We start from the raw sequence: 56,589 nt of genomic DNA, 5'->3' as shown, positions 1-56,589 counted from the left end.
TTCACGCCGTTGAAGGGAACCTCCGCATAGGCAAGGCCGTAATCGTTGATCGAAAGCATGCCCGTTTCGATGTCTTCGGCGAAACGCTGCGCGTGTCTCTGGGACCGCGTGAAGGCATAGGCGGCCAAGCCGAACGGCAACCGGTTCGCCTCGGCAATTGCCGCATCCACCGCCGCGAAACGGTTGACGACCGCGACAGGCCCAAACGGCTCCTCGTTCATGATCGCGGCGTCCTGCGGCACGTCGGCCAGCACCGTCGGCTCGAAGAAGAAGCCGGCATTGCCGATGCGGTTGCCGCCAGTCAGCAGGCGGCCGCCCTTGGCGACCGCGTCGCCGATCAGTCGGTCCATCGCGTCGAGGCGGCGGGCATTCGCCATCGGCCCCATGTCGATACCGTCGGAAAGACCATCTCCCACCTTCACGGCCTTCGCCGCGGTGACGAAGTCTTCGAGGACAGTGTCGAAGACAGGCTCTTCCACCAGCACGCGCGTCGGCGCGATGCAGACCTGGCCCGCATTGTGGAACTTGTGGCCGGCCAGCATCGAAACCGCGGACGAAAGGTCCGCATCGGCGCAGACGATGTACGGCGCATGGCCGCCCAGCTCCATCGTCACCCGCTTCATGTGGGCGCCGGCGACCGCGGTCAGATGTTTGCCGACCGGCGTCGAACCGGTGAAGGACACCTTGCGGATCACCGGATGCGGAATGAGATACTCGGAAATTTCCGAAGGTGTGCCGTAGAGAAGGTTGATCGCGCCATCAGGGAAACCGGCATCGGCAAAGGCGCGAACCATGGCTGCGCAGGAGGCCGGCGCCTCTTCGGCGGCCTTCAGGATGACCGTGCAGCCGGCGGCAAGAGCCGCGCAAATCTTGCGGATCGCCTGGGCGACCGGATAGTTCCAGGGCGTGAACGCAGCGACCACGCCGATCGGCTCCTTCATGACCATCTGCTGCACGCCGGGCTTGCGCGCCGGGATGATGCGGCCGTAGGAGCGGATGGCCTCTTCCGCGAACCATCGGATGACATCATCGGCGTTGCGCAGTTCCGACCGGGCTTCGGCAAGCGGCTTGCCCTGTTCCATGGTCAGGACGGGCGCGATATCATCGATACGGGCACGCAGCTTGTCGGCGGCCGCATGGAGCAGTTTTGCGCGGTCGCGTGCCGTCGTCTTGCGCCACTGTTCGAAGGCTTTGGCAGCGGCTGCGAGCGCACGATCCATGTCGCGGGTGGTCGCTTTCGCGACACGGCCGATTTCGCCGCCGGTCGCCGGATTGAGAACCGCGAGCGTTTCACCGTCTGAGCCGTTCGTCCATTCGCCGGCGATGAAGAGTTGGGTATCAGGATACATGTTCTGTCTCATTGGATTTCGTCAGTCATCGGTCGAAGCACACGAGCGTGCGGGCAAGAACGCCTTGCTCCAGCCAGCGGAAGGCCTCATTGATCTGCTCCAGCGGCACGCGCGCACCGACCTGGCGATCCAGGTCGAAACGGCCGGCCCGGTAGAGGCCGAGGATGCGTTCGAAATCACGCTCGGGAACCCCGCCGCCATAGTTGCTGCCGATGATGCGCTTCTGGGTATTCGGCAAAGTCGAGGCCGGCAGCGAGACCATCTCGCCCTTGGCGGCGATGCCCACGGAAATCACTGAACCGCCGAGCCGGACGCTGTCATAGGCAAGTGCGATTGCCGCGGGCCGCCCGGTGCAATCGATGATGCTGTCGGGTCCGCGGCCGCGGCTCAGCGCCTTCAGTTCCGCGGTGACATCCTGCGTTGCGGAATTCAGAAAGTGCGTCGCGCCGAACGAACGGGCGACCGCTTCCTTTTCCGGATTGATATCGATGGCGACGACCGCTTCGGCTCCAGCGATGGACGCCGCATGGATGGCATTGATGCCCACACCACCGATACCGATGACACCGACAATCTCGCCGGGCTCGACGCGCGCATCGTTCACCACCGCGCCGAAACCCGTCGTTACCGCGCAACCGACGAGGGCTGCGACCTCAAAGGGAATGTCGTGCTCGATCTTGGAGCAGCCCGCTTCCGGCACGACCGCGAGCTCTGCAAAACTCGACACGCAGGTGAAATGATTGACCGGCTTTTGCGCACTGCCGAGCCGGCGGGCACCGTTCCAGAGCGTGTTGCCGCCCGCAGCGTCACCATAGGTGTCGCACATAGTCGGCAGGCGCTTGTGGCAGTAGAAGCATTCGCCGCAGTTGGGCGCCCAGGAGAGAATGACGTGGTCGCCCTTCTTCACCTTCGACACTGCCGAACCGATGCGCTCGACAATGCCGGCCGCTTCATGGCCAAGGATGACAGGCAGGCTGGGGCGCGACTTGCCCTTTGCGGCGCTGAGATCGCTGTGGCAGACGCCGGTCGCGATGATGCGCACCAGCACCTCTCGATCGCCGGGATTAGCGATCGGCACATCCTCGATGACGAGGTCTTCGTTGAACGTGTAGAGAACGGCGGCCTTCATTCTGACTGTCTCCCCTTGGGGTATGCGGTTGTGGGCGTATCGGGACCGGACCTCATCGGCCGGTGCGTTGCTGCCTGTCCCAGCTGCCTTCGACGGATACGGGCAGTCGGTGCTTCATGATGCGCTGGCTTGGCGTGCGCTCGAACTCCTCGACCACGGTGAGGTAGCGCGGGTTCTGGAACGGCGCCAGACGATGAGCAAGCCAATCGGAGAAAGCCGGATAGTCGATGGCCGCCCCTTCCTTGGGCTTGATAAACAGCTTGATCTCCTGTTCGCCGACTTCGGCCTTGACGCCGATCAGCGCACAGTCTTCAACCATCGGATGACTGCCGGCGACGTGCTCCACCTCGAACGCCGAAACGTTCTCGCCCTTCACCCGAACGCTGTCCGTCAGCCGGCCGAGGAAAAAGAGGTTGCCGTCCGCATCGATCATGCCAAGGTCGCCGGTGTGGAAACCGTCCGGCCGGAGCGCCTTGGCTGTCGCCTCTTCATTGCGGAAATAGCCGGCGAAGACCGCGCCCGCCTGACGCGGATGGACGACGATCTCGCCATGCACGCCCGCCGCTACGGGCGCACCCTGTTCGTCGAGAATCTCGACGGAAAGCCAAGGCACAGGCGTGCCGACGGAACCGAGTACGCCGGCCGCGTTGAATGTGGTGATGCTGGAGGATTCCGTCATGCCGTAGCATTCGCGCAGTGGCGTGCCGAAGCGCTCCTCGAAGGCGCGCCAGATATCGCGCGGACAACCACCGCCCCAGGCGGCGCGAACCTTGTGGTCACGATCGCGCGCACTCTCTGGCTGCTTGAGGAGGATCTGCAACACACCACCGAGATAGTGGATCTGCGTCGCGCCGCAGTCGCGCACCTGATCCCAGAAACGACTGGCGCTGAAGCGCTGCACCATGGACAGTTTGACGTCGCGCAGCAACGGGATCGGGATAAGCTGCGCGCCGCCGATGTGATAAAGCGGCTCCCAGACGAAGAAGACATCGCCATCGCGCGCATCCGAGCAGAGCATCGCGCCCTCCGCCGCATAGCGTAACATGCGATGGGTGACGCGCACCCCCTTCGGGCGGCCGGTCGTGCCGGACGTGTAATTCAGCGCAAAGAGGTCATCGGCTGCCGGCAGCGGCTCGGCGAAAACGTGATCGCCGTTGGCAAGCCGGTCGAGCGATTCCGTGTCGCCTGCCTCTGCGATGAGCCGGAACGCCGAGATGTCGGCACCGCATTCCGAGATATTCGGAAAGAGATCACGATCGGCGAAGACGACGCGCGGATCGCAATGTTCCAGAATGTATCTCAACCCGTCGCCACGCAGCTGCACATTCACTGGCACCCAGACGGCGCCGCACTTGGCGATGGCGAACAGCACGGCGAGGCTGTCGGGGCTGTTGCGCAGCATCAGCGCCACGCGATCGCCCTTCTCGACGCCGAGGCGACGAAGCGCGACCGCGACATTGTCCGATTTGGAATGAAGAGCGGCAAAGGTGATCGGTTCGCCGTCGAACGTCGAATAGATGGCATCGGGCGAAGCGGCGGCCCGAGCCGGCAGGCGAGAAATGAAACCTTGGTCTTCCACACTATAGTCCTGAAAAATCATTGATCTTGAAAAGCGGACTGCAATGCGGTTCAGCCGGACTTCGCCTTTGATTTGGCGGCGAAAAACTGTTCCATCATGCGGTTGGGCTCGCCGTCGCCATAGGCGATGCGCTGGTTGCGCACGCCGGCTGCAAGCGCGTCGCGGAAACGGACCTCGGTGACTTCACGGAAACGCTGCTTGTTGAGCTTCATGGCAAGCCTCGGCTTGGCGGCAAGCTGTTCGCCGAGCGCCAATGATGCTTCCAGCACCTCCACGCGCGGGACGATCCGGTTGATGAGGCCGATGGCGACGCATTCCGCCGCCTCCATCATGCGACCGCTGAGGGTCAGGTCGGTGGTGCGCGCAAGCCCGATCATCTCCATCATGATCCATGGACCAGTCGTGCTCGCGATCCCGGAATTGATCTCCGGCTGCCCCATCTTCACGCCGTCATGGCCGATGCGGAAATCGCCGAGCAAGGTCACCTGGAAAGCCGAGCCTGCAGCCAGGCCGTTCAGCGCCATGATCAACGGCTTGGAGAGGCTGCGTATCCGATCGTAGAGCCGCTCCCATTCGCCGATCCAGAGCTCCGCGCGGTCGGGGTCGAAGGTCTTGGTCTCGTTGAGATCCTGCCCGGCACCAAAGGCGCGTTCGCCTGCCCCGGTCATGATGATCGCACCGACGGCGGCGTCCTCTTCGGCGGATTCCAGCGCAGCCATGAGGTCAAGGCGCATGTGGGAATGCCAGGCATTGAGAACCTCAGGGCGATTCAGCGTGATCACGCGGCAAGAGCCGCGCTGCTCTGTCAAAATGAAATTTGTCATGTGATCCATCGTATTGTATTGCGATACGGAGTATCGTATTTCAATACACGAAATTGTCAATGGGGTTTTCACGACACAAAAAAGCCCTCGCCGGCAGGTCGGCGAAGGCTCGAAAATCGTGCATTGAAGACGTTAGAAGGTAGAGGAGGCCTGCGAGATCGAGCGCGCGGCTGCCACGACGAGAGGCGCGAATGTCTCTTCCGCCTTTTCCGCCGTGTAGCGCGCGTTGGACACACCGATATTGACCGCTGCAACAGGACGTCCGATCTGGTCAATCACCGCGGCAGCGACCGAGAGATCGCCTGGAAAGAACTCACCCCAAGTCGTCGCATAACCGGCACTACGTGCGGCATCGAGCCGTTCGACCAGCCCATCGACCGTGTGTACCGTCTGCGGCGTGAAGGCCTGCAAGGGCGACCGCTCGATGAGCGAGAGAGCCTCCGCCGCCGGCAGTCGGGAGAGGATCGCCCGACCCGGCGCCGTGCAGAAGGCAGGCATACGCGTGCCAACGACGACATCGGTGTTGAGCATATGGCGGCTCATGAAACGGGCAGCGAAGACGATCTCCGTACCGTCAGGCAGCGTGAGGTTGACCGCCTCCTCCGTCTCGCGGCTGAGATGGAGGAGATAGGGCATCGCCTGGTTGACCAGCGGGTTGGCTGTGATGAAATGGCGCGCCATTTCGAGGCTGCGCAGGCTGAGCTCGAAACGCTTGGTCACCGGGTCCTTTTGCAAATAGCCCAGCTTGTTCAGTGTATGGGTAAAACGTTGCGCGGCGCTCTTGTCGAGGCCGACATTCGCGCCGATCTGCGCCAGACTGAGGGTCCTGTTGGTGCCGTCGAAGGCCTCCAGCACCCGAAACGCCTTTTCCACGGATCGCACCATCAGCGGATCGGTATCGTCGGCACTTTTCTGGTCATCAGAGGACAAGCTCGTCACCTTGGCAATCGCTTCGCCGCACCTAGGGGCGGCATGGCAGAACCTGTCTCGTGTAACCCGGCCTCCCGGTATCGGCAAGTCCGCCGGATTTCAGCGGGGCACCTGTCAGCTCAGGCGGAGTCCTTGAACAGAAGATCGCGCACGCGGTCGGAATCATGTGCGACGTGCTGGCGCATCAGGCCGCGGGCTCTTTCGCTGTCTGCGCAGAGGATGGCGTTGGCTAGCGGACGATAGTCCACCGCTTCCGGCGCCGGCGACAGGGCGCTCTGATTGCAGAAATACCAGAGCCCGAGGGCGAGATTGAAGTTCTGCGGCAGCATGGCCACGAGGTAGTCACCTCGGCCTGCCGCCACAAACCGCCCTGGCGCTTGCAAGGGAAATCGTCTCCGGCGCCGGTGCCCTGGCAAAGGCCGCCGACATTTCCCCTACAGAATTGCGCCGCCAGGTCATCAGCCCAGGCAGCACCACCCAAGCATCGCTCCGCGTACTTATCGATAACGATGCCCTGAAAAGTCCACTCAACCTCGCGGCAATCGCAGCCCACTATCGCGCTGTCGAGATTGCTAGCGAGGCATGACGCTGGCGTGGCTAGGATGGCAGCTAACCCGCTTTTGGTATTGAAGGGATACGAACCGCCCCTCCTCCCGATTCTTCCATGACTCTCGCCCACGAAATCCGAGCCGGACGCGGATCGGCGCAAGACAAACGTGCAAGCTTTCAAAGCCCATACGGCTAGTCACTTGCCATCTGCTATACCGATCCATGAACCGCTCGAGGCCTATCCTCACAGAGGCTTCGGATGGTTTCCAGCGCTTGGCGCAGACGCTCCATAGTGATGGAGCCGGAAATATTGATTCGGATCGCCTGCTCGATTTCCTTGTTGTCGGCGGCGAAATCGGGCGACGGCAGGATCTTCACACCGCGGCGGCGGCAGCTGGCGGCGAAGTCGAGCGCTCGCCACGGCTGCGGCAAGCGCAGCCACAGGAACATTGAATAGGGCGCCGACTGGTAATCCAAGCCGCTGAAGACTTCCGCGACCATTACTTGACGCTTATTGACTTCTCGCCGGTTGGCCTCGAGCAACCTGCGAGCAGTGCCGACCTCGATCCACCGACTCATAATTAGTGCAGAAACAGGCGTCGACATGGATCCGGTCAGGCGAGCGGATTCGGCCGCAATACCGATATGGTCGGCCGGCGCAACGAGGTATCCCAAGCAGAGACTGGGCGCGAGAGCCTTTGAAGCCGTCGTGATATAAAAGGCGCGCTCCGGACACATCGATGAGATTGGCCTCAGTCCGTTTTCTGCAAGCAGCGAATAGACGTCATCCTCGACGACGATGAAGTCGAAGGTCTGCGCCAGCGAAGCTATCCGGGCCCTTCGCTCTGCGTCAAGCGTCTTCGCGGTGGGGTTGTGTAATGTAGGCACGACGAAAAGCGCGGCCATCCGGTGATTTCGGCAAAGCGCTTCAATAGCATCCGGGATAAGGCCCTGCTCGTCGGAATCGACACAAAGCAAAGAGAATTGAAGGGTTGCGGCAAGCGCGCGTAACCCGAAATAGGTCAGTCGATCGGTCATCACCACATCACCGGGCTTGATGAAGGTAGCGAGCGCCGTGAACAGACCATGCTGCGCGCCACTCGTGACGACGACGCGGTCGGGAGTAGTGGCGAGGCCAGCCTCCGCCATCCACTGACATCCCGCCGCGCGCGCCCAGAGCGAACCGTTCAGCGAAGAATAATTCTCCACTTCCTTGAAGCGGGGATCGCTGCCGATGCGGGCGAGTTCAGCAGCATAAGCGAGAATGAAATCCGAAACGGGCGGAGAATTATATGTGAGGTCGGCAAGTTCGGCAGTCCCGGCTGCGGTTTCCGGCGGCGAAAACGACTGTGAAGCAACGATGGTGCCGAGACGTTTTTTGCCCATCACAAGTCCGCGCGCCTGAAGTTCCTGATAAGCGCGCAGGATCGTGGAGACGTTCACGCCGAGTTGGGTGGCGAGATCGCGTTGAGTTGGAAGGGCAGTGCCCGGCGGATAGAGCCCGGAAGCGATCTCAGCTTGTAGACGTGCAGCAATCGCTGAATAGGCCGGCCCTTTGTCTGGCTTTTCTCTCTTCATTGTCTGTCTCGGGCCATGCTTTGGATTTAACGTCAAAGATCTCAAGAAACACAAAAACTACGCATGCTTAGCACCAAAATGGCGATCTCTCGAACAATAGCCTTCCGGTCGATCTGAATCAAGAAACCAATTAAAAATGGTTTTCTCGCGATATTAATATAGACAAAGTAGGCTTTGTATGAATTTATTCTCGTGCTGTATGGTTTTATGGAGGAGCCGCTCTGCGGTTAAAAACCATTTATGTCCGAGGTCTCGCCTAGCAATCCAGCCGTTCCCTTGCAGGGGCGAACCATCGCAGTCATCGGCGCGGGCATCGTCGGCGCGGCCGCGGCGGTCTTTCTTCAGAACGTCGGCCACAGGGTAACCTTGTGGGATCCGCGAGGCCCGGCGGGCGGCGCATCCTATGGAAATGCCGGCATCGTCGAGGCCTCGAGCTGCCTGCCGATCGCCACGCCCGGCATCCTGCGCGAAATCCCCTCCATGCTCATGGACAGGGATGGGCCGGTCATCATCCGCCCGGGGTATTTCCCGAAGGCGCTACCCTGGCTGATGCGACTGGTGCTCGCCACGCGCTGGTCGAAGATCGAAAGGACGGCGCAGGCATTGCTTTCGCTGAGCCGCAACGCGATCGCAGCTTACGATGCCCTTCTTCGCATCGTTCCTGTTGGCGATGTTATTCACAATGTCGGCAGATTGACGGTTTATTCCACCGAGGCGGGCTTTGAGGGCGGCGCGGATTCGCGTCGCTTCGCGACGGAGCATGGCATGGCTCTGGATGTGCTTGACCGGTCGGCGATCCACGATCTGGAGCCGCATCTGGCGCCGAAATTTTCAATGGGCGTCCTACAGCCGCATTCGCGCTTCGTCAGCAATCCCAAGCGGCTGGTCGAGGCATGCGTCAATCATCTTTTGGCGCATGGCGGCGAATTGCGCCCGGCCGCCGTCACGCGCATCGAAAGCCGCGACGGCGGCTGCACGATCGTCACCGAAAGCGGCGCGCATTCCTTCGATGCCGTCGTGGTCGCCTGCGGCGCTTGGTCAGAGCCGCTGTGCGAAAGCCTCGGCCTATCCGTGCCGCTCGAATCCGAGCGCGGTTATCACCTTCTCCTGCCCCAGCCGAAAAAGACCCTGAGCCGCCCGACACTGTGGGCCGAGCATTACATCAACCTCTGCCCGATGGAGGAAGGCCTGCGCATGACCGTCGGCGTGGAATATGCCGGGCGGGATGCTCCTCCCGATTACGGCCGTGCCCACCGGCTTCTCGTGCATGCACGCACCATGCTGCCCTCGCTTGCAGGCGAGCCGAAAAGCGAATGGCTGGGTCTGCGCCCGTCCCTGCCGGACTCGCTGCCGGTTCTCGGCCCGGCACCGGGGCATCCGAACGTCATCCTCGCCTTCGGGCATAACCATATTGGCCTGACGCTCGGCCCCGCTACCGGTCAGGTCGTCGCCGATCTCGTTTCAGGCCGCAAACCGGCTCTGGATTTGGCGCCCTTCGCGCCGACACGCTCCTACGTCCGATAATTCCGAACAAACCAGCAAAGGGGAACAGCATGAGCGACCATCACGACAGCAAATTGCAAAAAGGCATCAGCCGCCGCGCCTTCAACCTTGCCGGTCTTGGCTCCGTGGCGGCGCTCGTCGCCCTGAAGGCCGCGCCCTCCTGGGCCGCGGGCGAAAAGCTTACCTATTACGGCTTCGGCGGCATGACGCAGAAGGCAATGCACGAGGCGGGCCTTGCACCGTTCAGCAAGGCAACCGCCATCGAAGTGGTGGAAGGCACCTTCGGCGACGAAACCGAGGTCATCACCCGCATCAAATCGGGCGGTGCGGGCGATCTGAACGTCTTCGCCAATTCCGGCTTCGAAATGTACAAGCGTTATGTCGATCTCGAAGCCAATTCCGAACTGAACGAAGCCAATATCCCCAATCTGAAGCTTGTCTCGCCGACCCTCATCGAACGGCTGCGCAAGCTGACACCGAACGGCAAGCTCTCAGGCGTTCCCTATAATTACGGCACAACTGGCATTGCTTACAACACCAAGCATGTGTCACCGGAAGAGGCCCGATCGCTCGGCTTCAAGCTGCTGTGGGACAAACGCTTTGAAGGCAAAATGGCGCTCAGCAACAATGCGATGGAGCGCATCTGGGCAGCGGCCGTCCATGCCGGACAGGATACGAACAATATGAGCAACACCGACGCGCTCATGACATCGCTTCGCGAGCAGCGTCCGCTGGTCAAGAAATACTGGGAATCCGGGGCGGAGGTCATGGATCTGCTCGCCAAGGAGGAGGTGATCATCGCCGATATCTGGTCGACGCGCGCCACGGCGTTGAAGAAGCAGGGCTATCCGATCGAGTATCTGGAACCGGAACAGTGCCTTGCCTGGATGCAGAATCTGTTCGTGCTGAAAGGTTCGCCAATGGAGCCCTGCGAGAAGTTGCTCGATTTCCTGCTGAAGCCGGAAGTCAATTTCGACTATTGCCAGCGCACCAACAACGGCTCCTCGCTCGATCCCAAGCAGACCGAGTTCCCCCAGCAATTGAAGGAACAGGCGGGCTACGATCCGAGCGGCACCTTTGCCGGGTTCAGCATCCCCGATGGCATCTATTGGGCGGAGAATCTCGACCGGTTCGAAACCCAGTGGCGGCGGATCGCCAAGGGCGCCTGAGGCGCCCGGGATCGCCGAAGACACGTGGCGCCCTCGAACGCTGCGTGTCTCTTTCTCATGTCCACAAAGGAGTACTGCCGGATCATGTTGGAATTTCGCTCAGTCACGCTGCGTTACGGCTCCTTCGTTGCCGTTCACGATGTCAACCTGACTGTGGAGACAGGCGGCTTCGTGGCGTTGCTGGGACCATCGGGCTGCGGCAAGACCACCCTGCTGCGCTCCGTCGCCGGTCTTGCCGGGGTAAGCGACGGCGACATCCTCATCAACGGCCGCCCGGTGACCGATGTGCCCATCCACAAGCGCAATGTCGGCCTCGTCTTCCAGAACTACGCTCTCTTCCCCCACAAGACGGTGTTCGACAACATCGCCTTCGGCCTCAAATATCGCGGCCTGCCGAAAGCTGAGATCGCCGCAAAGGTCAACGAAGCACTGGAGATGGTCCGTCTTCCCGCAACCGCAGTGCGCTATCCATCGCAACTGTCCGGCGGCCAGCAACAGCGCATCGCCATTGCCCGCGCCATCGTCACGAAGCCTGACGTCCTGCTTCTCGACGAACCGCTGTCGGCGCTCGACGCCAACCTGCGCGCCGACATGCGCAGCGAAATCCGCGCGCTGCAGCAGGCAACCGGCATCACCACCGTCTTCGTCACCCACGATCAGGAAGAAGCGCTCGCCATGGCCGATGTGGTTGTTGTCATGAAGGACGGGCGCATCATCCAGACCGGCACGCCGGAGGATATCTACCGCACTCCGAAGTCGCGTTTCGTCGCAGAATTCCTCGGCCACGCCAACGTGCTTGCGGCAACCGTGGCCGAAAGCGACAAGGATTCAACGCTAATCGATGTGGTGGGCATTCGCACCCGCATCCCCGGCCGCGTATCAGCAAGACCGGGCGAAGCAGTCGAAGCCGTCATCCGTTCACCGTATGTCCGTGTCGGCCCGCCGGGCGTGTCCCAGGCCCCCACGGCGCGGGTGGTCGAGCGCACCTTCCTCGGCGACAAGACTACCTACACGCTCGACCTCGAAGGATTGCGCATCACCGCCTCCGCCCCCGACGACAGCCGCCCGCTGCAGGTGGGCGATCTGGCAGAAACGAGCTTCGATCCCGATCGCATCGCCCTTCTCGATGCAGCCGGAAACCATCTGCCCATCGAAGGAAGGGTCTGATATGGCGGCGGCTCCCCTTGAGCGCGGCGACCGGCTGCGCCTTATCCTACTTCTGGCACCAGCCATCATTGTGCTGGTGCTGCTGATCATCGCACCCACCGCAATGATGCTGCGCTACAGCTTCAATACCTATATTGGCGGCGGCCGCGATGCCGCGGGCTTTAACCTCGAAAACTGGGCCATGCTGTTTTCCGATCCCTATTATTATACCGGCCTCTGGAAAACCATACGCATAGCGCTGACGGCCACCATCATCGCCGTCTTCATCGGCTACCCCGTCGCCTATACCATCGCCTTTTCCGCCGCCATGCTGCGGCCCTTCCTGTTGCTGCTGCTGGTCCTGCCCTTCTGGATCAGCTTCATCATCCGCAACCTCGCCTGGATCAATATTCTCGGCGAACGCGGCGCGGTGAACGCCTTCCTGATGTGGGCCGGCATCACCGATGCGCCGCTGACCCTGCTTTACACCGAATTCTCCGTCATCCTCGGCATATTGAGCTTCGTGCTGCCCTATCTCATCCTCAACATCTATGTCAGCATCGATGGCATCGACCGCAACCTGCTGCATGCCGCCAGAACCCTTGGCTGCACCTCATGGCAGGCGTTCCGCGAGATCACCCTGCCGCTGTCACTACCGGGCCTCTGCTCCGGCATTCTCCTGTCGCTGGTACTGGCGGCGGGCACTTATATCACGCCAGCCCTCCTTGGCGGACCCGACGACTATATGTTTGGCAACATTATCGCCGACACCATCAATCACGAACTTAACTGGCCGATGGGCGCCGTGCTGTCGCTCGCCCTGACGCTGCTGCTACTTCTGCTGACCGCCGTCTATAGCCGCTATCTCGGCATCGGTTCGATCACGAAAGGGCTGACGCGATGACTTCCGCCGATGACAGCCCCGGCTGGCTGCTCAAACTCTTCACCGCGCTCGTCTACCTGTTCTTGTTCGGGCCGGTCTTCGTGGTGATCCTGCTTTCCTTCAACACCGCCGAATACGGCTCCTTCCCGATCCAGGGCTTCGGGCTGCACTGGTTCGGCGAACTCTTCGCCAACCAGACGGTGATGCGCGCGTTGAAAACCTCGCTGCTACTTGGCGTGCTGACCGCTCTCATCTGCGGCACCGTCGGCATTCTCGCCGCCCTTGCACTGGTCCGCTACGAGTTTCCCGGCAAGAAGCTCATCAACACGTTCCTGCTCACCCCGCTTCTGGTGCCAGAAACGGTGCTGGCAGTCGGACTTTTGCTGTTCCTGCAATGGTTCAAGCAACCGCGCAGTTTCGGGCTGCTGCTGACGGGCCATATCATGCTGGCACTGCCCTATGTGGTGCTGGTCGTGCATGCACGGCTGATGACCATACAGAAGGCTTATGAGGAAGCCGCCGCCACCCTTGGCGCCAACCGCTTCCAGGTATTCCGCGAAATCACCCTGCCGCTGCTGATGCCGGCCGTCGTCGCCGGACTGTTGTTGTCCTTCACGCTGTCCTTCGACAACGTCACCGCCTCGATCTTCTGGCGTCCGGTCGGCACCGAAACCTTACCTACGCAAATCTACAGCATGCTGCGCGATTCCGTCAGCCCCGAGATCAATGCGCTCGGCACCATCATGGTCGCCATCACCGTCGGGTTACCCCTCATCGGCATCGCGCTATTCCGCATCCTCTCGCAAAGGCGGCTGTAGTCTCAGACAGGAAGGCATTTTCCATGGCACCACGAGTGAACAGGATCGTTACATCTCAATGGACCGGCGAGGCGGCCGATGTCGTCATCATCGGCGGCGGGATCATCGGTTGCAGCACGGCGCTGTTTCTGGCCGAGCGTGGCATTTCGACGGCTCTCCTTGAAAAATCGGAGATCGCCTGCGAGCAATCCAGCCGCAACTGGGGTTGGTGCCGAACGCAGGGGCGCGATATCCGCGAACTACCGCTGATACTCGAAAGCATGCGGCTGTGGCGCGATCTGGAAGCCCGCCTGCCGGGCGCGACCGGCTTTGCCGTCTGCGGCACGCTGAACGTCTTTTCCACTGACCGGCAGATCGACGAGGGCCACGGTTGGCTGGAAAAAGCGCGCGATTACAGTGTCGATTGCCGTATGCTCTCCGCTGCCGAAATTTCCCGCCTCGTCCCCGAACATCGCGGCCGGTGGCGCGAAGCGCTATACGCCCCCTCCGACGGGCGAGCTGAACCCGGCATGGCCGCCCCCGCCATCGCCGCCGCCGCCATGCGGGCAGGAGCGCGCATCCATACCCGCACTGCCGTGGAGGGGATCGAGCTTTCCGGCGGGCGGATATCCGGCGTGCTGCTCGACAGGGGGCGTCGTCTCGCCTGCCAGCGAGTGGTGCTTGCGGGAGGCGCCTGGTCAAGCGCCATGTTGCGCCCCCTCGACATCCGCCTGCCGCAGCTTGCGATCACCGAATCCACATTGCGCACCGAAGCCTTCGATGGCGGTCCTGCTCTTTCCATGAAAGGCGGCGGCTTTTCCATCCGCAAACGGCTCGATGGCGGCTATACGGTCGGCTTCGGCACCACGATGACGGCGGAAATCGTCGCCGACAGTTTTCGCTTCCTGCCGGATTTCCTCGGGCTGATGCGGGAGGAGTGGCGCTCTATCCGGCTCCAGGCAGGCAGACGCACAGCCGGAAGCTTTCTTTCCCCCCAACAGTTCAACCGGCCGCGAACGGATGCCGTCCTGGACCCAGCGCCTGTCCGCCGCGATCTTTCGAAAGCCTGGCACCATCTGGTGGAAACCTTCCCCCATTTCCGTGGCGCAAAGATTGCGGAAGAATGGGCTGGCCTGATCGACGTCACACCCGACGCCGTTCCCGTCATCGCGCCTGTGGAGGCCGCACCAGGTCTGGTGGTGTCCACCGGCTATTCGGGTCATGGCTTCGGGCTGGGTCTGGGCGCCGGCCGCCTGACCGCTGATCTCGTCGCCAACGACAATCCGGTGGTCGATCCCTCCCCCTTCCGCCTGTCGCGCTTCCGCGGCAACCAGTCCTGACCCTAGGAGGAGCAGCCATGTCATCGCTTCGTCCGGACGATCCACGCCTGCTTTCCCTGCCAACGCCTTGCGCGATGATCGACGTCGCCGCGCTGACGCGCAACATCGATACCATGGCGTTCCATGCCCGGCAGGCCGGAATTGCGTTGCGGCCGCATGCAAAAACTCACAAATGCGCCGAGATTGCGCGCCTCCAGCTCGAGGCGGGGGCCGTGGGGATCGCCTGCGCCACAATCGGCGAGGCCGAAGCGCTTGCCGACGCCAGCGTCGGGCCCCTGATGATTACGTCTCCGCTGGCGGGCGATGAAAAGTACGCGCGCGCCGTGCAACTGGGCGAACGGGTGGATCTCACCTTGACCCTCGATCATCAGGATCATCTAGCCCAGATCGAGGCGGTAAAAAGCCGTAATGCCCGCCCCATTTCGGTTGTCGTCGAACTCGATGTCGGGCAGGGCCGCTCCGGGACACAGTCCGTTGCTGCCGCCATTTCGCTTGCAGAACGTGCGGTCTTTTCCCCTGCTGTGGTTTTTTGTGGCATTCAAGGCTTTGCTGGACAGGTGCAGCACATTGCCGATCACGATGCCCGCGAAGCCGGAGCCCGGCAGGTGGCGGATACCTTGAGGCAGACCCTCACCGGGCTGCGCCAGGCCGGGATCACGGCAGACATCGTCACGGGCAGCGGCACCGGAACCTTCGGTTTCGATTGCGCCGGGCCGTTCAACGAGGTGCAGGTCGGTTCCTATGTCTTCATGGACGCGGACTATCGACGCATCACCGACAAGGAGGGCGGCGCCCTGCCCTATGAACAATCACTGTTCATCCTGACAACCGTGGTGTCGGCCAACCGCGAAGGACAGGTGACGGTGGATGCTGGCACGAAGGCTGTTGCCTTCAACGGCCCTGTGCCGGATATGATCCTCGGCGCGCCGAACGGTTCCTCCTACCACTTTGCTGGCGATGAACATGGCGTCGTCCGGCTACCACCGGGACGGAAGCCGCCGCGCCTCGGTAGCCGCCTGCTTCTCGCCGCGACGCATTGCGACCCGACCGCCAATCTCTACGGGCATTACATCGCCTTATCCGGCAAGAGCGCGGAGAAATGGCACGTACTCGGGCGCCACTGAACATTCCGGCGATTCCCATCGACGAGTAAGAAAACAGCTATGACTGATTATCCCGCTCTCTTCTTTCCTCGAAGCCCGGATGACCAGCCTCTTGATAGGGCAGCTTCATATTCATCATCCAGATACCGCTCCGCGAAGACGGTCCATGGAACTCGGCGATATCACAGCACGAAAGCCGTGCCGACGGCGAGCAGCATCGAGTTTTCTTTGCGGCCCGTCAGCCTCACCCCATAGGGCATTCCATAGACCGCGCAGACCCAGTAGACCACGAGGCTGCCGATCATGAACATCCGGCTGCGTGCGAAGTTCAGCACGTTCATGATGCCGAAGATGAGCGTGAGGCCGGGCGGAATCAGCGCGCAATTGGTCGATAGGATCGCGCCACTGATGATGAATTGTTCCATGCCGTCTCTCGTCGATTGCGTCGCCGTTTCACCACTGCGCTCCCATCCCAGCTTCGGCCTTAAATGCGCACGCGGACGCCACTCTTCTGGTAGACGCAGCGGCTCTGGGCTTATGCAGATAAGCTGTGACGCTGGCTTCTAAAAAGGCTCGAACCGATAACAGCATAGGACCGCTCACGGCATTGCTCACAGCTTGGTGTGTATTCGTCTTTTAAGGCGGGCAAATCATTTTTTCTGATCAACTAGCGACTGGTTGACCAATTTACTCCTTGATGCTATCCCATGGCAATCGGATGATGCCAGAGGGAGGCAGGGATGGAAGTTCTGAAGGGATTGAGCCGGATCGACGTCACGAGTCCGTCCGAGCAGATCATCCAGCAGCTCCGCGCCCTCATCGCCCAGGGCGTCATCAAGCCCGGTGATCGCCTGCCGGCGGAGCGTGCCCTCGCTGAACAGTTTGGCGTCGGACGCAGCGCCGTGCGCGAGGCGCTTCTCAAGCTGGAGTTCTTCGGCATCCTGCGCACGCGCCCGCAGAGCGGCACGGTGGTCGAGGACAACATGACGTCCTCGGGCATTTCGGGCCTTATCGCCAACATGCTGTCGATTGCCGACCCGGCCCCTGCCGACATGGTCGAGGCGCGCAGGATTCTCGAAGTGCAGACGGCGCGTCTTGCTGCGGAACGGGCTGGCAAGGCTGCGATCGCCGCCATCCGCGCGGTGCATGAAACCCATGTAGCCGCGGTCGCCGAAAACCGGCCGTCCATCGAGCCGGACGTGCTCTTCCATCTTGAAGTCGCCAAGGCAACCGGCAACGAGGCGCTGCACTCCATGGTGAGCGTCTTCGCGCCCCGTATCATTTCCAGTGCCAAGGAAAGCGGCACCTGCGATGCAGGGCGTGCGACCCAGGCGCTGGAGGAGCATGCGACCATCCTGCGCGCCATCGAGCGCGGCAATGCGGACGCGGCGGGCCATGCCATGCATCGGCACCTGATCATGACGGGGACGCGCTACAGCGAACTCGACGCCGGAACCTGATCCGCGCTCCGCGGCAAGGTAATTCAACACCCTGGGAGGGAATAATGAGGACTGCCACTTTCGTTGGCGGCGCGGGCTTCGCGTTGCTTATGAGCCTGTCGGCTCACGCCGTCGAACTCAAGCTCGCGCATGCGCATCAGGACTCGATGGAATCCGAGATCCATACGACTTCCTGGCTGTTCCAGAAGTATGCACAGGACTTCGGAACCAACTTCAACGTGACCATTCACCCCAACAACCAGCTCGGCCAGGAGCGCGAGGTCTATGAGGCCATGCAGCTCGGCTCCGGTGCCGATTGCATCATCTCCGGCACCGCCATCCTGGGCAATTTCGAGAAGAAGGTCGGCGTGCTCGACCTGCCCTTCCTCTGGAAGGACTACGACCATGTCCATCGTGTCCTCGACGGCGAGGTCGGCGCGGAGCTGCAGACCGCATTGCGCGACAGCGGCTTCGAGGTCATCGCCTGGCTGGATAGCTGGGGCTATCGCAACGTGGCCACGACCAACAAGGCCATCACGAATGTCGAAGACCTCAAGGGCCTGAAGATCCGCACGATCCCGACGGATACCTACGTCAAGGCGATCAACGCCATGGGCGCCAATGCCACGCCGATGGCATTCGGTGAAATCTACACGGCCATGGAAACGGGCGTGCTCGACGGGCTTGAGCACAATGCCTCCATCATCCTCGCCAACAAGTTCAACGAGGTCGCGCACAACTACGCGCTGACGCGCCACCTGTTCGGCCCGCTGGCATTCGTCTGCTCCAGCACTTTCGTCAGCTCGCTCTCGGAAGCCGACAAGGCGACCCTGCAGAAGGCGGCCTGGTTTGCCCGCGATGCACAACGTTCGCTGGCACCGCTGCGCGAAGGCGAAGCCCTGAAGGCCCTGGCCGATGCAGGCGTCAACGTCACGCAGGTCGATACGGCACCGCTCCAGTCGGCCGCCGCAAGCGTGCAGGACGAGCTTGCCACATCCTTCGAAGCCACCGGGCTCCTCGAAAAGATCCGCGCCGCGGCGAAGTGAACCTATCAGCGGCGCCCCTGGCGGGGCGCCGTCCATTCCGGAGAATGCCATGTCCTTTCACATTCACGCGCACGACAACGAGAACCAGCCCATCGTCGTGCCGGGCGGACCCCTTTCGCTCATCTACTTCAACCTCGTCAGGCTGAAGGCCGGCGAACGCCACGTCTTCGAGCGTGAAGAGCTGGAAGCGCATCTCGTGCCGCTGCACGGCCTCGTCGATATCCATGTCGGCGGGCATGGCTTCAGCGCCGTCGGCGGAAGACAGAGCATTTGGGACGGCCGCGCCGACAGCGTCTACGCCGGCAGCCGGGGCGCAATTACCATCGAGGCACTCAGCGATTGCGAGGTCGCCATTGCCGGCGCGCACTGCGTAGAGGAGTACCCTCCGTTCCGCGTGACGCCGGAAGAGGTGGAAATGGTCGCCGTCGGTTCCAGCGAGACGCATTCGCGGCGCGACATCTACCACCTTCTCGGCCAGAACGGAGAAGGCCGCAGCGGTCGCCTGCTGGTCAGCGAGCTCTATTGCGAACAGGGCTGCTGGTCGGGCTACCCGCCCCACAAGCACGATACGGACCGGGACGGAGAAACGGACCACGAAGAGCTCTACCACTACCGTTTCCAGCCCGAGACCGGCTTCGGCGGTCAGTTCCTCTATCATGAAGGCGAGGCGCGACAGGTCGTGATGACGGGTCACCGCGATACGGTGCTGGTCGCCGGCGGCTATCACCCGACGGTCACCTCGCCGGGCCATGCCGAATACATCTTCACCATTCTCGCCGGCCGGACGAAGCGCGGATTGCTCCAGCATTTCGAGGAGCGGCACGCTCATCTGAAGGATGCCATTCCCGGCATCGGGACGATGCAGGCGAAGTTCCGCTGAGGCGGCACCGGCAGATCAATCAACAAAGGCGGACGGCAGCGGGACGGGAGTGGCCCGGCCGATCTGCCTACCACGTCGCAGGGAGGGGTTGCGATGCATGTCACATCTGATTTCGATACGGTCGAGAAGGAGGCATCCGGCAAGCCGGTCGCGACGCTTCCCGGGCCGCTCGGCACGCTCTTCTCGGCAGTCCATCGGCTGTTCGAGATCGCGGTCGTCATCCTGTTCGCCGCCATGGTCTTCGCCGCGCTGTGGCAGGTCTTCAACCGGTTCCTCCTCGGCAGCACGCTGAGCTGGTCGGAAGAGTTCCAGCGCTACAGCCATATCTGGCTGGTGTTCTTCGCGGTGCCCATCGGCTATCGCCGCAACGCCCATATCGGCGTCGACATTCTCCAGAATGCGCTTAGCGCTCGCGGCGCGCTGGTTCTCGGCTGGATCATCGATCTCGCCTGGCTGGTTCTGGGCATCGCGATCATCTCCGGAACCGCAACGCTGATGGGCGTCGCCTGGCGGCAGACCAGCCCCGGCATGGGCGTGACGATGGACAAAGTCTATCTCGGCCTCCTTATCGGCGGAGCCTATCTCGTCTTCACGGCCGTGGACCGGTTGCTTCAAAAGGTACTGGGAGTATCGGCAGCATGACGCTCATTCTTCTCTTCGGCGGCCTCCTCGTTCTGGTCGGGCTGGGTCTACCCGTGCTGCTGGCGATCGGCCTGACCAGCGCGGCCGGCATCTTCGTCATGCCCGGCGTCAACTTCGCACTCTTCGCGCAGCGCACCTTTGCCATGCTGGATTCCTTCAGCCTGCTCGCGCTACCCTATTTCATCCTTGCGGGATCATTGATGTCCAAGGGCGGGCTTTCCGGTGCGCTCGTCACCTTCGCGCAGACGCTCGTCGGGCATCTGCGCGGCAGCCTCGGTCACACCAGTGTCGTCGCCTGCACGGCCATGGCGAACGTCTCCGGCTCCTCTGCGGCCGAGGCTGCATCGATCGGCTCCATCATGATCCCGTCGATGAAGAAACAGGGCTACCAGCCGGGCCTCGCCGCCAGCATCGTCGCCGTCGCAGCCATCATCGGCCCCATCATTCCTCCTTCGATGACGATGATCGTCTATGGCGCCATGACGGGTGTCTCGATCGGCGGCCTCTTCATGGCGGGCATCGTTCCCGGCCTGCTTCTTGCCGCGCTGCTGTCGGGCTTCATCCGGATCCTCGCGATGTTCCCGCAATATCCGGCCCTGCGTCATCATACGAAGCGCGCCACGTTCCGGGAGATCCTGAACGGCATCCGCGGCGCATGGGTGGCGCTTCTGGCACCGTTCATCATCCTCGGCGGCATTTTTGCCGGCGTCTTCACGGCCACCGAAGCGGGCGTCGCGGCCTGCCTCTACTCGGCCATCGTCAGCATGTTCGTCTATCGCGAGATCCGTCTGCGTGACCTGCCGGGCATCTTCCTGGATGCGGCCGTTACCGTCGCCATGGTCGTCGGCATCATCGCCGTCGCCGGCGCACTCGGCTGGCTCCTGTCCTACGTCAATTTCAACCAGTCGGTTCTCGCGCTGCTGCAATCGATCTCCAGCGACCGCTACGTCGTCCTGCTCAGTCTGCTCGGCATCATCCTCATCCTGACGATGTTCCTGGAAAGCCTTGCGGTGCTGATCGTCTTCGTTCCTGTTGCCGCCTATGTCGGGCAGGCCTTCGGCTTCGATCCGCTGCATCTCGGCATTCTGATGATCGTCACGACGCAGCTTGGCGCCGTCACGCCACCCGTCGCCGTGCTGCTCTTCATCACCAGCGCGATCGCCGAGGCGCGGTTTGTCGATGTGGTCAAGCACGCCCTGCCCTTCATCGGCGTACTCATCGTGTACCTTCTGATCCTCGCCTTCGTGCCGCAGATCAGCACCACGGTGCCGCACCTCCTGGGACATTGACCCTGCACTCCCCCTCCTCGCCTGTCGACAGCGGCGAGGACTTGCCTGAATCCCATGGAAGGAAGCCCATGAGTACTCAACTGTTCGATCTGACGGGCAAGCGCGCGCTCGTCACCGGCTCCTCGCAGGGCATCGGCCTTGCGCTTGCAAGGGGGCTGGCGGCCGCAGGTGCGGACGTCGTCCTCAACGGCCGCGATGCGGTCAAGCTCGCCGCCGCGGCGCGGGACCTTGGCGCCGGGCACACGCTCGCCTTCGACGCGACGGATCATGGGGCCGTGCGCGAGGCCATCGATGCGTTCGAGACCGGGGTCGGCGCCATCGACATCCTCGTCAACAATGCCGGGATGCAGCACCGCACCCCGCTGGAGGATTTTCCGGAAGATGCCTTCGAACGCCTCCTGAAGACCAACATCTCGACGGTCTTCAATGTCGGCCAGGCCGTCGCCCGCCACATGATCGGCCGCGGCGCCGGCAAGATCATCAACATCGCCAGCGTCCAGACCGCGCTCGCCCGTCCGGGCATTGCGCCCTACACCGCGACCAAGGGCGCCGTCGGCAACCTCACGAAGGGCATGGCGACGGACTGGGCGAAATACGGCCTGCAATGCAACGCCATCGCGCCGGGCTACTTCGATACGCCGCTGAATGCCGCACTGGTTGCCGACCCGGCCTTCACCGAGTGGCTGGAGAAACGCACGCCGGCCGGCCGCTGGGGAAGAGTGGAGGAGCTTGTCGGCGCCTGCGTCTTCCTTGCTTCGAATGCTTCCTCCTTCGTCAACGGGCACGTGCTCTATGTCGACGGCGGCATCACGGCCTCGCTCTAACATGGGTATCCCTCCCGACCAGCAGCGCCTCGTCCTCATGGGTGTCGCCGGCTGCGGCAAGACGACAGTCGGCACGGCTCTCGCCATGCGCATCGACGCCACCTATCTCGACGGCGACGACCTGCATCCGCCGGCAAACATCGCGAAAATGAGCCGTGGCGAACCGCTGACGGACGACGACCGCTGGCCCTGGCTGACCCTCGTCGGCCAGAGGCTCGCCGAACCGGACAGCACCCTCATTCTCGGCTGCTCGGCGCTGAAGCGCAGTTACCGCGACCACATCCGCCGCGAGGCCGGCGCACCGGTCACCTTCGTCCACCTGTCCGGCAGTAGGGACCTGATTGGCGCGCGCATGGCCACCAGGGCCGGGCACTTCATGCCGACGAGCCTTGTCGACAGCCAATTCGCCGCACTCGAGCTGCCAGAGAACGATGAGAAAGCCATAATTGTCGATATCGATGCACCGCTAAGAAGCGTTGTCGAGCAGATTGCTGCCGCGATCAGACGAGACTGAACGACCTGCCGTGGCCTAATCGGACCGGTTCAATGCCGTGCAGCCCGCCGCTCTGCTACGGACCTGCTGGAAATACGCCAGCGCTGCGGACGCACCGTGCTCGCAAGCTCGCGCCTCGAAAAAGCAGCAACAAGGCCGGCCACCGTCCTGCAACGTTCGATGCTTGCTGCTACGTCCGAGGCAGAGGTGAGGGCAGTCTTCGGATACGCCCTTCCGCAAACATCATCAACGATCTGAAAACGCTTAGTAATCCAGAGCTTCAGAAGCTCGAAATAAGCGCTGGCTGGGGCGCCAGGATTCCCAGCCAAGGATTCCGCCCTATTTCAAGCCATTGAGAAGATTATTAAACCCTTATCACCTAATACTCCCTGTACGACAGTCTTGTACTACAATCCAATACGACAGTCCGGTGGAATTTTATGGCTGCTATGCGAAATTATCGCCGCCTTATGGTTACGCCCCTACAGTGACAGTCAATCCATCGGTCCCACCAGATGGACCTTTCGGGGGCGGCTAGACGGCTACCTGAACGCTCACAGCGACAGCAGGGTCGTGATAATCTGTCCAGCGGATTTTCCCGGGAAACTAATCAGGCTTGGCGCGTCTTAAACTTGAGACCTTGCTTTAAAAGCCTCCTCTACGGCAAGCGACCGGAGGATTACGTACACCATCAAGACGCACGACCTTGAAAATCAAGCCAAGCTCGCGTACATCTTGAACAAGTACCTTGCACAAGGGAGATGGAGATGCCCCAAGCTGCCGTGGATGACAACAAGCGCATGAATCTGCGCGTCTCGCCGGAAACGAAGGCCAAGCTCGTACGCGCGGCCGCATTGCGCAACACCGACCTGACCAACTTCGTGACCCAGACCGCCTTGCGGGAGGCCGAAGCCGTGATCGAGGCGGCCGAGGTCGTTCGGCTCTCGTCACGCGATCATGCGCGCGTGCTTGAGCTGATGGAAAACCCGCCTAAGCCCAACGCAAAATTGCGCTCGGCAATCGCGGCGTTGCCCGACACCCTATGACACTGCCCACATGGAGAGAAGAAGCCATCGCGAAGTCGCATGATCGTCAGTCTTTCGACTGCGGCGATCCGGCGATGAACGAGTTTTTCCGGCGCTACGCGCGTCAAAGCCACGAACAAAATGCTTCAAAGACTTTCTGCGCAATCGACGTCGCCACGCCCAATCGCGTGCTCGGCTTCTACACCGTTGCCCCCTCCGCCATAGCCCATGAGCTAGTGCCGGCGTCGATGACGAAAGGATTGGCCCAGCACGAGGTTTCCGGTTTCAAGCTGGCACGCATTGCGACCGACGTGAAGGTAGCCGGCCACGGCTTGGGTGGCCAACTCCTCGCGGCCGTTGCGTTGCGCTGCCTGCGGGTCGCCACCGAGGCTGGCGGCGCGTTGCTGATCATCGACGCAAAGGGGGGGCGGGCGGCCAAATGGTATGCCAGCTACGGGGCCGAGCCGCTCAAAAACAGTCCCCTCACGCTGGTCATGCCGCTCGCAACCTTCGCCGCCGACCTCAAGGCCAAAGGCCTTCTCTGACGGAGGCGGCCATTTGACTATAGTCATCTATTCGCGCGGCGCTAGCGGTGCATGACCGCAGAACTTTCTGAATATCCCGAATAGCAGTAGGTCGATACATTGAGTACCAATATGGGCCGGTTGTGCACTTCAGCTTGCGCACGCTAGATATCCGATTTGGGGCCGTGAGCTGATAGTCCGCTTGTGGAGAACGAGGTCGAGAAAGCAGACTTCAACAGTGTGTTCGGAACACATAGGTGCAGTTCGAATCTCCTCCGATGAGATGCGGGATAGTGGTGAGCACTATGTCTATTTCAGGCAAGATGGAGTTTCCCTCGTCGGGAAAAATTGCGAGATCGACAAGTTCCGCGCCATCAACCTCCGGACATGTGGCGGCTCCATTCAGGGTGGAGCCTGCTGTTGCAAGACCACCGATAAACGTACCGTGAGATACACCGCCGAGTGTGACCTCGGCGGCGCAATATCCCGACGTCTGGCCCTATCGCATCGTCGGCATGACGAAATCCGCGCCTGAACGGATGCCAGTCGGCCAGCGGGTCGTGATGGTCTTGAGCTTGGTGTACAAGCGTACGCCTTCAAGGCCGTGCATATGATGGTCGCCGAAGGAAGCATGGGGACGGTCTAGGGCGCATCATCGACTTCCTGCGCGTTCAGGGAGGGCTATGAATTCCGGACGGCGCACGATGCACTGAACAAACTCACCGCAGCGGGACCACGCAGCCGTTTTATCGAAGTCTTCGGCATTGATCGCGAATATCCAAGAAGCGTTGCCGAATTGAGGTGCAGCGGCGAACGATGGCGCCACACCTCTTTGCTAGGCGGCTCGTTGTGCACTATCCCATCCGTCCGGGCGGCCGAACTGGAACCGGGCGAGAAGACCATCGAGTGTCGCGCTTTCCTGCGCCAGAGCGGCACCAGCGGCATTCATCTCCTCAACCATTGCAGCATTCTGCTGCGTGACCTGGTCCATGTGATTTACCGCGGTGTTGATTTGCAGAAGACCAGCGGACTGTTCCTGCGCTGCCGTCGCGATTGCCTCCATGTGCCGCGTAACCGACTGGACAAGTTCAGCGATCTCGTCGAGCCCCGCGCCGGTATCGCTGACCAAACGCACGCCCTCGCCCACGGCGGCTTCGGAGTTGCCGATCAGTTCCTTGATTTCCCTCGCAGCCTTGGCGGACCGCTGGGCAAGCTCACGAACCTCCTGCGCGACGACGGCAAAGCCCTTGCCCGCCTCCCCCGCGCGTGCCGCTTCCACCCCGGCATTCAGCGCGAGAAGATTAGTCTGGAAGGCGATCTCGTCGATGACGCCTATGATCTGGCCGATCTGCCGTGCAGCGTGATCGATCCGTTCCATCGCAAGAACAGCACTCTCTACGACGGTGCCTGCCTGCCCGGCCCTGCTCTCCGCATGTCGTACGATGTCGCGGGCTTCGTCTGCGCGTTTCGAGGTCGCTGCCACATTGGCGGTAATCTCTTCCAGCGCCGCAGCGGTTTCCTCCAGCGACGCGGCCTGCTGCTCGGTGCGGCGGGAAAGATCGTCGGACGCCGACGACACCTCACGCGAGCCGCCCGTGACGGTCGAAACCGAGACACCAACACTTTCCAGGGTTTCACGCAATTGTCGGACAGATGCGTTGAAGTCCTGCCGAAGTGCTTCGAAATGCGTGTCGAGCGGTTGCTGCAACTCACACATCATGTCACCAGCCGCAAGGCGCTGCATGCTGGCGGCGAATATCGAGGTTGCACGGACGAGACGAGCCTCGGCTTCGGCTTCCGCGGCCTGCTGCATCTCGGTGCGCTCGCGCTCGACCTGTGCGCGCCGCTCTGTCTCTGCCGCTTCCAGCTCTCGATTACGCACGGCAGCCTCGTGGAAAACCTCTACGGCCTGCTCCATGTCACCGATTTCATCCTTGCGGCCGGTCGTGACCGGATCAAAGTCGAGATCGCCGGAAGCCAGTCGATCCATGGCTCCGACCATGCGCCCGATCGGACGTACGACCGTCATCGCCATTAATCCGGAAAGGCCCATCACCATAAGGCCGACAACGATGCAAACGAGGACGAGAGTGAGGAAACTGCGATAGGCCGCCCCGGCAGTCGCAAGCGCGAGATCGCCGATATCCTTGAGATTTTCAGTCTCTATTACCTTCAGCGCATCGATACGCTCCGTTGCGGCAGCAAACCATAGCGGACTCTCCAAACCTTCGAGCATCGCATCCACGCCTCCGGCAACGATACGCGCGCGAAAATCCTCCATCGTTTGCGACACATCAGTCAGCATATGCTCGTAGCGGGCACGGTGACTATCATCCTGCACGGAGAGCGCCGATGTGATCAACGCATCCTGCTGACCGGCAAGCCCCGCGAATAAGCCAAACCGTACCGGATCAACCCGACCGGAAACGATGAAGCCGTTGCCGAGGGCACGTTCCTGACCGGCCGCCTCCTTGGCCTGCATCAGATGGACATAGCCGAGCATGCGTTGCGCAATCCCCGCATCAGAAGCGAGCCTGGACAGGCGATTTGTCAGCACAATGATATCATCAATGGTGGCCGTATAGGTTGCAAAGGCATCCGGCCCCCCCGCCGTCAGCGCATCGACGGACGGGCGCAGGTCGGCGATCGCGGCCAGCTTTTCCTCCAGACCGCGCCGTACCGAAGAGAGATCGGCGTCGACCGCCGCATCGAGATTATTCATGCTTTGCGCGAATCCGGTCATCGCGGCGTCGGAGGCGTTGCGCGCCACACGAAGCTCTGCACTGCCGGTGGCTCCCTTCGATCCAAGAAACCCGGTCGTCAAACCTCGCTCGACCTGCAGGCTATGAACGACACCGCCGATCTTCACCATTTCCTGGCTGACCGTGACGATATCGCCCATGTTCCGATAGGTTTCGAGACGCTCGGAACTCTGGGCATAGGCAAGATAAGCGGCCGCCAACATCGGAACCGCGACGGCTGCCCAAAGACGCTTGCTAACGGAAATATCGACCAATCGCATAAAAGACACTCCTGAATGCAGGCATCATGCCTTTCATGAAAGCGGCACATTCGCTCTGCCCGATAAACATATTGAAAATTAAATTTCTATGAAAATCGAATATAAACCGTATGCCAAATAGCACATACGATAAATAATACATTCATCAGAATGAGATCTTGAAATTTGACGAACGTCAAAATGATTTTTTTATTTACGAATATCAATTTCGACATGAAAATATATATTCCTCCTACGCCGAATTGAGAAATAGGAAAAATCGAGCGACCGTTGATCTCAATACGTTTTCCCATCGAAAGCCTCGAACACTCGGTGCAAACTCCACCAAACGTCGCTGTGCAGCAGTGGGCGCCTTAAGGGAAAAGGCCTCTTGCCTAGGGTCGGACCATCGTGAAGATTGCTCATCCACAACTTTACATAAGGCGCTAGGGGAACGTGCGATGAGTGGACAGACAGATGCGATTCTGGCCCTTTGCCGCAAGCTGCCGCCCACCTGTACGGCGATCGTGCATCCAGTGAAGGCCAACGTGATTGCGGCCGGTTTCGAGGCGATGCGGGAAGGCCTGATCGCGCCGGTGCTCATTGGGCCTGCGGCGCGGATAGCCGAGGCGGCCAGAGAGGCCGGGATTGATATAGCAGGGTGGGAGATCGTCAACACTGAGCATAGCCATGCGGCCGCGGCCAAGGCGGCGGAACTGGCCGCGGGTGGCAATGTGAGCGCCATCATGAAGGGCTCGCTGCACACGGACGAACTTCTGGGCGAGATCGTGAAGGCCGGCGCCGGGCTGCGCACGGAGCGGCGCATCTCCCATTGTTACCTCATGAGCATCGCTTCCTATCCGAAGCCGTTCATGATTACCGACGCCGCCGTTAATATCCTGCCCGATCTTCCAGTGAAGGCCGATATCATCCAGAACGCCGTTGATCTCTGGTGCGTGGTGTTTGGCGAGGCGCGACCACCGAAGGTCGCCATTCTCGCGGCGGTGGAAACAGTCAATCCCAAGATGCAAGCGACCCTGGACGCAGCCGCGCTCTGCAAGATGGCGGACCGCCGGCAGATAACCGGCTGCCTGATCGACGGTCCCCTTGCCTTCGACAATGCGATCAGCCCGCAGGCGGCGCGGGAGAAAGGCATCGTGTCGGCTGTCGCCGGCGATGCCGACATCCTTCTCGTTCCCGATATCGAAGCCGGCAACATGCTGGCAAAGCAGCTCACGTTCCTCGGCGGGGCGGAGGCGGCCGGTATCGTGCTGGGCGCCCGTGTTCCCATCGTCCTGACGAGCCGGGCCGACGACCAGCGCACACGCCTATTGTCCTCCGCCCTTGCCTGCCTGCTCGCGGATGCCCGCGCCAAAGGCCGCATCAAATGATGAATGTATTGCTCGTTCTCAATACGGGGTCCTCGAGCCTGAAATTCGAGATCTTCGGATACGATGCGCTCGACAAGCTTGCCAAGGGCAAGGTCACCGGCATAGGCACCGAGGCAAGACTGAGCGCGACAATTACGGCGGGCGACGTTCATATCGACAGGGCGCTTGCCGCCAACGACCACGAGACCGCCATGGGCGCGGTGATCGATCTCATCGACCGGTACGACGATGCCTGGCGCATGGTGGCGACGGTACACCGAATCGTGCATGGCGGCGCCGATTTCGTCGCGCCCGTCATCGTCACGCCCCAAATCCTGCGGCGGCTTGCGGCGCTAGCGCCGCTCGCGCCATTGCACCAGCCCTACAACCTTGCGGGCATCGCAGCTTCGGACCGCCTCTCGGACGCCCCGGATATCGCTTGTTTCGATACCGCCTTTCATGCCGGCCATGCGCCGCTTTTCCAGGCTTTTGCGGTCGATGCCTCGCTACGGGCCCAAGGCATCCGCCGTTATGGCTTCCATGGGCTGTCCTACGAGTGGATTTCCCGTGTGCTTGCAAGCGAACATCCCGATCTCGCACGCGGCCGGGTCGTGGTGGGGCATCTCGGCAACGGCGCGAGCCTGTGCGCCCTCAGGGACGGCATCAGCGTCGACACGACGATGGGCATGACCGCGCTCGACGGTCTACCGATGGGAAGCCGCACCGGCGCAATCGATCCCGGCGCAGTTACCTACATGCTGCGTCAGCTCGGCATGAGCGCTGACGAGGTAGAACACGCACTTTACGAACGATCCGGCCTGAAGGGTCTGTCCGGCCTCAGCAACGACGTGAAGACCTTGCTCGAAAGCACGGATTCAAGAGCCGGCTTCGCCCTCGACTATTTTGCCCTGAAGGTAGCGCAGTTCACGGCGATGATGGCTGTGTCCATGGGTGGACTCGACGCCTTCGTCTTTACCGGGGGGGTCGGGGAAAACGCGGGGCCGGTTCGGGATGCGATCCTCGTCCGGCTGAAGTTCCTACCGCCGTTCCAGACCTTGATCATCCCGACGAATGAGGAGCGCATGCTTGCGATCCACGGCAAGGCGCTGCTGGAAGCGGGACGGCGCGGCTGACCGGTCTCGCCCTCTGCCGGCTGAACGTCAGGCGCCTTGAAGCGCTTCCATGATCCGGTCTTCGATGGCGAGGCGCTGTTTGCGGCGCATCATCTCATGACCCTGCCCGACCGGAGCGACATTCATCACCGCGAGATGAATGTTGTCGTTCACCGCGTCGTAGTCCCCCAGTAGGTCAGCAAAAGCCGGATCGGCGACCTTCAGGACACGGATTCAATCCGCCTGGCCACGAAATTCTTCGCCAAAGTGTGGAGTGTGTTCGACATATCTGCCTCCGTAACAATCATCATGGCAGAATTCGGAGGACTTTGTTTCAGGCGTTGATTTCGGTCAACGGCACGAAGGCCTAAAAATCGATTGGCGATGCGCCACGCGATATTTTGACCGAGGTCAATATGTGCTTCGCGATCGGCATTATGCTCTTCGACACTTGCCTTGAACGGAGGAATGCACACATGGCTTATCGATCCATTCTGGTCAATCTCGATATCGACCAGCCCGCTGAGCCGATCATGCGCGCCGCAATCGATCTGGCGTCCCGCTCGGGTGCACGGCTCATCGGGCTTTGCGCCACCGAAACGCCCAAGAAGCACGCGGAGGAGATTCGCGCCGCGTTCCTTCATCTGGCGGCAAACCGGATCGAGGCCGAATGGCGCGGGGAAGCGACGACGCCGACCGAGGCGGTCGTGACCGCCGCCCGCATCGCCGATCTCGTTCTGATGGCGGCCGGAAACCGGGCGGACCCGGCAACCGTCGTGCTGCGCGCAGGACGTCCCCTGCTGGTGATCCGAAGCGGCCAGCACGCGCTTCCGGCAAGAAAGATCGTCGTCGGCTGGAAAGACACCCGTGAAGCCCGCCGCGCAATCGCGGATGCGCTTCCCCTGCTCTCCGTCGCCTATGATGTTGCCGTCGTGTCTGTTTCCCCGGAGCCCACACCAGCCGAGATACAGAGTCTCACCGAGATCGTCACCTATCTCGCCCAGCATAATGTGAAAGCGAGGCCGCAGATGATCAAAAGCGCCGACGAAACAATCGGCTTCCTACAAGTCATCGACGCGAGCGATGCAGATATCATCGTCACCGGTGCCTATGGCCATAGCCGCCTGCGGGAATGGGCTTTCGGCGGCATCACGCGGCTGCTTCTCGATGAGAATACCCGCAATCGCTTCCTGTCCTGCTGACCATTGGGCGCGGCCGGCGCTTACACCGGCCCATCGGCGGGCGATGCGGCCGAAGTGGGCGCCGCCATCGGCCGCTCCCCTGAAGGACGGGAGAATCTGCTCGCGTCCACAGGCCACCGGATCGGGTCCGACAACAGGCGCAGGCCGTTGAGGACCACGAGCACGGTCCCGCCTTCATGTCCAACCACTGCTAGTGGCAACGGCAGATCGAAGAATAATCCGCCCGTCACCAGCACCAGCATGGCACCGATCGCGACGACAAGGTTCTGCCGGATGACCGCCGCGGTCCGGCGCGCCAGCCGGTGCGCATCGGCCAATTTCTTCATGTCTTCCGACAGCAGAGCCACATCGGCCGCCTGAAGGGCGACCTCCGAGCCGGCCGCCCCCATGGCGATGCCGACATCGGCGCGGGCAAGAGCGGCCGCGTCGTTGACGCCGTCGCCGACGAAGGCCACGGTGCCGCCGCCCGCCAGTTCCCCCACATGGAGCACTTTGTCCTGCGGTAGCATTTCGGCATGAATCTCATCGGGAGCGAGGCCGAGCCCCGCGCCGATCCGCAACGCCACCGACCGACGGTCACCGGTCATCATGACGATGCGGCGCACGCCGTCGGCGCGCAGGGCCGCAAGCGCCGGGGCAGAGCTTGCCCGCGCCTCGTCCGCCACGCTGACGGCGCCGAGGATGTTTTCTCCACGCCCCAGATAGACGACGGTTTCGGCACTGTCGGTGAGTTCCTGAAGCTGAATACGGTCGACAGAAGCCCCCATGTCTCGGACGAGATGGAGGTTTCCAGCCCAGAGCACGCCAAGCGCATCCGTGCCGACGATTCCGGCGCTCGGGCGAGCGCTGACATCCGCGACACGCGCCGGCTCTATATCCCGCGCGGCCGCCTCCCGGCGGATCGCCGCGGCGACGTGATGCTCGGAATGGGCTTCGAGCCCGGCCAGCAGCGACAGGAAGCCGCGTTCGTCCCCGTCCAACGCGACGATCCGCGTCACGGCCGCCCGGCCGTTGGTGAGCGTGCCTGTCTTGTCGAAGGCGAAGACATCAACGGCGGCCAGCGTTTCAAGCGCGCCGCCGCCCTTGAACAACACGCCGCCCCGCGCGGCCGCCGAGAGTGCCGATAGGATCGCCGCGGGCACCGATATGACGATCGCGCAGGGGCTGGCCGCGACCAGCAGGGTCGCAGCGCGATAGAGCGCCGGCTCCCAATCGCGCCCGATCCCATAGAAAACAGCGAAGGCGAGAGCTGCGCCCAGAAGGACGGCGACAGTATAGCGCTGCCCGAACCAGGCGCTGAAACGCTCGGATGGAGCCTTGGCCTCCTGGGCCTCCGTGACCAGCCGGATCATGCGGGCGATCGTGCTGTCACCGATCGTTCTTGCGACCGCGACCTCCAGAATGCCGTCCAGATTGACCGTGGCCTCGAACACCTGCTGGCCCGCCTCCTTGGAGACCGGCATGGATTCGCCGGTGATATTGGCTTCATCGATGCCGCCGCGCCCCCGCAGGATGACGCCATCGGCCGGCACGCGAGCGCCGGGCCGCAGGATCACCACATCCCCAACAGCCAGCTCCGCCGCGGGAACTTCCAGGACAGAGCCATCGGCCTGCCTGCGGAACGCCGTTTCGGGGCGCAACGCCATCAGCGCCTCGACGGCGCGGCGCGCACGTCCGAGCGCCTGATGCTCGAGCGTCGTCGATACGCTGAACAGCGTCAGCAGCACGGCGCCTTCGAACGGCGCGCCGACAACTGCGGCCGCGACTGCCGCGACCACCATCAAGAGATCGATGTCCAGGACATGCTCTCGCCACAGGGCCAAAAGCGCGCTCCCCGTGGCCGGCACCCCACCAGCGACATAGACGAGCGCCAGCCCGGGCCAGCGCAGAACGGCAAGCCCCTCGACCGGCGGCCAGGTTCCGGCCGCGGCGAGGATCATGCCCAGCACCGTCAGCAGCGACATCATCGTCGGCGTATCGAACGACAGACGTTTCATGATCAGATCGCCCGGCCGATGAGGGTGCCAATGGCCGCCGTCGACGCCATGGCGACCGCGCCCCAGAAAACGACCCGGACAGTCGGCCGCCAGATGCCAGCACCGCCGGCACGCGCGCCGATCGCGCCGAGGACGGCAAGCCCGATGAGACAGGCAACGGACACAGCCCAGACGGCCGTTCCCGACGGCGTCAGCAGGGCGACCGCCAGCGGCAGGGCCGCGCCCGTCGCGAATGTCGCCGCCGACGTCAGCGCCGCCTGGACAGGCCGCGCCATTACGTGGCTCGACAGGCCAAGTTCGTCCCGTGCATGAGCTTCGAAGGCGTCCTTCGCCATCATTTGTTCGGCGACCTGGCGGGCAAGATCCGGCGCGACACCGCGCTGCTCGTAGATTGCGGCGAGTTCTGCCAGCTCCGCCTCCGGCTGGGTGGCCAGCTCGTGACGCTCACGCGCCATGTCGGCCTGTTCCGTATCGGCCTGGGAGCTGACGGAGACATATTCCCCTGCCGCCATCGACATCGCACCAGCCACCAACCCGGCGACACCAGCGACGAGGATTTCCTGCGATGCCGCGGTCGCCGCCGCGACACCGACGATGAGGCTCGACGTCGAGATCAGCCCGTCATTGGCACCCAGCACCGCCGCGCGGAGCCAGCCGATACGTTCGATGAGGTGGCTTTCCTTGTGGACGGCGCGCATGGCATCTCCGATTTCAGCAGATCGACTGTGGTTGCATGATGACGTCAGGCTATTTATTTAGAACTATTCTAAATGGTGCCATATAGACAACCGCACATCAACCTTCGCGGCGCTTTCTTCCCGTCACCATGGCACGCACGAGGTTTTCCCGGTGCTCGACGCTGGCTAGAACAACGCCAGCGATATGCAGGGCGACCAGCCCGATGGTCGAATAGACAAGGACCTTGTGGACATCCTCCACCCAGCCGACCCCCCAATAGGCATCCGTGGTCATCATATAACCGGTGGTCACGATGCCGGACACCGCAGTGAGCAGCAGGACGACCATAGCGCCACCCGCCGGATTGTGGCCGAGATACCGTTTGGCGCGGAAGGCGAGGCTGTCACGGAGGAACGCTAGAATCGTCGTGGGGGCGTAGAGGAAGTTGGCGAAGCGTGCGTGATGTGGCCCCAGCAGCCCCCAGGCAAGGCGCAAGGCGATCAGCCCGGCGATAGCATAGCCGGAAAGGATATGAGCCTTCTTCCATTCGTCGCCGGTAACGAAGGAAAAAACGAAGAGGCAGACCAGCGACCAGTGAAAGACCCGCACGAGCGGGTCCCACACCTTGACGCTTTCCCCCGCCCCACTGGTTCGGGAGAGCGGCGCCATCATTCCGCTCCTTCCGAGCCGACGGGCTCGCCGGTCTGCGGATTGAAGATTGTCTCGACCTTGGCGCCCTTGGCGTCGATCGCATAGACTTCGTAGCAGCCGTTCTCGACCTTTATCCGCCGGACGTCGAAGCCCATCGCCTTGGCCTTGTCCTTCATGGCGTCCTCGGTCATCCACTTGTCCTTCGGCACGTTGCAACCCTTGCCTTCATCTTCGGCGCGGGCCGCACCGGCGGCGAACAAGCCCAGAAGGGCGGTTGCGAGAAGGAATGTCTTCATGGAATTTCTCCTTGTGGCCGGCCGGAGCACCCTGCCCCGACGCTGGACGCACCATAGGCAACCGTGGCTGAGCGATGGCTGACGGGAAATGTCAGCAAAATTTCAGCCTCGGCGTGCTACGCTTCGATCATGCGTATCCTCCTCATGTCCATCGCCGCCCTTTCCCTTGCCGGGCTCCTGTCGGCCGGCGTGGCCGCCCATGCGGACGATGACGGCGACGACACGGACGGGCACACCCTCGACGCTGCCCAGGAGGCGGTCTCGAGGGGCACAATCAAACCCTTCGCCGAATTGCGCGAGATCGTGCGCCAGCGATTCAAGGGCGATATCGTGCGCGTGGAGCCGCGCCGGAAACACGGGCGCTTCCTCTATAAATTCAAAGTCCTGTCGCCCGAGGGACAGCTCGTCGAAATCGAGATGGACGCAGCGAGCGGCACGATCCTCGAAGTCGAGAACGAATGATGCGCATACTGCTCGTCGAAGACGACCGGCTGATCGCCCGCGATCTCATCGCCCATCTGGAGCGGGCGGGTTATGTCGTGGACCATGCCCGCGACGGCGAAGACGGTTGGTATCGCGGTGAGAGCGAGGATTTCGCCGCCGTCATTCTCGATCTCGGCCTGCCTTCCATGGACGGCATGACTATCCTGAAGCGCTGGCGCAAGGACGGGCGCCGCTTCCCCGTCCTCATCCTAACGGCGCGCGGCAACTGGGAAGAGCGCGTGGAAGGCATCGACGCCGGGGCGGACGACTACCTCGCCAAGCCCTTCCAGATCGCGGAAGTCCTCGCCCGCCTGCGCGCTATCCTGCGCCGCTATGCTGGCGAGCCGAGCCCGGTGCTCAGTGCCGGCGACCTGCATCTCGATCCGCGCAGCAAATCCGTGACGCTCCGGGACCGTCCGATCGACCTGACGCCGCTCGAATATCGCTGCCTGCACCATCTGTTCCAGAACCGCGAGCGCTATGTCAGCCAGCAGGAACTAACCGAGCAGCTCTATGCCCAAGATTTCGACCGCGACAGCAACTCGGTGGAGGTGCTGATCGGCCGGCTGCGGCGTAAGCTGGGAAAGGCCTTCATCGAGACGCGCCGCGGCTACGGCTATCGGATCGCCGCCGCATGAGATGGCCCGCCTCCATTCGCAGCCGCCTCCTGCTGATTTCCGCGTTGACGGTGAGCCTCGCGCTGACGCTGACCGTCACCTTGCTGGTCTCGCTCTTCTCGAGCAACATCAGCAATCGCATCGACGCGGAGCTGACCAGCCATATCAACACGCTGGCCGGCGCGCTGTCCTTTGCCGCCGACGGCACGCTCCAGCGCCCGGAAAGTCCGCTCGACCAGCGCTTCGCCACGCCCTATGGCGGGCTCTACTGGCAGATCGTCGACGATGCGCGGGGGCAGACCATCCGTTCGCTCTCGCTGTTCGACACGGCCCTCGCCTTGCCTGCGGACCAGCACGCCGAGGGCGCGGTCCATCGCTACCTGCTGCCCGGCCCAGCCGGAAGTTCGCTGATCGTCCTCGAACGGCTCGTGCGGGTCGCCGCACCAGAGGGGACACGCGCGCTGCGCATCGCGGCCGCCATCGACGCGCGCACGCTGGAGGAGGCCAGGACCGCTTTCATCCGCGACATCTTGCCGGCCGTCGCCGGGCTCGGCGCCTTCCTCGTCGTCGCGTCGATCCTGCAGCTCACCCTCGGGCTGCGGCCGCTGGCGGCGCTGAACGAAGGGATCGTGCGCATCCGCGAGCGGCGTGCCAGCCAGTTGACCGGCCCCTATCCTAGCGAATTCCAGAGCACCGTGGCGGCAGTCAATGCGCTTCTGGATACGCAGGAAGCGATGATGGGCAAGGCGAGGAAGCGCGCGGCCGACCTCGCCCACGGCCTGCGCACGCCGCTGACTGTGCTCTCGAACGACGCCGTGACCCTGCGCGACAAGGGAAATACCGCCATGGCGGACGAACTGGAGCATCTGGCATCCGTCATGCGCAACCACGTGGAACGCGAGCTGGCGCTCGCCCGCATCACCGCCAGCGCGCAACTGCGCCGCTCGGATGCCGACGTCGCCATGATCGTCGGCGAGCTCGTGCGCATCCTCAAGCGCTCCCCATCCGGCGAGCGGCTGCGGTTCGAGATCGACGGCCCAAGCACCGAGACCGTGGCCATGGACCCAGCCGACTTTCGCGAGCTCATCGGCAACCTGCTCGAAAATGCCGTCAAATGGGCAAAGGCCGAGATCCACGTCCGCTGGTGGCGCGATGAAACCAGCTTGCATCTCACAATCTCGGACGATGGCCCAGGCGTGCCGGAGCAGGAACTCGACAATCTCACCCGCCGAGGCTGGCGTCTCGACACGGCATCACCCGGCTCGGGTTTCGGTCTCTCCATCGTCCGCGAAATCGTCGATGCCTATCGCATAGGCTTTGCGTTGCGGAACCGGGAAACCGACAACGGGCTGCAAGCTGATCTTCAGTTTAACCACGCATAGTCCAAACACGATGACGGTCTCGCTCTCACCTGTGCTCGAACCGTATGGTGCTCTTGCGCATCAGCCCCTTTAACTCCTGTGGCGGACTAGTACGCTTGGTCTAGATTCGCTGCCTGACCAGCATCTGCCAGACCCTGCGCCGCGAACAACAAGAGTGCAGCTCCTGTTGCAGGAATCCTCAGCAGCCAAGCAGTCGCACCGCCAAAAACTCGACGGCAACCTGCCTTCGCCTGAACATATCATTCCGGTTTTAGGACGGCTTAGCCCCGAGCGACCGACACTTCTCGGATACATAAATGGGTCTCTGACCCCATCGACTTTCGAGCGTTGGCGTTGCATCTTGCCCCGCAGGAATGAGGCGTGGGCTCGTTCCCTCACCGCATCCATAGCAATGTAAAATCGAAATGCTCATCCAAGAAGGTGACAAGAGGACACCAGCAACCGACCTGATGCTGGCCTCAATTCTGGCGTTCGTCGCAGGCGGCGTGAACAGTGCTGGTTACTTTGGCTACCGCTACTTCTCGGCCAACATGACCGGCAATGTCTCGATGGCCTCCGATCTCTTTGCGGTCTCGCAATCCGACTTGGCGCTCGGTTTCCTGACAATCGTAGCGATGTTCATCTTTGGCGCTTTCATTGCCTCGATTCTTATCGAGTTTGGCAAACGACAGCAGCGCAGCAACATCTACGCCCTTACATTGATTATCGAGGCCGCTTTTCTTATCTTTGTGGGGCTTGTCATCAGCCTGAGCACGCGGCCACCACATGGCGTGCTAGTAGTAGGCCTGTTAAGCTTAACCATGGGATTACAAAATGCGGCGTCAACCCGGATTTCCGGTAGTCGTGTGCGAACAACCCACGTCTCGGGCATCGCTACCGACATCGGCGTTGGCATCGCCATGCTCTTAGGAGGCAACTCGAGCACTGAGAAGCTAGCAATTGTACTGCGCTTGAAGCTCCACTTCGCCACGATTGTCTTCTTCGCACTCGGTGGCGTACTTGGAGTCCTGGGGTGCCAGCACCTGGGAGGATTGTCCTTCTGTGCTTTGGCAATGCCTCTAATATTGCTGAGCCTCAGATATCTCCGATAATGTCTAGTATCGTTCGCAAGGGCCTTCACTTCAACTTCGATGGTCACTCATCGCGTTCCCTCACGCCAGCATCACAGCCGCAACCCCGCCGCCTTCCTTGTTCACGGCACGGCAGACGGCCATTCAGAACCATGTAAGCGACAAGGCCGATCATCAGCCCCCAGAACGCACCGCCGATGCCGAGCAGTTTGATGTTGGCAGCGGACGCCAGGAAGGTGATGAGTGCAGCTTCACGCGATGTCGGATCGGCCATCGCTCCGGCGAGACTGCTGCCAATGGTGCCGAGCAGCGCCAGACCGGCAAGCGTCGTGATGAAGGTTGCCGGGAAGGCCATGAAGACGGCGGCGAGCGTGACGCCGAACACCCCGACCAGCACATAGAAGCAGCCCGCCGCGATGCCGGCGATCCAGCGCTTGCGCGGGTCTTCATGGGCTTCCCTGCCAGTGGCGATTGCCGCCGTGATGGCCGCGATGTTGAAGGCATGGGAGCCGAACGGGGCCATGATGAGAGAACCGAGGCCCGTCACGGTGACGATGGGATTAGCACTCGTCTTGAAACCATCATTCCGCAGCACCAGCATTCCCGGCATGTATTGGCCGGTCAGCGTGATGAGAAATAGGGGCAGCGCGACGGATAGAAGTGCATTCAGCGAAAACTCCGGCATGGTGAAGACGGGCGCGGCAAACTCCGGTTTCAACCCCGACAGATCGACCCGGCCCTGTGTCAGCAGGAAGACCAGTCCGAGGGCGAGGATGCCGACCACGGCATAGCGGGCGGAGAAGCGCTTCAACACGACATAGGCGACGATCAGGAGGCCGACCAGCGGCGGATCGACGCTTGCGCCACCGAATGCGCCCATGCCGAATTGCAACAGAATGCCCGCAAGCAGACCAGAGGCGATGCCCGGCGGAATCAGCCAGATCACCTTCTCGAAATAGCCCGACAGTCCAAGCGCGACGAAGGCCACCGCCGAGATCATGTAAGCGCCGACCGCCTCTGAATAGGGCGTCGTTGCCAATGCCGTGACGAGGAACGCCGCCGCTGGCGTGGACCAGGCGGTGATGATTGGTTCGCGAAACCTCCAGCTCAGGAACAGTCCGGTCAACCCGACGCCAATCGAAACCGACCACACCCAGGAGGCCGTCAATTCCGGGCTAAGCCCCGCGACCTTTGCGGCCTGAAAGACCAGAATGAAGGTGCCGCCATAATTGACGATAACGGAGATCAATCCCGCCACGATGGGATAGGTCAGATCGTTGAGACGAATGGGTGATGAGCTGGAAGGCATGGTCGTGACGAAACTCCTGAAGGCTTTGGGATCGCGGAGGCGACGAATTGCCTTGACAAGTAGCCGATCAATGGCCTGATTTGCCCATCCATTTTCCCAGAGAGATTCGGACCATTTGTTCAAGCACTCCCAACTCGAATCCGTGAAGGCATGGCTTGCCCATCCCGCCCATGCGGCGATGCCGCTTCATGCGCGGATTCAGCGGGCGATCCGGCAACTGATCGTCGATGGCGCACTGGGGCCGGGCAAGCCGCTGCCGGCGTCGCGTGCGCTCGCAAAATCGTTGGGGGTGTCACGCGACACGATTGAAACGGCTTACGCGCAGCTTCATGCTGAGGGGTTCATCGACCGCCGTGTCGGCAGCGGCAGTTTCGTAGCCGAGATCACAGAGTTCACGCCCGGCCGCCGTCTTTCCCAGCGTGACGCGCTCGCGCGCAACCAGGCCCCGAACCTCAGCAAGCGCGGCAACGGCATGTTCCGCAGCGGCGGGGTGCGCGAGATGTTGATCCCGCGCCCCTTTGCGCATGGCGTGCCGGAAACCCGGACATTTCCGCTTCCGCTCTGGGAGAGGCTGGAACGGCAGGTGCGCAAGGAGGTCGGCGCGCAGGCCCTCCATCACGGCGATCCGCAGGGAACCGAGCCGCTGCGCCGCACCATCGCCGACTATGTGAACCTTGAGCGCGGTGCGCGCGCCACCGCCGACCGCGTATTGGTGCTGACCAGTTCGCAACAGGCCATGTCGCTCTGCGCCAATATGCTGCTCGATCCCGGTGATCGGAGCTTCATCGAAGACCCGGCCTATTACGGCGCGCGCAAAGCCTTCGATGCGGCAGGATTGGAGTGTGTTCCGATCCACGTTGACCGGCAGGGCATCGTGGTCGAGCAGATCAGGGCCGAACCACGAAAGGCAAAGGCCGTCTTCCTCACGCCTTCGCATCAGTTCCCAACCGGCGCGACGCTGGCGCTTGATCGTCGGCTCGCCCTGATCGAATGGGCCGCCCGGCACCAGGCATGGATTATCGAAGACGATTACGACAGCGAGTTTCATTATGCGGGCAAGCCGACGGCTTGCGTGCAGGGTCTCGATCCGCATGATCGCACCATCTATATCGGCACCTTCACCAAGTCGCTCTTTCCAGGCTTGCGGATCGGCTATGTCGTGCTGCCGCCGCAACTGGTGAAGCCGATGACGGTGGCGCGCACGCTTCTGGACGGTCACACGGCTCCCATGGCGCAACTGACGTTGGCCCGCTTTATGGAAGGCGGGCATTTCGGCGCATATGTCCGCACCATGCGCGGCATCTATGCCGAGCGGCTCGACGTGCTCGTTGGACTGGTCAACAAACACCTGTCGGATTTTGTCGAACCGCGCGTTCCCATCGGCGGGCTACAAATGCCCTGCTTGCTGACAGGCGATCTATCCGAGCGCGCAGCCATCGACGCGGCGCGACGTGTCGGGATCGAACTTCTCGGGCTGTCGGCGCTGCACGCATCCGGCGAAGCCAGGGCCGGTTTCCTGATGGGCTTTGCCGCCTATACGCCGGCCGAGATCGAGGTTGCGGTCAAGAAGCTGGCAAACGCGCTCCGGGTGATATCGAAATCATAGATCGGCCGTTTCCGTCTCAAATCGAATGGTCTGATCAACTCGCGGCAAGCGGAGGGGAACAGCAGACCACGCCCATGATAGGTGCTGGTGAAACACCGCCGCGCGAGGCAGCCCGGCGGCGAACCAGTCATCAGCACCTTGAAGGAGATCAGCAATGCAAACATCGGCCGCGCCGCACGCAGTCCAGAATGTCAAAAAAGCAGGTGTGAGCGCAGCCGGGTTGTCTGTCGCCGATAATGCCGTTGCCACCGCAATCGCCAGCGAAACGATCCGGCAGCGCGAATCCATCGAACTGATCGCCTCGGAGAATTTCGTGAGCCAGGCCGTGCTCGATGCGCAAGGATCGGTGCTCACCAACAAATATGCCGAAGGCTATCCGCATCGCCGCTATTATGGCGGCTGCGCGAATGTCGATGTCGTCGAGGATCTGGCGATTGAGCGGCTGAACAGGCTGTTCGGCAGCACCTACGCCAATGTGCAGCCGCATTCGGGCAGCCAGGCCAACCAGTCGGTTTTCCTCGCGCTGCTCAACCCTGGCGATACGATCCTCGGACTCGACCTCAAGGCGGGCGGGCATCTCACTCATGGAGCTGCGGTCAACATGTCGGGCCGTTGGTTCAACGTCGTCAGCTATGGCGTGGACCCGGAAACCCATCTCATCGACATGGATCAGGTGGCCGCGCTTGCCCGTCAGCACCGGCCCAGGCTGATGATTGCCGGCGGTTCGGCCTATCCGCGCGTCATGGACTTCGCGCACTTCCGACAGATCGCCGATGACGTTGGCGCGACCCTGCTGGTCGATATGGCGCACTTCGCCGGCCTCGTGGCCGGTGGCGTCTATCCGTCGCCCGTTCCCTTCGCCGATGTCATCACCTCGACCACGCACAAGACCTTGCGAGGACCACGCGGTGGGGTCGTCCTGACCAATGACGCGGAGATCGCGAAGAAGATCAATTCGGCAGTCTTTCCCGGTCTGCAAGGTGGTCCGCTCATGCACGTCATCGCCGCGAAGGCCGTGGCATTCGGCGAGGCGCTGGAACCATCGTTCCAAACTTATGCGCGGGCGGTGGTCGAGAATTGTCAGGCGTTGGCGCAGGCTCTTGCCGATGGCGGCTTGAAGATCACCTCCGGCGGCACGGATTGCCATCTGGCCGTGGTCGATCTGCGTCCCATCGGCGTAACCGGCAATATCGCCGAAAAGGCGCTGGAATCAGTCGGCATCACGCTGAACAAGAATGCTATACCGAGCGACCCGGAAAAGCCGATGGTCACATCCGGCATCCGTGTCGGCAGCGCCGCCGGGACATCGCGCGGCTTTGGTGTCGATGAATATCGCCAGATTGCCGCGTTCATGCTCGACACTCTCGAAGCTGTCCGTAGCGGAACGCTCGATGCGCGCCGGCCGGACATCAAGGGCCGGATACGCCAGCTCGTCGCGCGTTTCCCGTTGCCCTATTGATTCGGGGCGAGATCGGCATGAACACACGATCTAAGATCGAGCTTTCGCCAGAGGACATCGCTCGCTTCGGCAACGATCCCACGACGACATTCGCGGCGAACCTGAAAGCCGTGCAGGCGCGTATCGCAACTGCCTGCCATCGTAGCGGACGGCCCCCTGACGACGTGCGCCTTCTTCCTGTTACCAAGACAGTCCCGGCTCACATCTTGCGGCTCGCCCATGCTACCGGAATTTCGGACTTTGGGGAAAACAAGCTCCAGGAGGCTCGTGACAAGCAGGCAACCTTGAGCGATTTGCCAATCCGCTGGAGCATCATAGGCCATCTCCAGACCAACAAGGTGAAATATCTAGTCCGGCTGGCGACAGAGTTTCACGCGCTGGACAGCTTCCGCCTGGCAGAGGAACTGAACCGCCGGCTCGATGCCCTAGATCGCGATCTCGACGTGTTCGTGCAGGTGAACACCTCCGGCGAGGAAAGCAAATATGGCCTGCATCCCGCCGATCTCATGCCGTTCGTCGCGCGCTTATCCGAATACCCCCGGCTCAAGCCGCGTGGTCTGATGACGCTGGCGATCTTTAGCGCCGATCATGAGCGGGTGCGCACCTGCTTTCGCCTGCTCCGCGGTTTGCGGGATCGCGCCGTGACAGCCCATGCCAGCCTGACACAGCTTTCCATGGGCATGTCGGGGGATTTCGAGATGGCCATTGAAGAAGGCGCGGATGTCGTTCGGGTCGGCCAAGCGATATTCGGTCCACGTCCAACCACCAATGCCTTCTATTGGCCCGGCATAATTCCGTCCTCCACCAATCAGGATGTCGAAGACTCGTCATGACGGCGTGCGAGGATTCGAACCGTAGAACCCGTGCCTTTAACCGGACACCGTATCCAGCCAGATTGTCATGGGACCGTCATTTACGAGCTCAACACGCATATCCGCCCCGAAGATGCCATTCGCAACCGTAACGCCAAGCGCTGCGACATTGGCAGAGAAGACCTCATAAAGGCGTTTCCCCTCGTCCGGCGGCGCGGCTGTAGAAAAGCCGGGCCTGTTGCCTTTTGTCTCGGCGGCCAGCGTGAACTGGCTGACGACGAGGACGGAACCTCCGACATCGACAAGCGAACGGTTCATGCGATCGGCATCGTCCCTGAAGATGCGCAGGTTAACGATTTTGCGCGCCAGCCATTCGCTTTCTCTTTCAGTGTCGCCCTTCATCGCGCAGACGAAGACCAGCAGTCCGTTGCCAATCTTACCGGCGGCCACACCGTCAACGGTGACGCTGGCGGAGGAAACGCGCTGGACAAGTGCTCTCATGGACTCAACTCTTCCTCTGTTTACTCGCCTTATCGGCACCAATCGGTCGCGGGCAAGCTTCACCATGCTGCGGATGTGTCGCAAAGTTCTCAACGGATAAGAGCCGTATCTCGCGTCCTTGTTTTTCTAAACGCTCTCGCGGCCGGCGTTACCGTTACGCTCCCACGTCATCTCCATGAGGCGCCGTAGAAAGGCCTTCCGGTCTTCAGGGGCGAACTGCGGCAGTCCGATTGCTTCGTTGAAATAAAGCCCGTCCACGGCAAGACGGATCACCTCGGCATAAAAATAATCGAGCCCGTCTTTCTTCAAGCGGCTCGACCACTTTGTGTTTTCCACGGCGTAATCAGCGAGAAGATCGCGATCGGTCGCAATGCCGGCAATCATCGCTGCCGCGATGTCGTCGGCCCCTTCGGCGGGAAAGCTCGTGGTGATATAGGCGCGCAGATAAGAGCCTGGGCTGGGGTCAACCTCCACCATCGCCATCGTCTTTTCCTCGAAGGAATCAAGCCCCGCCGTAATCATGGCGCGGATCAGCGCATCCTTGGAGGCGAAATAGTGCAGTAGGCCGCCCTTGCTGATTCCGGCTTCCGTGGCGACATCAGCCAGTGTCATGCGAGCGACGCCGCGCTCCATGACGATGCGAGTCGCTGCGTTAACGATCGCGGTCCTGATCTCATCGCCGCTCTTGCGGGTTTTCCGCACCGGTTTTCCGTCCTTCATCGCCTGCTCGACCCCCCTCATCCGCAACCCCACGACGAGACATAGCAAAAAGTCCACATAGAAAAACCCTCTTCCGAAAAAATTTCGACCGGCTGGACGGTTTTTTATAGACCGTCCAGCCGGTCTGAAATAAGGTGCCTTCAGGAGTGAGGCATTGAAGGAGGAAATTACGTGCTCAGCGCTCGATCCATCTGCCTGGCGGCAGCCGCGGGTTTTGCATCCCTTACCGTGAGCTTGGCGACGGCCGCGCCGCTCGGCGATGCACAGGCGCCGATCCGCATCGCGCTCAACGAGTGGACCGGCCAGAACATCACGGCCCATGTCGCCGGCCAGCTCCTGGAGAAACTCGGCTACAAGGTGCAATACGTCACCGCCGGCAGCTTTCCGCAATGGATCGGCATGCAGGACGGCTCCATCGACATGACGCCGGAGCTGTGGACCAACAATCTCGGCGAGATTTATCCGAAGATGCTGGAGGCCAAACAGGTCGAACCCGTCGGCGATCTCGGCCTCAATGCCCGCGACGGCTGGGCCTATACCGACGCGACGCTTGCGATCTGCCCCAGCCTGCCGGACTGGAAGGCGCTGCTGGAACCTTCCTGCGCAGCGGCGCTGGCCACGGCCGAAACCCTGCCGAACGGCCGCCTCGTCGATTATCCCGCCGATTGGGGGACGGCTTCTGCAAATGAAATCGAGGACTTCAACCTGCCGCTGACCGCCGTTCCTGCCGGATCCGAAGGCGCGCTGGTGGCAGAACTGCAGGCCGCCGCCGCGGCCGACAAACCGTTGCTCATGCGCTTCTGGGCACCGCATTGGCTGCTCGCCAAGGTCAAGCTGAACTGGCTCGACATGCCGCCCTGCGATCCAAAGGATGGCGGTCGCTGCATCCTGCCTTCGCCGGTCATCAAGGTGGTGCGCGCCGGCTTCGGTGAAAAATGGCCGGCGGCCTATGCCTTCATGAAGCAATACCAGCTTGGCGCCGAGGACCAGCAGAAAATGATGCTGGAGATCGACCAGAACAAGAAGGAGATCGGCGCGGTCGTCAGCGCCTGGGTCGACGCCAACACCACCCGCTGGTCGCCCTGGATCGACGCGGCGCAGAAGTAGCCATCTCCGGAATATGGTCATGATCTCCTCGCCTCTCTCCCCAAGCGGCAGACCGGTAAAACTCGCCTGCCGAAACCTCTGGAAAATCTATGGTCTCCCGCCACAGGAAGCGGCCGACGTCGCCCGAACGGGCGACCCGGCCGCCCTGCAGCGCGAGCGGGATGGCCGCAAGCCGCTCGCCGCCGTTGCAGGTGCGAGCTTCGATATCCACGAGGCCGAAATCTTCGTATTGATGGGCCTGTCCGGTTCGGGCAAGTCGACGCTTTTGCGCTGCCTCACCCGGCTGATCGAACCTTCCGGCGGCAGCGTTACCCTGGACGGGGAAAACCTGCTTGCGGTCGGCCGCGGCAGGATGACTGAATTGCGCCGCAAGGCGATGGGCATGGTCTTCCAGAATTTCGGCCTGCTGCCGCATCTGAATGTTCTCGACAACGTCGCTTTTCCGTTGCGGGTGCAGGGTATCGACCGGACTGCCCGCGAGGCGCGGGCTCGCGAAATGACCGAACTCGTCGGTCTCGAGGGACGCGAAGCCCAGTTCCCGTCCCAGCTTTCCGGCGGCCAGCAGCAGCGTGTCGGCATTGCCCGCTCGCTTGCCGCCGAACCCGAAATCTGGTTTCTCGACGAGCCTTTCTCTGCCCTAGACCCGCTGATCCGCCGGCAGATGCAGGACGAGTTCATCCGCCTGCAGAAGATCCTGCGCAAGACCATCGTGTTCGTCACCCACGACGTACAGGAGGCTTTCCGGCTGGCGGACCGCATTGCCATCATGCGCGATGGCGCGATCGTCCAGATCGGCACGCCCGCCGAAATCGCGCTCGCCCCGGCAAACGGCTATATCGCCGAATTCCTGCGCGACGTACCGCTGCTCCGGGTGATCCGCGCTGTCGATGTGATGCGGCCGGTAACCGGCGACGGACAGGCAATGCCCCGTTTCACGACCGAGGATGTGCTGGAAGACATCCTGCCCACGCTTCTGGGCGGCGCGGCTGCGGTTAGCATCTGCGATGCGGACGGAAACCGCGTCGGCGAGATATCGGCAGCGGAAATGAGCGGCTTTTTCGGTAGCGACCGGGCGATACCCGCATGAAACCTGGAAATGCACTTTCCTCCGCATCCGCCCTCCTGAAGATGGCGGCCATGCCTGCACTGATGCTGGCTAGTCTTGCCGCTGCCAAGGCTGTGCCGCCTATCGCCGCCTTCCCCGCCAACTGGACGATACCCGTGCCGGCTGGCATTAACGCCGTTCTCGGCTGGCTCGTTCCCGCCATCCAGCCGGTCACGAGCCTTATCGGCAAGCTTGCGGGCGCGCTTCTTTCCACGCTGATCGGTATCCTGCAATTCCTGCCCTGGCCGGTCGTTGCTCTGGCGGTGGCGCTGATCGGCTTCAAGGCAGGCGGCATCCGCCTCGCGGCCCTCGTCCTTGCCGCGGTCGTCTATATCGTGCTGGCCGGCTTCTGGATGCAGAGCATGGCAACACTGTCGCTCGTGATACTCGCCGTGCCGCTGTCGGTTTCGCTCGGTTTCCTACTCGGGCTCGGCGCCTTCTTCCTGCCGCGGCTGCGCCAGGGGCTGGAGCTGGCCTTCGATTTCATGCAGACCTTCCCGGCCTTCGCCTATCTTCTGCCGCTGCTCCTGCTGTTCGGCTTCGGCCCGATCGCCGGGCTCGTCACCACCGCCATCTACGCGATACCGCCCATGGCGCGCTGTACTCTCAGCGGTCTCGTCGAAGTTCCGCGCGAGCGCCTCGAAGTCGCGGAAATGAGCGGCTGCTCCACCTGGCAACGGCTTGTCTGGGTGGAACTTCCCTCCGCTCGCCCCATGCTGGCGCTCGGTCTCAACCAGACGACGATGGCCGCGCTCAGCATGGTCATCACCGCCTCGATCATCGGCGGCTTCGACGATATCGGCTGGGTTGTGCTCAGCGGCTTGCGACAGGCCGATCTCGGCAAGAGCCTGCTGGCCGGTCTCGTCATCGTCCTGATCTCGGTGATCGTCGACCGCATCACCGCCGGCCTTTTCCGGTCTCCTGCAACGTCCGGCACCCGGATAGGCGGGCTCAGCTGGCCTGCCGTCCTCGCGGTCGCCGGTGCGGCGCTCGTGCTCGGCGCCGCCGCACGGCTGGCCGCGCCTCATCTGCTCCAAGGTTGGAACGAGACGCGCGGCATCGTCGATTTCGGCCTGATCAACGAGGTGCTTCTCGGCTTCGTAGCACGTTACAGCGACGTTCTGGACGCGATCAAGAACGCGGTTCTCTTCTATCTCGTTCTGCCGCTGCGCGTTGGCCTGGCCGGAGCCGTGCTGCCCATCACCTGGGGCTTTTCCATGACGCCGGCCGTCGCGGCCGCATATGCCGCGCTGGCGCTTCTCTTCGCGCTCCGGCAGATGACGAAGGGCCGGCCCTCGGCAGCTGCGGCAATCCTCTGCCTCGCCGCGCTTCTCTATACCGGGCTCGTCGCCTTTCCCTGGCCGGCTGCAGTTGCGCTGGCCGTCTGGGCGGCGTGGCGGGCTGCAGGACTGCGGCTGGCACTCTTCACCGGCCTCAGCCTCGCCTTCGTGCTGGCAACGGGTCTCTGGGTGCCCTTCGTAAAGTCGCTCTATCTGGTCGTCGTCGCCGTGGCGCTCTGTGCGCTTGCCGGCGGGCTTCTCGGAGTTTTGGCCGCACGCAGCGATCGCTTCTCGGCTCTGCTACGCCCCGTCAACGACGCCCTACAGACCATGCCGCAATTCGTCTTCCTCATTCCGGCCCTGATGTTCTTCAAGGTCGGCGAATTTGCCGGGCTGATCGCGATCGCACTTTACGCTGTCGTGCCGGCCATTCGCTATACCGAGACGGGTTTGCGCAATGTTTCGCCGACACTTCTCGAAACGGCGCGGCAACTCGGCTGCACGCCGCTCCAGAGCACATTTCTCGTACAATTGCCAACGGCTCGACCGGCTCTGCTGCTCGGCCTCAACCAAGTGATCATGGCCGCCATCACCATGCTGCCGATCGCCGCCACCGTCGGCACCGCCGAGCTTGGCCAGCAGATCTATGTCGCGCTCGGCAAGGCCGATGCGGGCCTCGGCGTCACTGCCGGCCTCGTCTTCTGCCTGCTTGCCATAAATCTCGATCGCATCCTGCGCGGCGTCGCCGGACGCCTGCGTAGCGCCCAATAACCAAAGGAAAATCCCATGTCCCTCTCCGAAGGCCATCGTCTGGCGATGCTTGAGCCTCATTCCGGCAAACGTCGCATCGTCATCGATACGGACACGTTCAACGAGATCGACGACCAGTTCGCCATTGTCCATGCACTGCTGTCGCCAGAGCGCGTCACGGTCGAGGCGATCTATGCCGCGCCCTTCGTCAATGAAACAACATGCGATCCGGCAGAAGGCATGGAACTCAGCTATCAGGAAATCCTCGCATTGCTCGAACGGCTTTCCATTCCCCATGAAGGCCTCGTGCATCGCGGCGTCACCCGCTATGTCGGCCGCGAGAAACGACCTGTCGCCGCCCCCGCCGTCGACGACCTGATCGCCCGCGCACGGCGCGCATCACCCGAGGACCCGCTGCATGTCGTCGCCATCGCCGCGATCAGCAACGTCGCCTCCGCCCTGCTCACCGCTCCCGACATCATCGACCGGATCGTCGTCATCTGGCTCGGCGGCCATGCCATCGACTGGCAGCATCAGGCCGAATTCAATCTCGAACAGGATATCGGCGGCGTGCAGGTGCTGTTCGATTCCGGTGTACCGCTGGTCCTTGTTCCTTGCGAGGGCGTGACATCGATTCTGCACAGCACCGTGCCGGAGATCGAGCGCTATGTCGAACCGCATGGCGAGATCGGTCGCTTTCTCGCCATGCGCTTCAAGGGCTACTGCGATGATCACACCGGTTGGGCCAAAGAGATCTGGGACATGGGCGCAACCGCCTGGGTGCTCGACCCTGTCTGGGCGCCAAGCGTTCTCATACCCACCCCTATCCTGACCGACGACCTGCATTACGCTGTCGATCGGTCGCGCCATCAGATACGCTATGTGTACGCGGTGAACCGAAACCCGATCCTGCGAGATTTCATTGGAAAACTCGCAACATATGGACATCGATGAATCCGTACGCGGTCGCGTCGAACCTCGTTTCGGTCGCCATCCATTGCGGCGCTGTCGGCCAGCGCCGTGGTGTCGCGGTTCTGACGATGTTAGACACGTGGATCGTCGCGTTTGCAGCGGCGGCGGTCGCTTCAACACGCGACGGTCTCGGTTCCGGCGTCATGCAGGCGGAGATCGTGAGGCTTCGGCACGAAACCCTGCCGGTCCGACTCTTCTGAGCGGGCCTTCATTCCAAGGGAGTTTCCATGACATCGAAGAACGGTCGCCTGCGCGTCGGCATCGGCGACCCAGTCGGCTCCGGCAAGACAGCAGTCTCCGAAAAGCTTATGTAGTTAACAGCCTTCACTCTGTTTCAGATAAACCATAGAACGGTCCCTCCAGTGATTGCGCTCGCAGCAGCGTGGCGAGGATATTGCTCTTGAGCAACAGATTGCTACCCGCTGTCCGTACACCTTCACTCGCCAATCTGTCCAACGCCAAGAGAACGCCTTGCGCGGCGGTGTGTAGCGCTTCCATTTGGGCCTTGTCGCAACGCAATTCCTCCAGATGGCCTGCGGTCACGCCGCCAAGTCCGGCTGGTGTCCGGGCTCCGGCGTCGGTGTATCCTTCGGGCAGATCGCCCCTGAGATTGCGGACAACGCGCCGCTCGATCGCATCGAGGATCTGATTGACCGCCTGCATCGCCCCCACCACGCGGGTCGGGTGATCCGTATCCGCGGCGGCATGGGGCAACAGCGACAGCCGTGCGCCGTGCTCCGACAAGAGGGACAGATAGGGAGCCATTGGGCCGGACAGCGCGCCGCTCGACGCGTCGCAAAAGAGATCGGCATCGATCGCGGCGTGCGAGACGCGCCCCGAGGAAAGGGCGGCGGCCAGAGCCGGGATATCGACCAACTCGCCGCGATCGTAATTGATGAGCACAGCCCCCTCGGCGAGCGCCGATAGCACCTTCGCACCGATCAGCCCGGCATTGGCATGGCCTTTCGGCCCGAGCGATCCGAGGCCGACATGGACGGAAAGGACGTCTGCATCCGCCGCGGCTTCAAGGGGGCTGGCTGCATAGACAAAGCCCTCGCTCTCGATCCACACCCTATGGCGCGGGCGGGCGAAGATGCGCACAGTCATTCCGAAAGCCCGGGCGAGCTTTGCCACTTCCCGGCCGATATTGCCGTAGCCGATCACCGCGAATGTCCTGCCCTCCAGCTTGGCGGTCGGAAAGCGGACCAGATCGGTCCCGGTGTCAAAACGGCCGGCAGCCACCAGCGCGTTCATCTCGTCAACCGGCAGGTCGGGGCGCACCCTGAGGAGCGCCTTCATCACCATCTGTGCGGTGGCGCGCGCATTGATGCCGGGCGTGTTCATCAGCGGCGCAATGCCGCCCTGGCCATCACCGCCACCCCAACTGGCGGAACCCATATTGCCGGTTCCCGTGCCGATCCGGACGCCGCCGAGATCGAAGCGCATGCCTTTCGGCAGGAACGTCGCCGCGGCGATGACGGCATCGTAGAGACCGTCTCCCGCTTCGGCCAGAAGTTCGGCCTCGGTGGAGAGCATGGGCTGGTAATAGAAGTGCGCCCGTCCGGGCTCGGGGGTCGGCATGGCACGCGCCGAGCCCTCATGGAAAACGCCGCCCCGGGCCTCCACATGCGCCTTGACGGCGGAATGATCCGGAAGCCCGTCCGGACCGATGGCAAGGCCCACCAGATCGACGATCAATATCCTGGGCGTGGTCCTGTCGGTCATTTTTCCTCCTGCCGGAAAGCGGCGGGATACCCCACCGCCTCATCGGGATATTTCAGAACAGTTCGGATACGAACTTGGTGCGCTGGAAGGCTTCCAGCCCCTCGATACCGCTCTCGGAACCGAAGCCGGATTCGTTGACGCCGCCGAACGGTGTCTCGGGGGTCGAGATCATCGTGTGGTTCACGCCGACGAGACCGGCTTCCAGCGCCATTTCCGCATCGCGCGCGGTCGCCCCGTCCTTCGTGAAGACAAAGGAGGCAAGGCCGTAGGGCAGAGCGTTCGCCCGGGCGATGACCTCATCGAAGGTCGAGAACGGCACGATGGAGGCGACGGGGCCGAAGGGTTCCTCGGACATGATCCGGGCGCTTTCCGGCACGTTGGAAAGCACGGTCGGCGCATAGAAATTGCCCGGCCGGTCCAGACGCTGGCCTCCGGCGAGGAGTTCTGCCCCCTTGCCGACGGCATCGTCGACCAGCGACTGGATGGCGTCGCAGCGGCGCGGGGCGATCATCGGTCCCATCTGTGTTTCGGGATCGAGCCCGTTGCCGAGCTTCAGCGCGGCGGCCTTCGCGGCCATGCCGGCGGCAAAGGCACCGGCGATGCTCTCATGCACGAAGAAGCGGGTGGGCGAGGTGCAGACCTGCCCGGCATTGCGGAATTTGGCGGCGGCAAGCGTCGCCACCGCGTGGTCCACGTCGGCATCCGCAAAGACCAGCACCGGGGCGTGGCCACCGAGTTCCATAGTCGTGCGCTTCAGCGTGTCCGCGGCGCGCTTCTGCAGGAGCTTGCCCACGGCAGTGGAGCCGGTAAGGGACACCTTCCTAGGGATCGGCGAGGCGAGAAGATGAAGCGAGACCTCGTCCGGCACCCCGAAGACGAGGTTCAGCACGCCTTTCGGCAGGCCGGCATCCTGGAAGCAGCGGGCGAAGGCCACGGCCGTGCCGGGGGTTTCCTCGGCGGTCTTGAGGATGATCGAGCAGCCGGCCGCAAGCGCGCCGGATATCTTGCGGATCACGTTGGAGGCCGGGAAGTTCCAGGCCGCGAAAGCCGCAACCACGCCCACCGGCTCCTTGTAAACCATCTGGCGCTGGCCCGGAACGCGGCCTGGCACGATGCGCCCATAGGCGCGCTTGCCTTCCTCGGCATACCAGCGCGTTGCTTCCGCCGAGAAGGCGACCTCGCCTCTGGCCTCGGCGAGCGGCTTGCCGTTCTCCATGGTCAGGACACGGGCGATGGTCTCCAGCCGCTCGTCGATCAGGTCGGCGGCCTTCATCATGATCTTGTAGCGATTGACCGCCGGCAGCGCCTTCCAGGGGCCGAATGCGCGATCGGCAGCGGCGAGCGCTGCGTCGAGGTCGGCGGCCGAGGCATGCGGCACCGTGGCGATCTCCTCGCCGGTCGCGGGATTTACGAGCGGCTGGCCCTTGCCCTCGCTGCCCTTGCGGAAAACGCCGTCGATCAGCAGGTCGATTGTTTCTTCATACATCGGTTTCTCCTTGTCCGGCGCATGGCCGTGTTGCCGCGCGGGCCCGATCAGAACCGGGACGAGCGGAAATGCGATATGTCGATGGAGGTCGGCCGACCGGCGGCAAGCTCCGCCACCAGGCGGCCCGTCACCGATCCGCCCATCAGGCCCTGATGGCCGTGGCCGAAAGCGAGGATGACGTTGTCGTGGCGCGGGGCAACCTCGATGACCGGGATACTGTCCGGCGTGCCGGGACGGTTGCCCATCCAGCGCTCCATGCCGCCGAGGTCGGCTCCGTGGAACATGTGGCGTGCCTGGCTGAGCAGGATATCCGCCCGCCGCCAGTTCGGCGCAGCCTCCGGCCGGGCGAATTCCACCGTGCCGGAAAGGCGCAGTCCCCCCTCCATCGGCGCGGCGACGAACTTGCGCTCGGCGGCGTTGACGTTGACCTTCAGGCCCGTGTCCGCATTGGGCAGCATGATGTGATAGCCGCGCTCGCTGATCAGCGGAACGCGCACGCCGACCTGCCGGGCGAAGGGCGCGGAAAACGCACCGGCGGCGATCACCACCTTGTCGGCCGAGATCACGCCGGCCTCGGTCGAGACGCCCACCACACGCCCCTGCTCCAGCACGAGCGCTCTTACACTCCGGCGGGTGAAGACGGCGCCCTTGTCCGACGCAAGCCGCGCGATGGCGGAAACGAGCCGGCCCGGATTGGGGCACTGGCCCTGCTCCGGCAGGAAGACCCCGGCGCAATAGGCCGGCGAGATGGCCGGCTCCAGCTCCCGCATCTGGCGGGCATCGAGGATTTCGACCTTGACGCCGCGCTCGCGCCGCATGGCGATGGACAAGGCACTGCCTTCCGGGCCTTTCGGATTCTCGTAGGCGAAAAGCTGGCCGCGATGCACGATCAGGTCCTCGCAGCCCGCCTCCTTCACCAGCGGCTCATAGCAGGTGAGCGTGAGCCGGTTCAGCGCGATCATCCCGTCCGATATGCGTTTTACGCGCGAAAGGCGGGAATTGGCGAGGAAACGGAGGAGCCACGGCAAAGCGTGGGGAAGATCGAGGAGGCGCAGCCCGATCGGCCCCTCCGGATCGAGCAGCATGCCGGGCACCTGGGCGGCGATGCCGGGCATGGCATTGGGAATGCAGGAGCCCGGTGAAAGCCCTCCCGCATTGCCATAGGAGCATTGCCCCGGACTGCCGGGATCGAGCGGATCGACGACCTCGACCGCGAAGCCTTCGTCGACAAGCGCGTTGGCCGCGCAGACACCGATGATGCCCGCACCGATGACGATCACTTTTTCGCTGCGACGCGGCTGTGTCATCTTCCCGCTCCGATCCTATCCGCCTCAGGGCGCGTCCGGCGCCGGCTTGCCGGCACGGAACGACGGCAGCGCGCGCGAATAGGCGATCTGCAGCATGCGGAAGTCCGAGAGATAGGCGATGAACTTGTAGCCGAGGTCGCGCATCTTCTGCCCGTACTCGACCGAGCCGACATGGATGCCCGGAACGACGCCGGCCTTGATGCAACGGTCGGCGATCAGCGCGATCGCTTCGTTCACGTCGCCCCACTTCGGATCGAAGCCGGGCGTGTATCCCATGGACACGGCAAGATCCGACGGGCCGACGAAGATCGCATCGAGGCCCGACGTGGCAAGGATCTCGTCCAGATTGGCGACGCCGTCCTTATGCTCGATCATCGCCATGGTGATGACCGTCTTGTTGGCATTGGCGAAATAGTCCGCACCGCCGTAGAGGCCCGCGCGGATCGGGCCGACGGAACGGCCGCCCTCGGGATAGTAGCGGCAGGCCTCGACGAAGGCGCGGCATTCCGCGGCAGTGTTGACCATCGGCACGATCACGCCGAAGGCACCGGCATCCAGCACGCGGCCGATGATCGCCGGATCGTTCCACGGCACGCGCACGAAGGGCGTCTTGTCGGTGGTGGAAATCGCCTGCAGCATCGACAGCATGTCGGAATAGTCCGCGCAACCATGCTGCATATCGACCGTGACCGCATCGAAATCCTGCTGTGCCATCATCTCGGCGGAAAGGCCGGAGGGGATCGCCAGCCAGCCGGTGACGGCGCATTCGCCTTTGGACCAAAGGGTCTTGACCTTGTTCTCTCGCATTTCGGGCTCCTCTTGGTATCTGGTTCAGGAATTCAGGATCAGATCGGCGGCCTTCTCGGCCATCGCGATCGTGGTGATATTGGTGTTGGCCGCGATGACGGAGGGCATGGCGGACGCGTCGACCACGCGCAGGCCTTCGACACCGCGCACCCGGCACTCGTTATCGAGCACGGCCATCGGATCGTCGTCGCCGCCCATCCGGCAACTGCAGGAGACATGCCAGCCCGACCAGACCGCCTTCTTCGCCCAGTCGACGATCAGGTCGCGGTTCTGCATCATCTCGTGCATCCGCTCCGTGGTGCCGAACTTGTGGCGCAGGAGCGTCTCGCGGAAGAAGGGCGCATAATCGAAAAGCAGCGCCGCCGCCCCTGTCTTGACGTAGTTCGACAGCTTGCGGACGGAAAGCAAGCGTGCTTCCTCGGTATAGCCGGCGAGGAACCACGTATTCACATGCGCCTGCACGCGCGGGTCCTCCATGATGCGGTATATCCGCTCGAAACCGTCGACGAGACGCATCAGGTCGCGCTCGTCGCCACCGAGGTTGAGGTTGACCACCGGCTCGTCGCGCCAGTCGGCCGTCTTCAGGGTAACGCTTCCGCGGGAATAGGACTTGTTCACGCAGACGTTCAGCGCGCCCATCGCCTTGCCGAGCGGATGCCAGCCGGCGCGGTTGACCGGCATCAGCAGCATGTCGGACGGCGAACAGCCGTCGTAGCCGGAGGAATAGCGCACGCCGAGGAAGATATGGCGGCGCTGGCCGGGCTTGAGCCGGGCGGAACGCTTGAAATGCGCGCCCACGGAAAGATGCGGGTGATCCATTAGATTGGCGCCGACACCGGGCAGGTCCGCCACGACCGGAATGCCGAGCGCGCGAAGGTCCGCGGCCGGGCCGATGCCGGCGCGCAGTAGGATCGGCGGCGTATGCAGCGCGCCGGAGGACAGGATGACCTCACGCGCCTGCCAGAGTTCCGGCGGCCGGTCTGCCGTGCGGGCATTGACGCCGGTAACGCGCCTGCCCTCGATCTCCAGCCCCTCGACCTGCGTATTGGCGAAGATATGCAGGTTCTTGCGGGCCCGCACCTCGCGGGTGAGGTAGCCGATGGCGGTCGAGACCCGCCGGTCGTTCTCGTTGGCCAGGGGAAGCGGGAAGGAGCCGTCGTCGAAGGAGGCGTTGTAGTCCTTTCTGTAAGGAGCGTCCTGCTCGGTGACGGCGAGCACCGACTTGGTAAAGCCCGCCCAGTCCTCGGGGAAGACGCGGCGGATCGGCATCGGGCCTTCCCTGCCGTGCAGCGGGCCGTCAAAGTCGAGATCGCGCTCCAGCTTGCGGAAATAGGGCAGCATCCCCTCCCAGTTCCAGCCGGCGGCGCCCATCGCCTCCCATTCGTCGTAGTCGGCGGGAAGCCCGCGCACGGCGAACTGGCCGTTGATCGACGATCCGCCGCCCATCACCCGCGCCTGCTCCAGGCGGGTCGGGGGGATGACCTCGGAATTGGAACGGGGGTTTCGGGCAAAGACCCTGAGCTTCGTCCAGTGGAACGCCGGGTCGAAATAGGAAAGGCCCGGATAGCTGTCGGAAATCACATCCGGCACGTTGTCAGGCGGGGTGTCGGGACCTGCTTCCAGCAGCGCCACCTGTTTGGCGGGGTTCTCGGACAGGCGGCCCGCAAGCGTCGCGCCGGCCGAGCCGCCCCCCACGATGACGTAATCGTAGATCATTTGCGAAGTCCTCAGAGATAGTTGATC

At 62.6% G+C, this 56,589-nt stretch carries 52 protein-coding genes and 5 pseudogenes (2 of these 57 cut by a window edge); 33 read left to right on the top strand and 24 right to left on the bottom strand.

The window, feature by feature from the left end:
• The 6 genes from DSD28_RS02720 to DSD28_RS02695 form a co-directional block, all read right to left on the bottom strand.
• Positions 1-1,349, bottom strand: the 5' portion of a protein-coding gene (locus DSD28_RS02720) for an NAD-dependent succinate-semialdehyde dehydrogenase (RefSeq protein ID WP_119254798.1). Its footprint begins 85 nt before the window's first position; only the first 1,349 of its 1,434 coding nucleotides appear in the window; it begins with the start codon at positions 1,347-1,349; its stop codon lies beyond the left edge, outside the window.
• Between the two features lie 25 nt (positions 1,350-1,374).
• Positions 1,375-2,478 carry a Zn-dependent alcohol dehydrogenase gene (locus DSD28_RS02715; protein WP_119254797.1) on the bottom strand — a complete coding sequence of 368 codons (1,104 nt, stop codon included), beginning with the start codon at positions 2,476-2,478 and terminating at the stop codon, positions 1,375-1,377.
• 52 nt (positions 2,479-2,530) lie between these two features.
• Positions 2,531-4,078 carry an AMP-binding protein gene (locus DSD28_RS02710; protein ID WP_119254796.1) on the bottom strand — a complete coding sequence of 516 codons (1,548 nt, stop codon included), beginning with the start codon at positions 4,076-4,078 and terminating at the stop codon, positions 2,531-2,533.
• A 29-nt stretch (positions 4,079-4,107) separates the two neighbouring features.
• A complete protein-coding gene (locus tag DSD28_RS02705; RefSeq protein ID WP_119254971.1) occupies positions 4,108-4,881 on the bottom strand; it encodes an enoyl-CoA hydratase/isomerase family protein in 774 nt (257 codons plus the stop codon).
• A gap of 132 nt (positions 4,882-5,013) precedes the next feature.
• On the bottom strand, positions 5,014-5,820 hold the full coding sequence (locus DSD28_RS02700) for an IclR family transcriptional regulator (RefSeq protein WP_432430830.1): 807 nt from the start codon (positions 5,818-5,820) through the stop codon (positions 5,014-5,016).
• Between the two features lie 110 nt (positions 5,821-5,930).
• Positions 5,931-6,146, bottom strand: coding sequence for a hypothetical protein (locus DSD28_RS02695; protein ID WP_162911198.1), 216 nt, complete (start codon positions 6,144-6,146; stop codon positions 5,931-5,933).
• 14 nt (positions 6,147-6,160) lie between these two features.
• Between DSD28_RS02695 and DSD28_RS26460 the strand changes: the two are divergent.
• Positions 6,161-6,397, top strand: a pseudogene (locus tag DSD28_RS26460) (pyrroline-5-carboxylate reductase family protein); the annotation flags it as partial.
• 173 nt (positions 6,398-6,570) lie between these two features.
• Here the strand turns inward: DSD28_RS26460 and DSD28_RS02685 are convergent.
• Positions 6,571-7,938 carry a PLP-dependent aminotransferase family protein gene (locus DSD28_RS02685; protein WP_119254792.1) on the bottom strand — a complete coding sequence of 456 codons (1,368 nt, stop codon included), beginning with the start codon at positions 7,936-7,938 and terminating at the stop codon, positions 6,571-6,573.
• Positions 7,939-8,214: 276 nt separating this feature from the next.
• Between DSD28_RS02685 and DSD28_RS02680 the strand changes: the two genes are divergently transcribed.
• The 7 genes from DSD28_RS02680 to DSD28_RS02650 all read left to right on the top strand — a co-directional run bounded on the left by DSD28_RS02680 (position 8,215) and on the right by DSD28_RS02650 (position 15,900).
• Entirely contained in the window at positions 8,215-9,462 is a 1,248-nt protein-coding gene (locus tag DSD28_RS02680; RefSeq protein ID WP_162911197.1) for an NAD(P)/FAD-dependent oxidoreductase, read from the top strand.
• 29 nt (positions 9,463-9,491) lie between these two features.
• Positions 9,492-10,610 (top strand): extracellular solute-binding protein, encoded by a 1,119-nt coding sequence (locus DSD28_RS02675; RefSeq protein ID WP_119254790.1) that lies wholly within the window; start codon positions 9,492-9,494, stop codon positions 10,608-10,610.
• 84 nt (positions 10,611-10,694) lie between these two features.
• Positions 10,695-11,777 (top strand): ABC transporter ATP-binding protein, encoded by a 1,083-nt coding sequence (locus DSD28_RS02670; RefSeq protein WP_205536139.1) that lies wholly within the window; start codon positions 10,695-10,697, stop codon positions 11,775-11,777.
• 1 nt (position 11,778) lies between these two features.
• Complete coding sequence (locus tag DSD28_RS02665; protein WP_119254788.1) at positions 11,779-12,660, top strand: ABC transporter permease; 882 nt, start codon at positions 11,779-11,781, stop codon at positions 12,658-12,660.
• Positions 12,657-13,457, top strand: coding sequence for an ABC transporter permease (locus DSD28_RS02660; RefSeq protein WP_119254787.1), 801 nt, complete (start codon positions 12,657-12,659; stop codon positions 13,455-13,457). The genes DSD28_RS02665 and DSD28_RS02660 overlap by 4 nt, the downstream gene beginning before the upstream one ends.
• 23 nt (positions 13,458-13,480) lie before the next feature.
• Complete coding sequence (locus tag DSD28_RS02655) at positions 13,481-14,776, top strand: NAD(P)/FAD-dependent oxidoreductase (RefSeq protein ID WP_119254786.1); 1,296 nt, start codon at positions 13,481-13,483, stop codon at positions 14,774-14,776.
• A 17-nt stretch (positions 14,777-14,793) separates the two neighbouring features.
• Positions 14,794-15,900: a DSD1 family PLP-dependent enzyme gene (locus DSD28_RS02650; protein ID WP_119254785.1), complete on the top strand. Its 1,107-nt coding sequence runs from the start codon at positions 14,794-14,796 to the stop codon at positions 15,898-15,900.
• A gap of 161 nt (positions 15,901-16,061) precedes the next feature.
• Here the strand turns inward: DSD28_RS02650 and DSD28_RS02645 are convergent, their stop codons facing one another.
• The gene (locus DSD28_RS02645; RefSeq protein WP_119254784.1) at positions 16,062-16,304 is read right to left on the bottom strand and encodes a hypothetical protein; all 243 of its coding nucleotides are present in this window, start codon (positions 16,302-16,304) and stop codon (positions 16,062-16,064) included.
• Between the two features lie 315 nt (positions 16,305-16,619).
• Between DSD28_RS02645 and DSD28_RS02640 the strand changes: the two genes are divergently transcribed.
• The 9 genes from DSD28_RS02640 to DSD28_RS02600 all read left to right on the top strand — a co-directional run bounded on the left by DSD28_RS02640 (position 16,620) and on the right by DSD28_RS02600 (position 24,062).
• Positions 16,620-17,339 (top strand): FadR/GntR family transcriptional regulator, encoded by a 720-nt coding sequence (locus tag DSD28_RS02640; protein ID WP_119254783.1) that lies wholly within the window; start codon positions 16,620-16,622, stop codon positions 17,337-17,339.
• A 44-nt stretch (positions 17,340-17,383) separates the two neighbouring features.
• The gene (locus DSD28_RS02635) at positions 17,384-18,364 is read left to right on the top strand and encodes a TRAP transporter substrate-binding protein (protein WP_119254782.1); all 981 of its coding nucleotides are present in this window, start codon (positions 17,384-17,386) and stop codon (positions 18,362-18,364) included.
• 49 nt (positions 18,365-18,413) lie between these two features.
• Positions 18,414-19,244, top strand: coding sequence for a 5-deoxy-glucuronate isomerase (locus DSD28_RS02630; RefSeq protein ID WP_119254781.1), 831 nt, complete (start codon positions 18,414-18,416; stop codon positions 19,242-19,244).
• Between the two features lie 93 nt (positions 19,245-19,337).
• A complete protein-coding gene (locus tag DSD28_RS02625; RefSeq protein ID WP_119254780.1) occupies positions 19,338-19,886 on the top strand; it encodes a TRAP transporter small permease in 549 nt (182 codons plus the stop codon).
• Positions 19,883-21,175, top strand: a complete 1,293-nt coding sequence (locus DSD28_RS02620) for a TRAP transporter large permease (protein ID WP_119254779.1) — start codon at positions 19,883-19,885, stop codon at positions 21,173-21,175. The genes DSD28_RS02625 and DSD28_RS02620 overlap by 4 nt, the downstream gene beginning before the upstream one ends.
• Positions 21,176-21,243: 68 nt before the next feature.
• A complete protein-coding gene (locus DSD28_RS02615) occupies positions 21,244-21,999 on the top strand; it encodes an SDR family oxidoreductase (RefSeq protein WP_119254778.1) in 756 nt (251 codons plus the stop codon).
• A 1-nt stretch (position 22,000) separates the two neighbouring features.
• Positions 22,001-22,513 carry a gluconokinase gene (locus DSD28_RS02610; RefSeq protein ID WP_245424710.1) on the top strand — a complete coding sequence of 171 codons (513 nt, stop codon included), beginning with the start codon at positions 22,001-22,003 and terminating at the stop codon, positions 22,511-22,513.
• A 740-nt stretch (positions 22,514-23,253) separates the two neighbouring features.
• Positions 23,254-23,538: a DUF1778 domain-containing protein gene (locus DSD28_RS02605; RefSeq protein WP_119254777.1), complete on the top strand. Its 285-nt coding sequence runs from the start codon at positions 23,254-23,256 to the stop codon at positions 23,536-23,538.
• Positions 23,535-24,062: a GNAT family N-acetyltransferase gene (locus DSD28_RS02600; RefSeq protein WP_119254776.1), complete on the top strand. Its 528-nt coding sequence runs from the start codon at positions 23,535-23,537 to the stop codon at positions 24,060-24,062. The genes DSD28_RS02605 and DSD28_RS02600 overlap by 4 nt, the downstream gene beginning before the upstream one ends.
• Positions 24,063-24,540: 478 nt before the next feature.
• Here the strand turns inward: DSD28_RS02600 and DSD28_RS26200 are convergent.
• Both DSD28_RS26200 and DSD28_RS02595 read right to left on the bottom strand, forming a co-directional pair.
• Positions 24,541-24,666: pseudogene (locus DSD28_RS26200) on the bottom strand (methylmalonate-semialdehyde dehydrogenase (CoA acylating)); the annotation flags it as partial.
• A 210-nt stretch (positions 24,667-24,876) separates the two neighbouring features.
• A complete protein-coding gene (locus tag DSD28_RS02595) occupies positions 24,877-27,063 on the bottom strand; it encodes a methyl-accepting chemotaxis protein (protein ID WP_119254775.1) in 2,187 nt (728 codons plus the stop codon).
• 455 nt (positions 27,064-27,518) lie between these two features.
• Here DSD28_RS02595 and DSD28_RS02590 point away from each other — a divergent pair.
• Positions 27,519-28,433: pseudogene (locus DSD28_RS02590) on the top strand (bifunctional enoyl-CoA hydratase/phosphate acetyltransferase); the annotation flags it as partial.
• Complete coding sequence (locus DSD28_RS02585) at positions 28,430-29,545, top strand: acetate/propionate family kinase (protein ID WP_119254773.1); 1,116 nt, start codon at positions 28,430-28,432, stop codon at positions 29,543-29,545. The pseudogene DSD28_RS02590 and the gene DSD28_RS02585, both read left to right, overlap by 4 nt.
• A gap of 27 nt (positions 29,546-29,572) precedes the next feature.
• On the opposite strand, the gene DSD28_RS26365 is transcribed toward DSD28_RS02585, so the two are convergent.
• Positions 29,573-29,698 carry a hypothetical protein gene (locus DSD28_RS26365; protein WP_281048087.1) on the bottom strand — a complete coding sequence of 42 codons (126 nt, stop codon included), beginning with the start codon at positions 29,696-29,698 and terminating at the stop codon, positions 29,573-29,575.
• Positions 29,699-29,925: 227 nt separating this feature from the next.
• Here DSD28_RS26365 and DSD28_RS02575 point away from each other — a divergent pair, with 227 nt between their 5' ends.
• Positions 29,926-30,726: a universal stress protein gene (locus DSD28_RS02575; protein WP_245424708.1), complete on the top strand. Its 801-nt coding sequence runs from the start codon at positions 29,926-29,928 to the stop codon at positions 30,724-30,726.
• 20 nt (positions 30,727-30,746) lie between these two features.
• Here the strand turns inward: DSD28_RS02575 and DSD28_RS02570 are convergent, their stop codons facing one another.
• The 4 genes from DSD28_RS02570 to DSD28_RS02555 all read right to left on the bottom strand — a co-directional run bounded on the left by DSD28_RS02570 (position 30,747) and on the right by DSD28_RS02555 (position 34,348).
• Entirely contained in the window at positions 30,747-32,723 is a 1,977-nt protein-coding gene (locus DSD28_RS02570) for a heavy metal translocating P-type ATPase (protein ID WP_119254770.1), read from the bottom strand.
• A 2-nt stretch (positions 32,724-32,725) separates the two neighbouring features.
• Positions 32,726-33,421 (bottom strand): VIT1/CCC1 transporter family protein, encoded by a 696-nt coding sequence (locus tag DSD28_RS02565; protein ID WP_119254769.1) that lies wholly within the window; start codon positions 33,419-33,421, stop codon positions 32,726-32,728.
• 97 nt (positions 33,422-33,518) lie between these two features.
• Positions 33,519-34,073 (bottom strand): cytochrome b/b6 domain-containing protein, encoded by a 555-nt coding sequence (locus tag DSD28_RS02560; RefSeq protein ID WP_413251185.1) that lies wholly within the window; start codon positions 34,071-34,073, stop codon positions 33,519-33,521.
• The gene (locus DSD28_RS02555; protein WP_119254768.1) at positions 34,070-34,348 is read right to left on the bottom strand and encodes a PepSY domain-containing protein; all 279 of its coding nucleotides are present in this window, start codon (positions 34,346-34,348) and stop codon (positions 34,070-34,072) included. The genes DSD28_RS02560 and DSD28_RS02555 overlap by 4 nt, the downstream gene beginning before the upstream one ends.
• Positions 34,349-34,477: 129 nt before the next feature.
• Between DSD28_RS02555 and DSD28_RS02550 the strand changes: the two genes are divergently transcribed.
• From DSD28_RS02550 to DSD28_RS02535, 4 genes are all read left to right on the top strand, one after another.
• On the top strand, positions 34,478-34,810 hold the full coding sequence (locus DSD28_RS02550) for a PepSY domain-containing protein (protein ID WP_119254767.1): 333 nt from the start codon (positions 34,478-34,480) through the stop codon (positions 34,808-34,810).
• Positions 34,810-35,469: a response regulator transcription factor gene (locus DSD28_RS02545; RefSeq protein WP_119254968.1), complete on the top strand. Its 660-nt coding sequence runs from the start codon at positions 34,810-34,812 to the stop codon at positions 35,467-35,469. The genes DSD28_RS02550 and DSD28_RS02545 overlap by 1 nt, the downstream gene beginning before the upstream one ends.
• Positions 35,466-36,830, top strand: a complete 1,365-nt coding sequence (locus DSD28_RS02540; protein ID WP_119254766.1) for a sensor histidine kinase — start codon at positions 35,466-35,468, stop codon at positions 36,828-36,830. Before DSD28_RS02545 ends, DSD28_RS02540 begins: the two co-directional genes overlap by 4 nt.
• A gap of 404 nt (positions 36,831-37,234) precedes the next feature.
• Positions 37,235-37,921: a YoaK family protein gene (locus DSD28_RS02535; protein WP_119254765.1), complete on the top strand. Its 687-nt coding sequence runs from the start codon at positions 37,235-37,237 to the stop codon at positions 37,919-37,921.
• 43 nt (positions 37,922-37,964) lie between these two features.
• Here DSD28_RS02535 and DSD28_RS02530 read toward each other — a convergent pair whose 3' ends face one another.
• Positions 37,965-39,209: a benzoate/H(+) symporter BenE family transporter gene (locus DSD28_RS02530; RefSeq protein ID WP_119254764.1), complete on the bottom strand. Its 1,245-nt coding sequence runs from the start codon at positions 39,207-39,209 to the stop codon at positions 37,965-37,967.
• Positions 39,210-39,324: 115 nt separating this feature from the next.
• Here DSD28_RS02530 and DSD28_RS02525 point away from each other — a divergent pair, with 115 nt between their 5' ends.
• The 3 genes from DSD28_RS02525 to DSD28_RS02515 all read left to right on the top strand — a co-directional run bounded on the left by DSD28_RS02525 (position 39,325) and on the right by DSD28_RS02515 (position 43,107).
• Positions 39,325-40,815, top strand: a complete 1,491-nt coding sequence (locus DSD28_RS02525; protein WP_119254763.1) for a PLP-dependent aminotransferase family protein — start codon at positions 39,325-39,327, stop codon at positions 40,813-40,815.
• A 154-nt stretch (positions 40,816-40,969) separates the two neighbouring features.
• Positions 40,970-42,274, top strand: a complete 1,305-nt coding sequence (gene glyA / locus DSD28_RS02520) for a serine hydroxymethyltransferase (protein WP_119254762.1) — start codon at positions 40,970-40,972, stop codon at positions 42,272-42,274.
• Between the two features lie 17 nt (positions 42,275-42,291).
• Positions 42,292-43,107 (top strand): YggS family pyridoxal phosphate-dependent enzyme, encoded by an 816-nt coding sequence (locus DSD28_RS02515; RefSeq protein WP_119254761.1) that lies wholly within the window; start codon positions 42,292-42,294, stop codon positions 43,105-43,107.
• 36 nt (positions 43,108-43,143) lie between these two features.
• Here DSD28_RS02515 and dtd read toward each other — a convergent pair whose 3' ends face one another.
• The gene (gene dtd, locus DSD28_RS02510) at positions 43,144-43,587 is read right to left on the bottom strand and encodes a D-aminoacyl-tRNA deacylase (protein ID WP_119254760.1); all 444 of its coding nucleotides are present in this window, start codon (positions 43,585-43,587) and stop codon (positions 43,144-43,146) included.
• Between the two features lie 126 nt (positions 43,588-43,713).
• On the bottom strand, positions 43,714-44,307 hold the full coding sequence (locus DSD28_RS25735; RefSeq protein WP_162911196.1) for a TetR/AcrR family transcriptional regulator: 594 nt from the start codon (positions 44,305-44,307) through the stop codon (positions 43,714-43,716).
• Between the two features lie 228 nt (positions 44,308-44,535).
• Between DSD28_RS25735 and DSD28_RS02500 the strand changes: the two genes are divergently transcribed.
• From DSD28_RS02500 to DSD28_RS02475, 6 genes and pseudogenes are all read left to right on the top strand, one after another.
• Complete coding sequence (locus tag DSD28_RS02500; protein ID WP_245424707.1) at positions 44,536-45,414, top strand: ABC transporter substrate-binding protein; 879 nt, start codon at positions 44,536-44,538, stop codon at positions 45,412-45,414.
• Positions 45,415-45,433: 19 nt separating this feature from the next.
• Entirely contained in the window at positions 45,434-46,501 is a 1,068-nt protein-coding gene (locus tag DSD28_RS02495) for a quaternary amine ABC transporter ATP-binding protein (protein ID WP_119254966.1), read from the top strand.
• Positions 46,498-48,570 carry an ABC transporter permease gene (locus DSD28_RS02490; RefSeq protein WP_119254758.1) on the top strand — a complete coding sequence of 691 codons (2,073 nt, stop codon included), beginning with the start codon at positions 46,498-46,500 and terminating at the stop codon, positions 48,568-48,570. The genes DSD28_RS02495 and DSD28_RS02490 overlap by 4 nt, the downstream gene beginning before the upstream one ends.
• A 15-nt stretch (positions 48,571-48,585) precedes the next feature.
• Positions 48,586-49,503 (top strand): nucleoside hydrolase, encoded by a 918-nt coding sequence (locus tag DSD28_RS02485; RefSeq protein ID WP_119254757.1) that lies wholly within the window; start codon positions 48,586-48,588, stop codon positions 49,501-49,503.
• The gene (locus DSD28_RS02480; protein WP_119254756.1) at positions 49,500-49,721 is read left to right on the top strand and encodes a hypothetical protein; all 222 of its coding nucleotides are present in this window, start codon (positions 49,500-49,502) and stop codon (positions 49,719-49,721) included. The genes DSD28_RS02485 and DSD28_RS02480 overlap by 4 nt, the downstream gene beginning before the upstream one ends.
• 27 nt (positions 49,722-49,748) lie before the next feature.
• Positions 49,749-49,829 (top strand): annotated as a pseudogene (locus DSD28_RS02475) (urease accessory protein UreG); the annotation flags it as partial.
• A 16-nt stretch (positions 49,830-49,845) separates the two neighbouring features.
• Here the strand turns inward: DSD28_RS02475 and DSD28_RS02470 are convergent.
• From DSD28_RS02470 to DSD28_RS02445, 6 genes and pseudogenes are all read right to left on the bottom strand, one after another.
• Positions 49,846-51,222: pseudogene (locus DSD28_RS02470) on the bottom strand (NAD(P)-dependent oxidoreductase); the annotation flags it as partial.
• A gap of 76 nt (positions 51,223-51,298) precedes the next feature.
• Positions 51,299-52,732 (bottom strand): NAD-dependent succinate-semialdehyde dehydrogenase, encoded by a 1,434-nt coding sequence (locus DSD28_RS02465; protein WP_119254754.1) that lies wholly within the window; start codon positions 52,730-52,732, stop codon positions 51,299-51,301.
• A gap of 47 nt (positions 52,733-52,779) precedes the next feature.
• Positions 52,780-54,039 carry an NAD(P)/FAD-dependent oxidoreductase gene (locus DSD28_RS02460; RefSeq protein WP_119254753.1) on the bottom strand — a complete coding sequence of 420 codons (1,260 nt, stop codon included), beginning with the start codon at positions 54,037-54,039 and terminating at the stop codon, positions 52,780-52,782.
• Between the two features lie 24 nt (positions 54,040-54,063).
• Positions 54,064-54,846, bottom strand: coding sequence for an HpcH/HpaI aldolase family protein (locus DSD28_RS02455; RefSeq protein ID WP_119254752.1), 783 nt, complete (start codon positions 54,844-54,846; stop codon positions 54,064-54,066).
• Between the two features lie 24 nt (positions 54,847-54,870).
• A complete protein-coding gene (locus DSD28_RS02450) occupies positions 54,871-56,562 on the bottom strand; it encodes a GMC family oxidoreductase (protein WP_119254751.1) in 1,692 nt (563 codons plus the stop codon).
• Between the two features lie 11 nt (positions 56,563-56,573).
• Positions 56,574-56,589 carry the 3' portion of an aldehyde dehydrogenase family protein gene (locus DSD28_RS02445; protein WP_119254750.1) on the bottom strand. The gene runs 1,463 nt beyond the window's last position, so the window shows 16 of its 1,479 coding nt (coding positions 1,464-1,479); its start codon lies beyond the right edge, outside the window — the gene reads right to left on this strand; it ends in the stop codon at positions 56,574-56,576.

The organism is Shinella zoogloeoides, from assembly GCF_003574625.1.
Taxonomy (GTDB): Bacteria; Pseudomonadota; Alphaproteobacteria; order Rhizobiales; family Rhizobiaceae; genus Shinella; species Shinella zoogloeoides_A.
This window is presented reverse-complemented; position numbering and strand designations above follow the sequence as displayed.

Excerpts from the sequence above, each read along its gene's own strand:
- DSD28_RS02715 (WP_119254797.1), bottom strand. The coding sequence starts at position 2,478 with ATGAAGGCCGCCGTTCTCTACACGTTCAACGAAGACCTCGTCATCGAG.
- DSD28_RS02710 (WP_119254796.1), bottom strand. The coding sequence starts at position 4,078 with ATGATTTTTCAGGACTATAGTGTGGAAGACCAAGGTTTCATTTCTCGC.
- DSD28_RS02705 (WP_119254971.1), bottom strand. The coding sequence starts at position 4,881 with ATGACAAATTTCATTTTGACAGAGCAGCGCGGCTCTTGCCGCGTGATC.
- DSD28_RS02685 (WP_119254792.1), bottom strand. The coding sequence starts at position 7,938 with ATGAAGAGAGAAAAGCCAGACAAAGGGCCGGCCTATTCAGCGATTGCT.
- DSD28_RS02675 (WP_119254790.1), top strand. The coding sequence starts at position 9,492 with ATGAGCGACCATCACGACAGCAAATTGCAAAAAGGCATCAGCCGCCGC.
- DSD28_RS02670 (WP_205536139.1), top strand. The coding sequence starts at position 10,695 with ATGTTGGAATTTCGCTCAGTCACGCTGCGTTACGGCTCCTTCGTTGCC.
- DSD28_RS02665 (WP_119254788.1), top strand. The coding sequence starts at position 11,779 with ATGGCGGCGGCTCCCCTTGAGCGCGGCGACCGGCTGCGCCTTATCCTA.
- DSD28_RS02660 (WP_119254787.1), top strand. The coding sequence starts at position 12,657 with ATGACTTCCGCCGATGACAGCCCCGGCTGGCTGCTCAAACTCTTCACC.
- DSD28_RS02655 (WP_119254786.1), top strand. The coding sequence starts at position 13,481 with ATGGCACCACGAGTGAACAGGATCGTTACATCTCAATGGACCGGCGAG.
- DSD28_RS02650 (WP_119254785.1), top strand. The coding sequence starts at position 14,794 with ATGTCATCGCTTCGTCCGGACGATCCACGCCTGCTTTCCCTGCCAACG.
- DSD28_RS02645 (WP_119254784.1), bottom strand. The coding sequence starts at position 16,304 with ATGGAACAATTCATCATCAGTGGCGCGATCCTATCGACCAATTGCGCG.
- DSD28_RS02640 (WP_119254783.1), top strand. The coding sequence starts at position 16,620 with ATGGAAGTTCTGAAGGGATTGAGCCGGATCGACGTCACGAGTCCGTCC.
- DSD28_RS02635 (WP_119254782.1), top strand. The coding sequence starts at position 17,384 with ATGAGGACTGCCACTTTCGTTGGCGGCGCGGGCTTCGCGTTGCTTATG.
- DSD28_RS02630 (WP_119254781.1), top strand. The coding sequence starts at position 18,414 with ATGTCCTTTCACATTCACGCGCACGACAACGAGAACCAGCCCATCGTC.
- DSD28_RS02625 (WP_119254780.1), top strand. The coding sequence starts at position 19,338 with ATGCATGTCACATCTGATTTCGATACGGTCGAGAAGGAGGCATCCGGC.
- DSD28_RS02620 (WP_119254779.1), top strand. The coding sequence starts at position 19,883 with ATGACGCTCATTCTTCTCTTCGGCGGCCTCCTCGTTCTGGTCGGGCTG.
- DSD28_RS02615 (WP_119254778.1), top strand. The coding sequence starts at position 21,244 with ATGAGTACTCAACTGTTCGATCTGACGGGCAAGCGCGCGCTCGTCACC.
- DSD28_RS02610 (WP_245424710.1), top strand. The coding sequence starts at position 22,001 with ATGGGTATCCCTCCCGACCAGCAGCGCCTCGTCCTCATGGGTGTCGCC.
- DSD28_RS02605 (WP_119254777.1), top strand. The coding sequence starts at position 23,254 with ATGGAGATGCCCCAAGCTGCCGTGGATGACAACAAGCGCATGAATCTG.
- DSD28_RS02600 (WP_119254776.1), top strand. The coding sequence starts at position 23,535 with ATGACACTGCCCACATGGAGAGAAGAAGCCATCGCGAAGTCGCATGAT.
- DSD28_RS02595 (WP_119254775.1), bottom strand. The coding sequence starts at position 27,063 with ATGCGATTGGTCGATATTTCCGTTAGCAAGCGTCTTTGGGCAGCCGTC.
- DSD28_RS02585 (WP_119254773.1), top strand. The coding sequence starts at position 28,430 with ATGATGAATGTATTGCTCGTTCTCAATACGGGGTCCTCGAGCCTGAAA.
- DSD28_RS02570 (WP_119254770.1), bottom strand. The coding sequence starts at position 32,723 with ATGAAACGTCTGTCGTTCGATACGCCGACGATGATGTCGCTGCTGACG.
- DSD28_RS02565 (WP_119254769.1), bottom strand. The coding sequence starts at position 33,421 with ATGCGCGCCGTCCACAAGGAAAGCCACCTCATCGAACGTATCGGCTGG.
- DSD28_RS02560 (WP_413251185.1), bottom strand. The coding sequence starts at position 34,073 with ATGATGGCGCCGCTCTCCCGAACCAGTGGGGCGGGGGAAAGCGTCAAG.
- DSD28_RS02555 (WP_119254768.1), bottom strand. The coding sequence starts at position 34,348 with ATGAAGACATTCCTTCTCGCAACCGCCCTTCTGGGCTTGTTCGCCGCC.
- DSD28_RS02550 (WP_119254767.1), top strand. The coding sequence starts at position 34,478 with ATGCGTATCCTCCTCATGTCCATCGCCGCCCTTTCCCTTGCCGGGCTC.
- DSD28_RS02545 (WP_119254968.1), top strand. The coding sequence starts at position 34,810 with ATGCGCATACTGCTCGTCGAAGACGACCGGCTGATCGCCCGCGATCTC.
- DSD28_RS02540 (WP_119254766.1), top strand. The coding sequence starts at position 35,466 with ATGAGATGGCCCGCCTCCATTCGCAGCCGCCTCCTGCTGATTTCCGCG.
- DSD28_RS02535 (WP_119254765.1), top strand. The coding sequence starts at position 37,235 with ATGCTCATCCAAGAAGGTGACAAGAGGACACCAGCAACCGACCTGATG.
- DSD28_RS02530 (WP_119254764.1), bottom strand. The coding sequence starts at position 39,209 with ATGCCTTCCAGCTCATCACCCATTCGTCTCAACGATCTGACCTATCCC.
- glyA (WP_119254762.1), top strand. The coding sequence starts at position 40,970 with ATGCAAACATCGGCCGCGCCGCACGCAGTCCAGAATGTCAAAAAAGCA.
- DSD28_RS02515 (WP_119254761.1), top strand. The coding sequence starts at position 42,292 with ATGAACACACGATCTAAGATCGAGCTTTCGCCAGAGGACATCGCTCGC.
- dtd (WP_119254760.1), bottom strand. The coding sequence starts at position 43,587 with ATGAGAGCACTTGTCCAGCGCGTTTCCTCCGCCAGCGTCACCGTTGAC.
- DSD28_RS25735 (WP_162911196.1), bottom strand. The coding sequence starts at position 44,307 with ATGAAGGACGGAAAACCGGTGCGGAAAACCCGCAAGAGCGGCGATGAG.
- DSD28_RS02495 (WP_119254966.1), top strand. The coding sequence starts at position 45,434 with ATGATCTCCTCGCCTCTCTCCCCAAGCGGCAGACCGGTAAAACTCGCC.
- DSD28_RS02490 (WP_119254758.1), top strand. The coding sequence starts at position 46,498 with ATGAAACCTGGAAATGCACTTTCCTCCGCATCCGCCCTCCTGAAGATG.
- DSD28_RS02485 (WP_119254757.1), top strand. The coding sequence starts at position 48,586 with ATGTCCCTCTCCGAAGGCCATCGTCTGGCGATGCTTGAGCCTCATTCC.
- DSD28_RS02480 (WP_119254756.1), top strand. The coding sequence starts at position 49,500 with ATGAATCCGTACGCGGTCGCGTCGAACCTCGTTTCGGTCGCCATCCAT.
- DSD28_RS02465 (WP_119254754.1), bottom strand. The coding sequence starts at position 52,732 with ATGTATGAAGAAACAATCGACCTGCTGATCGACGGCGTTTTCCGCAAG.
- DSD28_RS02460 (WP_119254753.1), bottom strand. The coding sequence starts at position 54,039 with ATGACACAGCCGCGTCGCAGCGAAAAAGTGATCGTCATCGGTGCGGGC.
- DSD28_RS02455 (WP_119254752.1), bottom strand. The coding sequence starts at position 54,846 with ATGCGAGAGAACAAGGTCAAGACCCTTTGGTCCAAAGGCGAATGCGCC.
- DSD28_RS02450 (WP_119254751.1), bottom strand. The coding sequence starts at position 56,562 with ATGATCTACGATTACGTCATCGTGGGGGGCGGCTCGGCCGGCGCGACG.